This window comes from Bradyrhizobium iriomotense, assembly GCF_030160715.1.
In the GTDB taxonomy this organism is placed as follows: domain Bacteria; phylum Pseudomonadota; class Alphaproteobacteria; order Rhizobiales; family Xanthobacteraceae; genus Bradyrhizobium; species Bradyrhizobium iriomotense.
This window is the reverse complement of sequence record NZ_BSOW01000024.1, coordinates 107,951-160,015: the sequence shown is the minus strand read 5'-3', so window position 1 is coordinate 160,015 and position 52,065 is coordinate 107,951. Positions and strand designations below refer to the sequence as shown.

General features: G+C 65.1%; 52 protein-coding genes and 1 riboswitch (1 of these 53 running past the window's edge). Of the genes, 24 read left to right on the top strand and 28 right to left on the bottom strand.

What is annotated here, in order from left to right; genetic code table 11:
* Positions 1-106: 106 nt before the first annotated feature.
* Entirely contained in the window at positions 107-739 is a 633-nt protein-coding gene (locus QQL28_RS30375) for a TIGR02594 family protein (RefSeq protein WP_284271442.1), read from the bottom strand.
* A 199-nt stretch (positions 740-938) separates the two neighbouring features.
* Between QQL28_RS30375 and QQL28_RS30370 the strand changes: the two genes are divergently transcribed.
* Entirely contained in the window at positions 939-1,805 is an 867-nt protein-coding gene (locus QQL28_RS30370; protein WP_284271441.1) for an alpha/beta fold hydrolase, read from the top strand.
* 114 nt (positions 1,806-1,919) lie between these two features.
* Here the strand turns inward: QQL28_RS30370 and metW are convergent, their stop codons facing one another.
* Both metW and metX read right to left on the bottom strand, forming a co-directional pair.
* Entirely contained in the window at positions 1,920-2,582 is a 663-nt protein-coding gene (gene metW / locus QQL28_RS30365) for a methionine biosynthesis protein MetW (protein ID WP_284271439.1), read from the bottom strand.
* A 2-nt stretch (positions 2,583-2,584) separates the two neighbouring features.
* The gene (metX, locus tag QQL28_RS30360; RefSeq protein ID WP_284271437.1) at positions 2,585-3,784 is read right to left on the bottom strand and encodes a homoserine O-acetyltransferase MetX; all 1,200 of its coding nucleotides are present in this window, start codon (positions 3,782-3,784) and stop codon (positions 2,585-2,587) included.
* A 90-nt stretch (positions 3,785-3,874) separates the two neighbouring features.
* A riboswitch (SAM riboswitch) is annotated at positions 3,875-3,954 on the bottom strand.
* A gap of 191 nt (positions 3,955-4,145) precedes the next feature.
* Between metX and QQL28_RS30355 the strand changes: the two genes are divergently transcribed.
* From QQL28_RS30355 to QQL28_RS30345, 3 genes are read left to right on the top strand one after another with little or no spacing between them, the layout of a single operon-like run.
* Entirely contained in the window at positions 4,146-4,991 is an 846-nt protein-coding gene (locus QQL28_RS30355) for a chorismate mutase (RefSeq protein WP_284271433.1), read from the top strand.
* A gap of 34 nt (positions 4,992-5,025) precedes the next feature.
* Positions 5,026-6,126 carry a histidinol-phosphate transaminase gene (gene hisC / locus QQL28_RS30350; RefSeq protein WP_284271430.1) on the top strand — a complete coding sequence of 367 codons (1,101 nt, stop codon included), beginning with the start codon at positions 5,026-5,028 and terminating at the stop codon, positions 6,124-6,126.
* Positions 6,123-7,058, top strand: coding sequence for a prephenate/arogenate dehydrogenase family protein (locus QQL28_RS30345; protein ID WP_284271428.1), 936 nt, complete (start codon positions 6,123-6,125; stop codon positions 7,056-7,058). The genes hisC and QQL28_RS30345 overlap by 4 nt, the downstream gene beginning before the upstream one ends.
* 106 nt (positions 7,059-7,164) lie before the next feature.
* On the opposite strand, the gene QQL28_RS30340 is transcribed toward QQL28_RS30345, so the two are convergent.
* The gene (locus QQL28_RS30340) at positions 7,165-8,355 is read right to left on the bottom strand and encodes a DUF2125 domain-containing protein (RefSeq protein WP_284271426.1); all 1,191 of its coding nucleotides are present in this window, start codon (positions 8,353-8,355) and stop codon (positions 7,165-7,167) included.
* A gap of 110 nt (positions 8,356-8,465) precedes the next feature.
* Between QQL28_RS30340 and QQL28_RS30335 the strand changes: the two genes are divergently transcribed.
* Complete coding sequence (locus tag QQL28_RS30335) at positions 8,466-9,077, top strand: gamma-glutamylcyclotransferase (protein ID WP_284271424.1); 612 nt, start codon at positions 8,466-8,468, stop codon at positions 9,075-9,077.
* Here the strand turns inward: QQL28_RS30335 and QQL28_RS30330 are convergent.
* The 4 genes from QQL28_RS30330 to ftsE all read right to left on the bottom strand — a co-directional run bounded on the left by QQL28_RS30330 (position 9,074) and on the right by ftsE (position 12,258).
* Positions 9,074-9,847 (bottom strand): lysophospholipid acyltransferase family protein, encoded by a 774-nt coding sequence (locus tag QQL28_RS30330; protein ID WP_284271422.1) that lies wholly within the window; start codon positions 9,845-9,847, stop codon positions 9,074-9,076. The genes QQL28_RS30335 and QQL28_RS30330 overlap by 4 nt on opposite strands.
* An 8-nt stretch (positions 9,848-9,855) precedes the next feature.
* Complete coding sequence (locus QQL28_RS30325) at positions 9,856-10,560, bottom strand: YdcF family protein (protein WP_284271421.1); 705 nt, start codon at positions 10,558-10,560, stop codon at positions 9,856-9,858.
* 77 nt (positions 10,561-10,637) lie between these two features.
* Positions 10,638-11,606: a cell division protein FtsX gene (locus tag QQL28_RS30320; RefSeq protein ID WP_284271419.1), complete on the bottom strand. Its 969-nt coding sequence runs from the start codon at positions 11,604-11,606 to the stop codon at positions 10,638-10,640.
* Complete coding sequence (gene ftsE, locus QQL28_RS30315) at positions 11,599-12,258, bottom strand: cell division ATP-binding protein FtsE (RefSeq protein ID WP_027522156.1); 660 nt, start codon at positions 12,256-12,258, stop codon at positions 11,599-11,601. Before ftsE ends, QQL28_RS30320 begins: the two co-directional genes overlap by 8 nt.
* 160 nt (positions 12,259-12,418) lie before the next feature.
* Between ftsE and QQL28_RS30310 the strand changes: the two genes are divergently transcribed.
* Both QQL28_RS30310 and QQL28_RS30305 read left to right on the top strand, forming a co-directional pair.
* Entirely contained in the window at positions 12,419-13,279 is an 861-nt protein-coding gene (locus QQL28_RS30310; RefSeq protein ID WP_284271414.1) for an MJ0042-type zinc finger domain-containing protein, read from the top strand.
* Positions 13,280-13,313: 34 nt separating this feature from the next.
* A complete protein-coding gene (locus QQL28_RS30305; protein WP_284271411.1) occupies positions 13,314-13,688 on the top strand; it encodes a response regulator in 375 nt (124 codons plus the stop codon).
* A 216-nt stretch (positions 13,689-13,904) separates the two neighbouring features.
* On the opposite strand, the gene QQL28_RS30300 is transcribed toward QQL28_RS30305, so the two are convergent.
* Complete coding sequence (locus QQL28_RS30300) at positions 13,905-16,526, bottom strand: TIGR02302 family protein (protein WP_284271408.1); 2,622 nt, start codon at positions 16,524-16,526, stop codon at positions 13,905-13,907.
* A gap of 174 nt (positions 16,527-16,700) precedes the next feature.
* On the opposite strand from QQL28_RS30300, the gene QQL28_RS30295 reads away from it, so the two are divergent.
* Complete coding sequence (locus QQL28_RS30295; RefSeq protein WP_284271405.1) at positions 16,701-17,084, top strand: carboxymuconolactone decarboxylase family protein; 384 nt, start codon at positions 16,701-16,703, stop codon at positions 17,082-17,084.
* Between the two features lie 118 nt (positions 17,085-17,202).
* The gene (locus tag QQL28_RS30290) at positions 17,203-18,093 is read left to right on the top strand and encodes an NAD(P)-dependent oxidoreductase (protein WP_284271403.1); all 891 of its coding nucleotides are present in this window, start codon (positions 17,203-17,205) and stop codon (positions 18,091-18,093) included.
* Between the two features lie 206 nt (positions 18,094-18,299).
* Here QQL28_RS30290 and lysA read toward each other — a convergent pair whose 3' ends face one another.
* The 3 genes from lysA to argH all read right to left on the bottom strand — a co-directional run bounded on the left by lysA (position 18,300) and on the right by argH (position 21,373).
* Positions 18,300-19,565: a diaminopimelate decarboxylase gene (gene lysA, locus QQL28_RS30285; protein WP_284271401.1), complete on the bottom strand. Its 1,266-nt coding sequence runs from the start codon at positions 19,563-19,565 to the stop codon at positions 18,300-18,302.
* Between the two features lie 23 nt (positions 19,566-19,588).
* The gene (lptM, locus tag QQL28_RS30280) at positions 19,589-19,882 is read right to left on the bottom strand and encodes an LPS translocon maturation chaperone LptM (RefSeq protein ID WP_284271399.1); all 294 of its coding nucleotides are present in this window, start codon (positions 19,880-19,882) and stop codon (positions 19,589-19,591) included.
* 93 nt (positions 19,883-19,975) lie between these two features.
* Positions 19,976-21,373 carry an argininosuccinate lyase gene (gene argH, locus QQL28_RS30275; RefSeq protein ID WP_284271397.1) on the bottom strand — a complete coding sequence of 466 codons (1,398 nt, stop codon included), beginning with the start codon at positions 21,371-21,373 and terminating at the stop codon, positions 19,976-19,978.
* A 115-nt stretch (positions 21,374-21,488) separates the two neighbouring features.
* Between argH and tlpA the strand changes: the two genes are divergently transcribed.
* Entirely contained in the window at positions 21,489-22,178 is a 690-nt protein-coding gene (tlpA, locus tag QQL28_RS30270) for a thiol:disulfide interchange protein TlpA (protein WP_431309663.1), read from the top strand.
* Here the strand turns inward: tlpA and QQL28_RS30265 are convergent.
* The 6 genes from QQL28_RS30265 to QQL28_RS30240 all read right to left on the bottom strand — a co-directional run bounded on the left by QQL28_RS30265 (position 22,175) and on the right by QQL28_RS30240 (position 26,217).
* Positions 22,175-22,369 carry a putative motility protein gene (locus QQL28_RS30265; protein ID WP_284271394.1) on the bottom strand — a complete coding sequence of 65 codons (195 nt, stop codon included), beginning with the start codon at positions 22,367-22,369 and terminating at the stop codon, positions 22,175-22,177. The two genes, tlpA and QQL28_RS30265, sit on opposite strands and share 4 nt — an antisense overlap.
* 166 nt (positions 22,370-22,535) lie before the next feature.
* The gene (locus tag QQL28_RS30260) at positions 22,536-23,417 is read right to left on the bottom strand and encodes a 3-hydroxybutyryl-CoA dehydrogenase (protein ID WP_284271456.1); all 882 of its coding nucleotides are present in this window, start codon (positions 23,415-23,417) and stop codon (positions 22,536-22,538) included.
* A gap of 190 nt (positions 23,418-23,607) precedes the next feature.
* Entirely contained in the window at positions 23,608-24,552 is a 945-nt protein-coding gene (locus QQL28_RS30255; RefSeq protein WP_284271391.1) for an electron transfer flavoprotein subunit alpha/FixB family protein, read from the bottom strand.
* Complete coding sequence (locus tag QQL28_RS30250) at positions 24,552-25,301, bottom strand: electron transfer flavoprotein subunit beta/FixA family protein (RefSeq protein WP_284271389.1); 750 nt, start codon at positions 25,299-25,301, stop codon at positions 24,552-24,554. The genes QQL28_RS30255 and QQL28_RS30250 overlap by 1 nt, the downstream gene beginning before the upstream one ends.
* A 139-nt stretch (positions 25,302-25,440) precedes the next feature.
* Entirely contained in the window at positions 25,441-26,013 is a 573-nt protein-coding gene (locus tag QQL28_RS30245) for a cob(I)yrinic acid a,c-diamide adenosyltransferase (RefSeq protein ID WP_284271387.1), read from the bottom strand.
* A 9-nt stretch (positions 26,014-26,022) separates the two neighbouring features.
* Positions 26,023-26,217 (bottom strand): twin transmembrane helix small protein, encoded by a 195-nt coding sequence (locus QQL28_RS30240; RefSeq protein ID WP_284271385.1) that lies wholly within the window; start codon positions 26,215-26,217, stop codon positions 26,023-26,025.
* Between the two features lie 196 nt (positions 26,218-26,413).
* Here QQL28_RS30240 and QQL28_RS30235 point away from each other — a divergent pair, with 196 nt between their 5' ends.
* The gene (locus tag QQL28_RS30235; RefSeq protein ID WP_431309666.1) at positions 26,414-27,274 is read left to right on the top strand and encodes a YihY/virulence factor BrkB family protein; all 861 of its coding nucleotides are present in this window, start codon (positions 26,414-26,416) and stop codon (positions 27,272-27,274) included.
* On the opposite strand, the gene QQL28_RS30230 is transcribed toward QQL28_RS30235, so the two are convergent.
* Positions 27,201-28,499: an ATP-binding protein gene (locus tag QQL28_RS30230; protein WP_284271380.1), complete on the bottom strand. Its 1,299-nt coding sequence runs from the start codon at positions 28,497-28,499 to the stop codon at positions 27,201-27,203. The two genes, QQL28_RS30235 and QQL28_RS30230, sit on opposite strands and share 74 nt — an antisense overlap.
* Positions 28,500-28,586: 87 nt before the next feature.
* Positions 28,587-29,459 (bottom strand): tRNA glutamyl-Q(34) synthetase GluQRS, encoded by an 873-nt coding sequence (gene gluQRS, locus QQL28_RS30225; protein WP_284271379.1) that lies wholly within the window; start codon positions 29,457-29,459, stop codon positions 28,587-28,589.
* Positions 29,460-29,702: 243 nt separating this feature from the next.
* Here gluQRS and QQL28_RS30220 point away from each other — a divergent pair, with 243 nt between their 5' ends.
* The 10 genes from QQL28_RS30220 to QQL28_RS30175 all read left to right on the top strand — a co-directional run bounded on the left by QQL28_RS30220 (position 29,703) and on the right by QQL28_RS30175 (position 40,124).
* On the top strand, positions 29,703-30,443 hold the full coding sequence (locus tag QQL28_RS30220; RefSeq protein ID WP_284271377.1) for a DNA-3-methyladenine glycosylase family protein: 741 nt from the start codon (positions 29,703-29,705) through the stop codon (positions 30,441-30,443).
* The gene (locus QQL28_RS30215; RefSeq protein ID WP_284271375.1) at positions 30,440-31,525 is read left to right on the top strand and encodes a DUF2855 family protein; all 1,086 of its coding nucleotides are present in this window, start codon (positions 30,440-30,442) and stop codon (positions 31,523-31,525) included. Before QQL28_RS30220 ends, QQL28_RS30215 begins: the two co-directional genes overlap by 4 nt.
* A 135-nt stretch (positions 31,526-31,660) precedes the next feature.
* Positions 31,661-33,436 (top strand): flavin-containing monooxygenase, encoded by a 1,776-nt coding sequence (locus tag QQL28_RS30210; RefSeq protein WP_284271374.1) that lies wholly within the window; start codon positions 31,661-31,663, stop codon positions 33,434-33,436.
* Positions 33,437-33,567: 131 nt separating this feature from the next.
* The gene (locus QQL28_RS30205; RefSeq protein WP_284271372.1) at positions 33,568-34,539 is read left to right on the top strand and encodes a peptidyl-alpha-hydroxyglycine alpha-amidating lyase family protein; all 972 of its coding nucleotides are present in this window, start codon (positions 33,568-33,570) and stop codon (positions 34,537-34,539) included.
* Between the two features lie 240 nt (positions 34,540-34,779).
* A complete protein-coding gene (locus QQL28_RS30200) occupies positions 34,780-35,337 on the top strand; it encodes an HNH endonuclease (RefSeq protein WP_080135068.1) in 558 nt (185 codons plus the stop codon).
* Positions 35,338-35,480: 143 nt separating this feature from the next.
* A complete protein-coding gene (locus tag QQL28_RS30195; protein WP_284271371.1) occupies positions 35,481-35,675 on the top strand; it encodes a hypothetical protein in 195 nt (64 codons plus the stop codon).
* Between the two features lie 129 nt (positions 35,676-35,804).
* Positions 35,805-36,056, top strand: coding sequence for a hypothetical protein (locus QQL28_RS30190; RefSeq protein WP_284271369.1), 252 nt, complete (start codon positions 35,805-35,807; stop codon positions 36,054-36,056).
* Between the two features lie 367 nt (positions 36,057-36,423).
* Positions 36,424-36,648: a dodecin gene (locus QQL28_RS30185; RefSeq protein ID WP_284271367.1), complete on the top strand. Its 225-nt coding sequence runs from the start codon at positions 36,424-36,426 to the stop codon at positions 36,646-36,648.
* Positions 36,649-36,828: 180 nt separating this feature from the next.
* Positions 36,829-38,736, top strand: a complete 1,908-nt coding sequence (locus QQL28_RS30180; RefSeq protein WP_284271364.1) for a sensor domain-containing diguanylate cyclase — start codon at positions 36,829-36,831, stop codon at positions 38,734-38,736.
* Between the two features lie 92 nt (positions 38,737-38,828).
* Positions 38,829-40,124 (top strand): glycosyltransferase family 87 protein, encoded by a 1,296-nt coding sequence (locus QQL28_RS30175; protein ID WP_284271362.1) that lies wholly within the window; start codon positions 38,829-38,831, stop codon positions 40,122-40,124.
* A 108-nt stretch (positions 40,125-40,232) separates the two neighbouring features.
* Here the strand turns inward: QQL28_RS30175 and QQL28_RS30170 are convergent, their stop codons facing one another.
* The 7 genes from QQL28_RS30170 to QQL28_RS30140 form a co-directional block, all read right to left on the bottom strand.
* The gene (locus tag QQL28_RS30170) at positions 40,233-41,417 is read right to left on the bottom strand and encodes an MFS transporter (RefSeq protein WP_284271360.1); all 1,185 of its coding nucleotides are present in this window, start codon (positions 41,415-41,417) and stop codon (positions 40,233-40,235) included.
* Between the two features lie 139 nt (positions 41,418-41,556).
* A complete protein-coding gene (locus tag QQL28_RS30165; RefSeq protein WP_284271359.1) occupies positions 41,557-42,525 on the bottom strand; it encodes an ABC transporter ATP-binding protein in 969 nt (322 codons plus the stop codon).
* A complete protein-coding gene (locus QQL28_RS30160) occupies positions 42,522-43,502 on the bottom strand; it encodes an ABC transporter ATP-binding protein (RefSeq protein WP_284271357.1) in 981 nt (326 codons plus the stop codon). Before QQL28_RS30160 ends, QQL28_RS30165 begins: the two co-directional genes overlap by 4 nt.
* Positions 43,502-44,419: an ABC transporter permease gene (locus QQL28_RS30155; protein ID WP_284271355.1), complete on the bottom strand. Its 918-nt coding sequence runs from the start codon at positions 44,417-44,419 to the stop codon at positions 43,502-43,504. Before QQL28_RS30155 ends, QQL28_RS30160 begins: the two co-directional genes overlap by 1 nt.
* Positions 44,385-45,344 (bottom strand): ABC transporter permease, encoded by a 960-nt coding sequence (locus tag QQL28_RS30150; RefSeq protein ID WP_284271353.1) that lies wholly within the window; start codon positions 45,342-45,344, stop codon positions 44,385-44,387. The genes QQL28_RS30155 and QQL28_RS30150 overlap by 35 nt, the downstream gene beginning before the upstream one ends.
* 28 nt (positions 45,345-45,372) lie before the next feature.
* Positions 45,373-47,163, bottom strand: a complete 1,791-nt coding sequence (locus QQL28_RS30145; RefSeq protein ID WP_284271351.1) for a peptide ABC transporter substrate-binding protein — start codon at positions 47,161-47,163, stop codon at positions 45,373-45,375.
* Positions 47,164-47,424: 261 nt separating this feature from the next.
* A complete protein-coding gene (locus QQL28_RS30140) occupies positions 47,425-48,843 on the bottom strand; it encodes a M20 family metallopeptidase (RefSeq protein WP_284271349.1) in 1,419 nt (472 codons plus the stop codon).
* 270 nt (positions 48,844-49,113) lie between these two features.
* Here QQL28_RS30140 and QQL28_RS30135 point away from each other — a divergent pair, with 270 nt between their 5' ends.
* The 3 genes from QQL28_RS30135 (at position 49,114) to QQL28_RS30125 (ending at position 51,488) form a co-directional block, all read left to right on the top strand.
* A complete protein-coding gene (locus tag QQL28_RS30135) occupies positions 49,114-50,085 on the top strand; it encodes a S1C family serine protease (RefSeq protein WP_284271347.1) in 972 nt (323 codons plus the stop codon).
* A gap of 50 nt (positions 50,086-50,135) precedes the next feature.
* Positions 50,136-51,206: a carboxylesterase family protein gene (locus QQL28_RS30130; protein WP_284271345.1), complete on the top strand. Its 1,071-nt coding sequence runs from the start codon at positions 50,136-50,138 to the stop codon at positions 51,204-51,206.
* An 81-nt stretch (positions 51,207-51,287) separates the two neighbouring features.
* Complete coding sequence (locus tag QQL28_RS30125) at positions 51,288-51,488, top strand: hypothetical protein (RefSeq protein ID WP_284271343.1); 201 nt, start codon at positions 51,288-51,290, stop codon at positions 51,486-51,488.
* Positions 51,489-51,564: 76 nt separating this feature from the next.
* On the opposite strand, the gene QQL28_RS30120 is transcribed toward QQL28_RS30125, so the two are convergent.
* Positions 51,565-52,065, bottom strand: the 3' portion of a protein-coding gene (locus QQL28_RS30120) for a DsbA family protein (protein WP_284271341.1). The gene runs 162 nt beyond the window's last position; the window shows 501 of its 663 coding nt (coding positions 163-663); the start codon falls outside the window, past its right edge — the gene reads right to left on this strand; the stop codon is at positions 51,565-51,567.

The following is a 52,065-nucleotide window of genomic DNA, read 5'->3' as shown; positions in this document are numbered from 1 at the left end:
CCGTCCTCCGCAGCTGCCAGGCCGTCCTTGACGGCCGCGAGCACGGTGTCACGCTAGACCAGTACGGGCGATCACACGTTCTTATGGTTGCTACGAATCTCTCACCTCAGTTCGGCATCACATACGCATAGATCCGACCGCGCGAGACCGACGCCTCGCGGACGCGGTTGCCGTTGTTGCCGGAGATCATGATCGGATTGCCCTGCGCGTCGATGCCGGTGATGATGCCGACATGGCCGCCCCGGCCTCCGCGCGACATCACTGCGATGGCGCCGACCTGCGGACCGGAGACACGCGTTCCGTAACGCGCGAACGAATTCGCCATATCGGAGCCGGTCCCTTGATGACCGGTGTGTTGCAACACCATGTTCATGAAGCGCGCGCACCACAGGCTGCCGCGCCCGGTCGGGTTGCCGCCGAGATAACGGCGCGCTTCCGAGACGAGGCCCGAGCCACCACCGAAGCCGCCCGCCGCCGTGCCGCCGCTGTTCGCGCTCGGGTCATAGCTGGCCTGCGTGTTCGTGAAGCCGTTCGCCTGCAACTGCGCGGCGCCGCGCTCGAAGCGCGAGCTGCGTGCGTAGTGATGATGCCTGCCGGCATGGTGCACGTAAGCATGCCGCTCTGCGCTGTGACGATGAGGCCGTGCCGATGCTGGAGAGATAGATGCGGCGAACGCCGCGGAGAAGAGAGCCAGCGCGATGACGTGACGCAGCCGGCCGAACGCAAACAACTCAAACATTCTTCATCCTTCGTTGACACCCCCAATCCCCGTCGGCCCGTGCGGTGGCCGACATCCGCCCGGCGTATCAGAATTTTGATGTGGCGAGATCAAGACCACGGCCGCTGAGATTTTGCGCACCGGTTAACAGGTGTTAGAACCATCATGCGTGAAATGCAGAACGGCATTCCAATGCCGCAACCGTGCCGGGAGGACCTTCATGCCTTACGCGACGACGAAGGACGCTTGCCGCCTCTACTTCGAGGAAGCAGGCCTCGGCACGCCGATCATCTTTCTGCACGAATTCGCGGCCGACTACACCAATTGGGAGCCGCAGATGCGATACTTCTCACGCGGCCATCGCTGCATCAGCTACTCGGCGCGCGGCTATGCGCCGTCAGACGTGCCCGCGTCAGCCGACGTCTACACTTACAAGCACTTCTACACCGACGCGCTGGCGGTGCTCGATCATCTCGGCATTGACAAGGCACATCTCGTCGGGCTTTCGATGGGCGCCTATTCGTCGCTTCAGATCGGATTGAGTTCGCCGCAGAGTGCGCTGTCGATGACGCTGGCCGGCGTCGGTTCAGGCTCGGAGCTCGACAATCTCGACGCCTGGCGCAAGCAGTGCCGCGCCAACGCCGAGCAGTTCGAAACGCTGGGCTCCGCGGAAGTTGCGAAAGTCACGCGCGAGGCGCCGAGCCGGATTCCCTTCCTGGTGAAGGATCCGCGCGGCCACGCGGATTTCTACGCCGCACTCGCGCGGCATGATTCCAGGGGCTCGGCCAATACCATGCGCGGCTTCCAGGGCGGCCGTCCCTCGATCTACACCTTGACGGATGCGATCAGGCGCGTGGCGACGGCGGCGCTGATCATCTGCGGCGACGAGGATGATCCGTGCGTCGGGCCGAGCCTGTTCCTGAAGAAACATCTGCCGGCCGCCGGGCTCGCGATGTTTCCGAAGTCCGGCCACGTGCTCAATCTCGAGGAGCCCGCGCTATTCAACGAAACGGTGGAGCGATTCATCACGCTGGTGGAAGCCGGCCGCTGGCCGGTGCGCGATCCGAGGTCGGTGCCTGTGAGTTAGTACGAAGGCGTCACCGCGTACTCCGTCATTGCGAGCGCAGCGAAGCAATCCAGAATCCCTCTGCGGAAAGACTCTGGATTGCTTCGTCGCTGCGCTCCTCGCAGTGACGGCAGACTATTTACCGCCGCCCCGACTCAGCAAAAACACGCCCTGCTCGCCGAACAGATTCCACACCCACCAGGGCAGCCTGAGCCGCAGCGGGCGGCCGTAGAGATCGAGCGCTTCGGCGCGCTCCATCTTCACGCCGATCTCGTCGCAGAGCTGGACGAAATCCTTGATGGTGCAGAAATGGATGTTGGCGGTGTCGTACCAGGTCGCCGGCAAATTCTCCGTGCGCGGCATGTGGCCGCCGATCAGGAGCTGCAAGCGCATCTTCCAGTAGCCGAAGTTCGGGAACGACACGATGGCGCGGTGGCCGATGCGCAGGAGATTTTCCAGCACGACCTTCGGCTGCCGCGTCGCCTGAAGTGTCTGCGACAGGATCACGTAGTCGAAGGCGTCGTCCGGATAGTTGATGAGGTCGGTGTCAGCGTCGCCCTGCACCACCGCGAGCCCCTTGGCGACGCAGCGGTTGACGCCCTCGCGCGACAGCTCGATGCCACGGCCATCGATGCCGCGGTTTTCCAGGAGCTGCAACAGATCGCCGTCGCCACAGCCGACGTCGAGCACCTTCGAGCCGCGCCTGACCATCTCCGCGACCAGCAGATGATCGGAGCGGTAGTGACCTTCCTGTTCAGCCGCAAGGCCGTCGAGCGGCAGCACTTCCTGTACAGACATCGCTAGCCGCCCTTGCCGTTGAGGCCGCGCGCCTTGCCCGCCGATTGCAGGAAGGCGCGGGAGATATCGAAGAATTCGGGGACATCGAGCAGGAAGGCGTCATGGCCGCGATCGGTCTCGATCTCGGCGAACGACACCCGCGCGCTCGACGCGTTGAGCGCGTGCACCAGCGCGCGCGATTCCGAGGTCGGGAACAGCCAGTCGCTGGTGAAGGACACCACGCAGAAGCGTGTCTTCACGCCGGCAAACGCCTTCGCGAGCACGCCGCCATGGTCGCCGGCGATGTCGAAATAGTCCATCGCCCGCGTCAGGTAGAGATAGCTGTTGGCATCGAAACGCTCGACGAAGGACGAGCCCTGGTAGCGCAGATAGCTCTCGACCTGGAAATCCGCATCGAACGAGAACGTCGGCAGCTCGCGGTCCTGCATGCGCCGGCCGAACTTGCGGTGCAGCGCCGCATCCGAGAGATAGGTGATGTGTGCGGCCATCCGCGCCACCGCGAGCCCGCGATGCGGATGGATGCCGTGATCGGTATAGCGGCCGTTGTGCCAGTCGGGATCGGCCATCACGGCCTGACGACCGAGCTCGTGGAAGGCGATGTTCTGCGCGGAGTGCCGCGTCGAGCAGGCGATCGCGAGCGCGGAGAACACGCGGCCAGGATAGGCCGCGGTCCATTGCAGCACCTGCATGCCGCCCATCGAGCCGCCGACCACGGCAAACAGCGTGTCGATGCCGAGGCGATCGATCAGCATCGCCTGCGCGCGCACCATGTCGGGGATGGTGATGATCGGGAAATCAAGGCCCCACACCTTGCCCGTCGCCGGATTGAGCGAGGCGGGTCCCGTCGAGCCCATGCAGCCACCGATCACGTTGGCGCAGATGATGAAGTAGTGGCTGGGATCAAGGGGCCGGCCGGGCCCGACCAGGGTCTCCCACCATCCAGGCTTGCCGGTGACGGGGTGCACGTTCGCGACGTGTTGGTCGCCCGTCAGCGCGTGGCAGATCAGCACGGCGTTGGAACGCTCGGCATTGAGCTCGCCATAGGTCTGGTAGGCGATCTGGAACGGGCTGAGGTCGATGCCGCAATCGAGCGACAACGGCTGCTCGGCGCCGAAATACGCAACCTGCGAACTCGGATGATCCGCCTCGTGCGAGCGCTCTTCGGCGATCGCGGGGCTCGGTACTGACGTGACGCCAACCATCTGACCATCGACCTCGTTTGCGACGGCCCTCAAGCCGCCGCTGACATCAGGCCATGAAAAACCCGGCCTGAACGATAGGTTCGGCCGGGATCGGATGCGTCCCCGGCCTGTTTAGCGAGTTTTTTAACGTGGCTGCAAGCCGGCCGGCTCAAATGACCACGGAACAGGCAAAAACTAGTTGCTGGCGCGGTTTTCGTCAAGCCGAGGCGCCGATTAACCAAAGGGAGCCTTGCGAAGTCACGCGAAATGACCGTCATTTCTCTTTGCTTTCGGCGTCCATCCTGCCTAATCAAGACCCATAGCGCCCGCGGATCCGGCACAGCCGATCCGCCTTTCACGAGCCCCTGACAGACTGACAGATATGTCCCAGCGTCCGCCCGCGCCACCATCGCTCCAGGAATTGCGCAAGGAGATCGACGCGATCGACGAGCAGGTGCATCGCCTGTTGATGCAGCGCGGCGACATCATCGATCGCCTGATTCAGGCCAAGCAGACGCAGGAAGTCGGCTCGGCGTTCCGGCCGGCACGCGAGGCCAGCATGATGCGCCGCCTCGTCGAGCGCCATCGCGGCATCCTGCCGCTCGACACTATCGAGAGCATCTGGCGCGTCATCATCTCGACCTTCACGTATGTGCAGGCGCCGTTCTCGGTGCATGCCGACGTCTCGGTCGGCGAGTCCGCAATGCGGGATTCGGCGCGATTCCATTTCGGCTTCACCACGCCCTATGTGCCGCATTTCAGCGCGCAGGCCGCCGTCGAGGCGCTGGCGAAATCGAAGGGCGATTTGGCGCTGGTCTCGGCGATCTCGAGCCGCACGCCGTGGTGGAGTGAGCTCGAGGCCGAGGGCGCGCCGAAAATCATCGCGCGGCTGCCATTCCTCGAGCGCGCCGACCATCCGGCCGCGCTGCCCGTCTTCGTGATCTCGCGGGTCGCCGATGACGCCATGGTCACGGAGGTCCAGACCTGGAGCGTGCGCGTGTCCGGCTGGAACGCCGACACGGCGAGGGCGCTGGCGCCACTCGCCGACATCGTCGCGGTGCCCGATACTGCATTCGACGGCGCGGCGCTGTTGGTGTCGGAGGCCGGCATTGGGTTCGAGACAATCAAGATGGCCCTGATCCGGGCTGGCGCCTCGGTCCGTTCGTCGGCTCTCGTCGGCGGCCACGCAACGCGCTATACGGTGCCCCCGACCGGGACGAGATCCTAAGATTTCGATCCGTCCCGCCATTCCGGAGTCCAAGATGTCACGCCCCGTGCCGAATCCCGGCATTCTCGATATTGCGCCCTATACGCCCGGCAAGAGCCCCGTGCCGGAACCGGGCCGCAAGGTGTTCAAACTGTCGGCGAACGAGACGCCGTTCGGGCCCTCGCCCAAGGCGATCGAGGCCTTCACGCATGTGGCGACGCATCTGGAGGACTATCCGGAAGGCACCTCGCGCGTGCTGCGCGAAGCGATCGGCCGCACCTATGGTCTCGATCCCGACCGCATCATCTGCGGCGCCGGCTCGGATGAGATCCTCAATCTGCTCGCGCACACCTATCTCAGCCAGGGCGATGAAGCGATCTCCACCGCACACGGCTTCCTGGTCTACCCGATCGCGACCATGGCGAACGGTGCCAGGAACATCGTGGCGGCGGAGTCGAACTTCACCGCCGACGTCGACGCCATCCTGAAGGCGGTGACGCCGCGCACCAAGCTCGTCTGGCTCGCCAACCCCAACAACCCGACCGGCACCTATCTGCCGTTCGACGAGGTCAAGCGCCTGCGCGCGGGCCTGCCGTCGCACGTGCTGCTCGTGCTCGACGCCGCCTATTGCGACTACGTGTCGCGTAACGACTACGAAATGGGGATCGAGCTGGTCGCGACCACCGAGAACACGGTCGTGACCCATACCTTCTCCAAGATCCACGGCCTCGCCGCGCTGCGCATCGGCTGGATGTTCGGTCCTGCGCATATCATCGATGCCGTCAACCGCATCCGTGGTCCGTTCAACGTCTCGACGCCGGCGATGTATGCCGCGGTTGCCGCGATCGAGGATACCGCGCATCAGCAGATGTCGAAGCAGTTCACCGAGACCTGGCGCAACTGGCTGACCGAGGAGATCGGCAAGCTCGGGCTGAAGGTGACGCCGAGCGTTGCGAACTTCGTGCTGATCCATTTTCCGGCCGAGAAAGGCAAGACCTCGGACGAAGCCGACGCCTTCCTGACCAAGCGCGGACTGGTGCTGCGCGCGCTGAAGAATTACGGCCTGCCCCATTCACTGCGCATGACCGTCGGCACCGAGGAAGCCAACCGCCTCGTGGTTCAGGGCCTGCGCGACTTCATGGGCGGCGGCAAATGAGCGTCGCCCCGCACTTCCAGCGCGTTGCTCTGATCGGCTTCGGCCTGATCGGTGGCTCGATCGCGCGCGCGGCAAAGCTCCAGGGCCTGGCTTCCGAGATCGTCACCACGGCACGCTCGGAGAAGACGCGGGCCCGCGTCGCGGAGCTCGGCATCGTCGACCACGTGGTCGCAACCAATGTCGAGGCCGTGAAGGACGCCGACCTCGTCATCCTCTGCATTCCCGTCGGCGCCTGCGGCCCGGTGGCGCAGGAGATCGCAGCGCATCTAAAGCCCGGCGCGATCATCTCGGACGTCGGCTCGGTGAAGGGTGCGATCGTCAGGGACATGGCGCCGCATCTGCCGCAGGGCATTCACTTTGTACCGGCGCATCCTGTGGCGGGCACCGAGCATTCGGGCCCGGATTCCGGCTTCGCCGAGCTGTTCATCAACCGCTGGTGCATCCTCACGCCGCCGGAGGGCGTCGACGCTGCCGCCGTCGATCGATTGCGCGCGTTCTGGGCCGCGCTCGGCGCCAAGGTCGAGATCATGACACCGGATCATCATGATCTCGTGCTCGCGATCACCAGCCATCTGCCGCATCTGATCGCCTACACCATCGTCGGCACGGCCGATGAGCTGCAACAGGTGACGGAATCCGAGGTGATCAAGTTCTCCGCCGGCGGTTTTCGCGACTTCACGCGCATCGCGGCGTCCGATCCGACGATGTGGCGCGACGTGTTCCTCGCCAACAAGGAGGCCGTGCTCGAGATGCTCGGCACCTTCAACGAGGACCTTGCCAAGCTCACGCGTGCGATCCGCCGCGGCGACGGTGAAGCGCTGTTCGACCACTTCACCCGCACCCGCGCCATCCGCCGCGGCATCGTCGAGATCGGCCAGGATTCGGCCGCGCCGGACTTCGGCCGCCCGCATCCTCCGCTGACGAAGCAGTAGACGCCAAGTCTCTCCTCCGTCATTGCGAGGAGCGAAGCGACGAAGCAATCCAGACTGGCCCAGCAGAAGCTTTCTGGATTGCTTCGCTTCGCTCGCAATGACGGGGTCAATACAGCGGCGGGAGCTGCGCGACCTTCAGCGCGCCGAGCATCACGGCGCCATCGGCGAAGCGCAGCGGGAAGCTGCGCGCCTTCTTGCCTTCCAGGGTGCTTTCGGTGCCGAGCGCATTGATGCCGGCGGCGACGCCGACATTGGCATTCTGCTTCACCACCTTGCCGAGGCCGGGAATTGCGCGGTCGAGCGCGCCGAACAGGTTGTTGAGGTCCTGCGACTTCACACCCGGCGCGACGCGGTCGAGCGTTGCCTGCGGCACGCCCTCTTCGAGCATTTTATCGATACCAAGCGCGGGGATCACGCGCTCGAGGCCCGCCACCGTCATCTGCAATTCGCCGTCGAGGCGGCCGTTCGGCGAGATGCCGAGCGTGCCGGCGGCGACCGCGATCATCTCGCCCTGCTGGATGCGCGACTGCACGATCTCGATATGGCCGCCGGCGGCCTGGAGCTCGCGGAAACGCTGCGGCCACGGCTTTGGCGTCAGGTCCTTCAGCCCCGTAATCTTCGAGCGCACGCCCGCTTCGAACGGCTCAGCCAGCAGCGGATGCACGCCCTGGATGCTGCCTTGCGCGATCTGGACCACGGTTTCAATGATGGGGTTGTCGCGCGACGACCCTTCCGCAAGGCGCCCGTGCAGTTCGACCAGCTTGGCCTTGGCAACCGGCACCTGCACCGAGCCGTCGACGCGATTGATGGTGGGATCGTCGAACACGATCGAGGCGTGATCCGGCACGGCCGGCAGGCCGACCACGCTGCTGCGACCCTTGCTCCAGTTCACCACGAAGGAGGTCTGCGTCACGCCGTCGGTCAGCGTCGCCGGCGCGGTGAATTCGGCGATCACGAGCTTGGGATCATAGACCTGGGCGACGACCAGGATGTTGTCGAGCTTGGCCGTGAACGGGGTCTTGCTCGCGGTCTGCGAGACCAGCGACACGCTGGCGCCGGAGCACTGCACCTCGAACCGGAACGGGAAACCGGCGATCGAGCGCCTGGCGCAATCATAGATGCGGCCCGACTTGGCCTCCTGGGCGCGCCAGGCGTCGGCGGCCACTTCGGCCTGCGAGGTGGCATAGAACCAGAAACCGCTCCAGGCGACTGCAAGGATCAGGAGGAGGACGGGTGCGATGAAAAGGCCCCAACGGGAACGGGGGCGCCGGCTGGCGGCAACGGTCATATCAGACATGCGGCGACCCTTTGACCCCAGATTTTGGCAAATGTAAGCGAGGTCGCCCTTCGGCGAAAGGCGGAGAATTCGCTTCGCTTGGGCGGCGGGCTCTGGTAGCGGTGCCAAACATGTCCGAGATCACCCTCCCCTCCATCACGACGGCTGCCGGCGACCTCTGGGTGTTTGGCTATGGCTCGCTGATGTGGCGCCCGGGCTTCGCGTTCGAGGAGCGCGTGCCGGCTCGGCTCGTCGGCGAGCATCGCGCGCTCTGCGTCTATTCCTTCGTCCATCGCGGCACGCCAGAGAAGCCGGGCCTCGTGCTCGGGCTCGACCGCGGCGGCGCCTGCCGCGGCATCGCCTTCCGCGTCGCTGCCAAGAGCCGCGCCGAGGTCGTCGCCTATTTGCGCCAGCGTGAGCAGGTCACTTCGGTCTATCGCGAGGTGATGCGCTCGGTGTGGCTGGAGAACGATGCGCGGCAGCGTGTCAGTGCGCTCGCCTACGTCGTCGATCGCGGCCACGTGCAATATGCGGGACGCCTGTCGCTTGCCGAGCAGCACCGCCACGTGTTGCAAGGCCGCGGCCAGTCCGGCGCCAACCGCGACTACGTCACCGCGACCGTGAAGGCGATCGAGGCCGAAGGTTTTCGCGATACGCAGCTCCATCAGCTTGCGGCAATGCTGCACGACGATGCCCATTCCCTGCGACACCCGGCTCCGGCCAACGAGCGCGACGAGCGCTAGCTGCTTGAAGCCACGTAGCTCGGTGCGCTACCGATGAGCAGCTCCTGCTCCTTCCGTCCGGCTTCGACGATGCGCCCCGTGGCCTCCTCGATCGCGTCACGAACGCGCGCGATGAACTCATCCTTCGGCAGCCCCGGCGGCAGCGGATCCAGAAATTGCACCACTAGCGTGCCGGGATAACGCATGAAGGTGCGGCGCGGCCAGAACAGGCCGGAGTTGAGCGCGACGGGAAGGCACGGCACGCCGCAGGCCGAATAGATCTGAGCGAAGCCGGTCTTGTAGTCCGGCGGCGCGCCTGGCGCGCGGCGGGTGCCCTCCGGGAAGATCACGAGCTGGCGGCCGGAGCGCACCGCATCGCGCGCACGCCGCGTCATGTCCAGGAGCGCCTTGACGCCGGCGCTGCGATCGATCGCGATCATGCCGGTCTTGCCCAGGAACTGACCGAACACCGGAATGTGCATGAGCTGGCGCTTCAGGATGAAGATCGGCCGGTCGAAGAAGCGCAGCAGCGCGAACGTCTCCCAGAACGAATGGTGCTTTGACGCGATCACCAGCGGCCCTGTCGGGATCTTCTCCACGCCTCTGAATTCCACCTTGATGTTGCAGATCACCCGCATCAGGAACAGCGTCGAGTTCGCCCACCATTCCGCGACCGTCAGCATCGCGCGGGGCGACATCAGGAAGGTCGGCAGCGCAATGATCGCCCAGAACACCAGGACGGCGTAGAACAGCACGTTGAAAACGAGCGAACGCAGGAAGAGCAAGAACATCAACGATCCTAATTGGCCTGTGCGGTAGTGGGCCGTTTCGGCTGCACGCCAGAAGGCTGCTCCGACACTTCGGGCGAAAGGTCAATCCCGAAATCCTCGAGCCGCACGCGCAGCTCGGCGGCAACATACTTGACATACTCCGACAACAGGAGCCGCAGCGTCGAGGACGAGGTCCACCATGGTTCCTCCCGCCATTTGTCGCCGACCACCGCAAACGGGATCAGCGTGATCTCCGGCATCGCGTGCGAGAATTCCACCAGCGCGCGCGGCATGTGATAGTTCGAGGTCACCACGATCAGCGACTTGAAGCCGCGCTCATGCGCCCAGCGCCGCGTCTCCGCCGCATTGCCGCGGGTCGAGACCGCATAGCGGCCGAGATCGACGCAGCAGCGCATGTAGGACTGGTTCTCCGGCAGCGTCCGCGAGATATCGCTGACCGTGGAGGTCGGGTGCACGCCGGAGATCAGGAGCCGCCTGCCGTAGCCCGCCGCGAGCAGCTCCATCGCATCCGACACCCGCGACGATCCGCCGGTCAGGACCACGATGCCGTCCGCCTTATGGTCCGGCGCAAGCTCGGCGCCGCGCATCTGGGACAGGAACGCGACGAAACCCGCCGCCGCACCGACGAAGACGAACGCGAGCGTCGACACGACGGCCGCACGCAGCCAGCCGTGCGGCAACTTCGGCGATCGATCGTCGGTCGGCGAGGTCATGCGATGTGGTGGTCCCTTCCCCAGGTGATTTTAGGACGTTTTGAGACGAAGTGGAGTCCGGTTTCGCCTGCCGGGCTCTACTCGACATCGTTCAGCGTCGCGAACAGCGTCTGACGCGACGCCACCGCCGTGATCGCGCCGATCAGGACCGCCTGCACCGCGAGCACGACGTAGCCCGACGGCCGCAGCGAGAAGGTGCCGAGCAGGGCGGCGAACTGGTCGCCGACCGGGGTGCCGGAGAACCAGCCGGCGATCGACTCGGAGAAGCCGAACAACAGCATGGCGATGCCACCGCCGATCACGCCGCCCTCTAAGCCCAGGCGAAGGAAATGCCGCAGGAAGCGGTTGGCGATGTAGCGGTCGCCGGCGCCGACGAAATGCAGGACCTCGACGATCGGGCGGTTGGCGGCCATCGCACCGCGCGTTGCGAACGACACCGAGATGATGGTCGCGACGATGACGAGCGCGAGGATGCCGAGGCCGGCGAGCACAGTGGCGTTAGTCATCGAGCGCATGCGCTCGATCCAGGCGCGGTGATCGTCGACGCTCGCGCTTGGGGCGACCTGCGCCACGCGACCGCGCAAGACGGCGAGATCGAGCACTGTCCCCGGCTGCACGCGGGCAATGATCATGCGCGGCACCGGAAGATCGTCCATCGACAGGCCGGTGCCGAGCCAGGGCTCGAGCAGCTTGCCGGATTCGTCCTTGCTGAACGGCTTGACCTCGACGATACCCGGCTGCGCGCGCATCGCTTCCGTCACCGCGGCGGTGTCGCGCTCGATGTCGCGCCCGGCCTGGGGGCGGACCTGGATGGTGATTTCGCTCGCGACATCCGACTGCCATTCGGCCGCCGACGCGCTCACCAGCAGCACCGTGCCGGTGGTCATCGAGGCAAGGAAGGTCATGATCGCGACGACCGCGACCAGCGCGCGGCCGTGGATCGAGGCGCGCGGCACGATCGGCGACATGTTGCGCGCTTTCGCGGGGACCTGCGGACGCTCCTGTCCGAGGTCGACAAAGACGCCGCGCTCGTCGGTCCTATTCATAGACGTGCAGTCGTCCCTGGTGCAGCACGAGCCGGCGCGCCTCGTACTGGTCCATCAACCCGATATCGTGGGTCGCAATGATGACGGCGGTGCCGGATTTGTTGAGCTCGATGAACAGCCGCAGCAGCCTGCGACCGAGCGTCGGATCCACGCTGCCGGTCGGCTCGTCCGCCAGCAGAAGCTGCGGCCGCGAGATCACCGCGCGCGCGATCGCCGCGCGCTGCTTCTCGCCGCCCGACAGGATCGGCGGCAGCGCGTCCATGCGCTCGCCGAGCCCGACCCAGCGCAGGAGATCGATGACCTCCTTGCGGTAGCTGGATTCGCTGCGACCCATCACGCGGAACGGCAGCGCGACGTTCTCATAGGTCGTCATGTGGTCGAGCAGGCGAAAGTCCTGGAGCACGATGCCGATGCGCTTGCGCAAGTCGGCGATCTCGTCCTTGCCGAGCAGCGAGATGTCGTGGCCGAACAGATTGACGAGGCCGCGCGTCGGCCGTAGCGACAGGAATAAGAGGCGCAGCAGCGACGTCTTGCCGGCGCCGGAAGGGCCGGTGAGGAACTGGAAGGAGTGCGCCGGGATCTGGAAGCTCAGGTCGCGCAGAATCTCCGGCCCCAGACCGTAACGCAATCCGACATTTTCGAACCGAACCAAGCTCAGCTCCGTTCGAGGTGGGGCGCGACGCACGCCGCATAACTCTGCCACACGCGATGAAAGCCTTGTGCGCCGTTATGGTTTCCGATTCGTTAACGGTCGCCTTGTAGCATCGAAAGAGCCCGGTTCCGCACGATCGGGTCATCGCCGAGGCCGGTCCATGCACATCGTTTGCCCCCATTGTACGACATCCTACGCCATCAAGCTCGCAAGCCTTGGGGCGAATGGGCGCACGGTGCGCTGCTCCCGCTGCAAGGAGACCTGGGTGGCGCGGCCCGAGGACGCCGTTGAGGAAGTTCAGGTGCCGGCCATGGCCGCGGCGAGCCAGGGGGAGGATCAGTCCGACGTCGCCGAGCAGTGGAACAGCTACGCCCGGGAGAACGCTGCCGATGCGCCGGTGGTCGACAGCCCTTCGATCGCCAGCGACTGGCCCACCGAGGAGACCAAGGACGACGACTGGTCGGAGGCCGCGGCCGCCGACCACGAATTGGCCGGAGAGCCGCACCAGTCCTGGTTCCGCGGGCTGTTCCGCCGCCGCGCCCGGATTGCCCGTCCGGCGAGCCGGCCGGCGCGAAAGTCCACTTTCGGCCTGCCGACCGCCTGCGCGGCCATGGGCGCGCTGGCTATTGCGCTCATGGTCTGGCGCGCCGACATGGTCCGGCTGCTGCCGCAGACCGCGGCGTTCTACAAGCTGGTCGGCCTGGAAGTGAATCTGCGCGGCCTCGCCTTTAGGGACGTCAAGGTGACTTCAGAGACCGTGGACGGCAAGCAGGTGCTGGTGATCGAAGGCGCGATCGTCGGCGAGACCAAGAAGGCGGTCGACATCCCGCGGCTGCGTTTCTCGGTGCGTGACGCGCAAGGCGCCGAGATCTACGCCTGGAACGCAGTGCTGGAGCAGACCGTGCTGCATCCCGGCGAGCGCGCCCTCTTCAAGTCGCGCCTGGCCTCGCCGCCACCTGAAGGCCGCAATATCGATATTCGTTTCTTCAACCGGCGTGACATCGCCGGCGGCAGCGCGTAATCGGGGCTGCCGGCTTCCGCAAAGGTTTGGCCCGATGCCAAAGGTGTTGATCGCCGATGACGAGGAGTCCATGCGCATGCTGGTGGCGCGTGCCATCGCCATGGACGGCCACCAGACCGTCACCGCGCAGGACGGCGCCGAAGCGCTGGAAATCCTCACGCGGGAGGACGGCGCATTCGACCTTCTGCTGACCGACATCCAGATGCCCGTGATGGACGGCATCGCGCTCGCACTCTCGGCCGCGCGCGATTTTCCGGACCTGACGATCTTGCTGATGACCGGCTTTGCCGATCAGCGCGAGCGCGCCTCGAACCTGAATGCGCTGGTGCATGACGTGGTGACGAAGCCGTTTTCGGTGGCCGATATCCGCACCGCAGTCGCCGATGCGCTCGCGGCGAAGAAGGGGTAGCGCGGCCGCTACACCATCAGTGTCGTCTTCGCCTCGATCACCGCTGTCATGCCCCGGCTTGACCTGGTCAAGCCGGGGCATCCAGTACGCCGCAGCCTCTCGGTTGAATCACTGCCGTCTCTGGAATGCTGGATCGCCCGGTCAAGCCGGGCGATGACACGGAGTGTGTGGGCGTGCCAAAAGCGCGCGTCGCAGGATATCCGCGATGACGTCGCCTCAAAAATCCTTCAGCAGGCGCTCGAGATAGTCGAGCTCGATCTGCGGCCGCGAGGGGTCCCCTAAGCGGCGGCGGAGCTCTTCGAGGATGCGGCGGGCGCGCTGGACGTCGATCTCGCCGGGGATCTTCACCGTGTAGTCGTCGCTGAACTCGCGGCCGTGCAAGGGACGGCCGAGCGGGTCGGTCTGGTTGCCGCCGCTCTGCTGACGGCCGGCGCGATTGCCGGGGCCATCGCCCTGGCCGTCGCCATCGCCCTGCTGCATGGCCTCGGCCATCTTCTGCGCGCCCTTGCGCAGCGCGTCGAGCGCCTTGCCTTGCGAGTCCACGGCACCGTCGGCATTGCCTTCGCCGAGCTTGTTGCCGGCATCGCCCATGGCGTTGTCGGCTGTATCGAGACCGCCGTCATCATCGCCCTGGTCGGCATCCTGATCGCCGCCCTGGCCCTGACCCTGCTGGCCCGGCTCGCCCTGTTGTCCCTGCTGGCCTTTCTGGCCCTTCTGACCCTTTTGGCCATTCTGGGAGAGGCCGCGCTTGGCGAGTTCGTCCTGAAGCTTCTTCAGCCGATCGCGCAGCGCCTGCTGATCCTGCTGCAGGTCGGACATCGACTGATCGCCCTGCTGGCCCTGCTTGCCGCGATTGCGTTCGCGCCGGGAATCCTGGCCCTGCTTGAAGGTCTTGTCGCGCAATTGCTGCTGCTTGCGGATCATGTCGCCGAGCTCGTTGAGCGCCTGCTCCATGTCGCTCTCGCCGCTCTGGCCCGGCTGCGCCATCTGAAGACCCTCCAGCATCTGCTGGAGCTGGTCGAGCAATTGCTTGGCCGCATCCTTGTCGCCGGAGCGCGACAGGCGCTCCATGCGGTCGATCATGTTGTTGAGATCCTGCTGGCGCATGACCTTCGTGTTGGGATCAAGCGGCCGGGCGAGCTGCTGCGGATTGTTGCGGAACTGCTCGGCGAGCTGGCGCATGAAATTGTCCAGCGCCTGACGCAGATCCTGGGTGAGCTTCTTGATCTCCTCGTCGCTCGCGCCGCGCTCCAGCGCCTGCTTGAGCGCGTCCTGCGCCGCGCGCAGCGCCTTGTCGACATCGGTGATGTTGCCGTCCTCGATCGTCACCGCAAGCGCCCAGAGGCTTGCGACGACGTCGCGCAGCGCATCGTCAGTGCGGGCAGCCTCGAGCTGCCTCGCGATGGTGTAGAGGCCGAGATACTGCCCGGTCTCCGGCGTGAACAATTCCGGCGCAATCATCAGCGCATCGATCGCGGCATAGACGTCGGAGTTCTTGTTGGCATCGAGCGCCAGGATGCGGCGCTGCTCGATCAGCGCGCGCGCCAGCGGTTTGGTGAAGAGACGCTCGGGCAAACGCATGTTGAAGGGCTCGCTCTTCGCCTCGTTGCCCGCCTCGTCCTTGGCGGTCAGCGTCAGTGCGACGTCGGCGCCGGCGTAGGGGTCCTCGCTGAGGTCCTTGACGGTCTGGCCGAGGCCGTTGCGGGTGCGCGCGTTCGGCAACACGAGTGCGAATTGCGGCGGCTGGAACAGCGGCCGGGGCGCCGCCTTCTGCTCGTCGGACTTCTGGGCATCGGACGGACGCACGGCGAATTGCGCCTCGGCGCCGGTGACGCCGTAATCATCCTCGATCTTGTAGGAAAGCTGTAGCGCGCCCCTCGCCTGACGCTCGGGATCCTTGGCCAGTGAAATCGTCGGCGGCCGGTCGGGCGTCGCGGCGAACTTCCATTGCGGCTGGCCGGAGGGCGCGCGGACATGCGCGGTGCCGTCGCTCGCGATGGCAAAATGCTTCTCGTTGGTGCCCTTCGGGGCCTGCTCGTTCGGCGCAACTTCCTTGAGGCCGCCGGAAACCACGACATCGAGGCTGCCGCCGGAGGAGCGCACGATCAGCGTCGAGCCGGCGGGAACGGCGAGCGGGCCGCTCGCGGGAAGTGCGGCGGCCTCCCTGTTGGCGGCCGACAGGATGATCGGCGGCTTGGAGGTGTAGACCGGCGGGGTGACCCAGGCGTCGACGCGAACATTCGTCGGTGCCAGCACGCCGTTCCAGTCGAAAACGGCGCCCATGCGCATGGCGCGCTCGTCGCCGGCGGCGAAGAAGGTCGCAACCAGCATCACCATTACGAGCCCGCGCAGCGCCCAGGGATCGTGGATCGCGAGCCGTGGATGCGGCAATCCGGCGCGGATGCGCTTGAGCGAGGCCAGCGTGCGCTCGCGCTGCGCCTGCCACAGCGCCTGGGCAACCGGGTCCTGCGTGCTCAAGGTGTCGGTGAGCGTCGTCGCCGGGCGGTGGCGGATGCCGGACCCGTTGTCCAGCCGGCTCAGGCCCTGCTCTCGGCTCGGCCAACGGAAGCGAATCAGCGGGAACAGGGCTGCGAGCGCGGCGACGGCAAACAGGCCAAGCCCGACCGCGCGAGCGATGAACGGCAGCGCCAGCCAGAGGCCAGCCCAGGATACCACCAGAAACAATCCGACAACGGTCAAAAACCGCGCCAAATGCGGCCAGGCGCGCTCCCAGGCCATCGCATATGTGGCCCGCTTGAGGGCCTGCGCCAGCTTCAACCGCGACAGAGCATCGCCATCGCGGATCGGGTCTGACGGGTCGGGGGTGACGCCGTTCAATCAGCTCTCCAAGTTGCCTGGAACGACACCCTAGCACAACGGCAGCACTGAGGCACCCGTTCCTCTACGGGACCCCGCACCCGAGCGGTGCATAACACGAAGGCGTGACTGGTTGTGTTCGGCACCGTAGGTTCGGCCACCATCCGTCAGGCAAGACAAGATACGAGGAAGGCCATGGACAAGAAGATGCACGACAAGGGGCTGGAAGTTCGCAAAGCGGTGCTGGGCGAGGCTTATGTCAACAATGCCCTGAAGAACATCGACGACTTCAACCGGCCCTTCCAGGAGATGCTCAACGAATATTGCTGGGGCACGGTGTGGGGCCGCGAGGAGCTGCCGCGCAAGACCCGGAGCATGCTCAACATCGCGATGATCGCGATCCTCAACCGCCAGCACGAGTTCCGCGCGCACCTTAAGGGCGCGCTGACCAACGGCGTCACCCGCGACGAAATCCGCGAGATCCTGATGCAGGTCGCGATCTACGGCGGCATGCCGGCCGCGGTCGACAGCTTTCGCATCGCGCGCGAAGTGTTTGCGGAGATCGATGGCAAGGCGTGAAGTCTAGCGCTGCAAGGGACGCAACAGCATTGCTCCGACGTCGTCCTGGCGAAAGCCAGGACGACACCGAGGGTTGGAGCTCCGGTCTCGACAACAACAACAAACACAAGGAAACACCATGGACATTGGATTCATCGGCCTCGGAAACATGGGGTTTCCGATGGCGCGGCGGCTCGTCGAGGCGGGGCATCGGCTCGTTGCGTTCGATACGCGAAATGAGGTCCTCGACACGCTGGTCGCGCGCGGTGCGAAGGCCGCAACATCGCCGAAGGATGTCGCCGACCAGGTCGAGACCGTGATGGCGAGCCTGCCGTCGCTGCAAGCCTCGCTCGAGGTCGCCACCGATGCGAACGGCGTGATCGAAGGCAAGCGCATCAAGCGCTTCGTCGACCTGTCGACCGTCGGCTCGCAGATGGCGGTGAAGATTCACGGCCTGCTGGCGAAACGCGACATCGTCCAGATCGACAGCCCCGTCTCCGGCGGCGTCGGCGGCGCGGAGAAGGGCACGCTGGCCGTGATGGTGTCGGGACCGCGGAGCGAGTTCGAGACCATCAAGGCCGCGCTCGACGTGATCGGAAAGGTGTTTTTCATCGGCGAGAAGCCGGGCGCGGCCCAGACCATGAAGCTTGCGAACAATTTCCTCTCGGCGACCGCGATCGTGGCGACATCGGAAGCGGTGGTGATGGGCGTGAAGGCCGGGCTCGATCCGGCCGTGATGATCGACGTCATCAATGCGGGCTCCGGCATGAATACCGCAAGCCGCGACAAGTTTCCGCGTTCGGTCCTGCCGCGCAGCTTCGACTTCGGCTTCGCGACGGGGCTGATGGTGAAGGACGTGCGGCTGGCGCTGGAGGAGATGAAGCAGCTCGGCCTGTCGATGGAGGTCGCGGATGCTGTCGGGCGTCTCTGGGAGACCGTGATCAGCGAGGAAGGCGCAGCCTCGGATTTCACAGCGGCGATCAAGCCGATCGAGAGGAAGGCGGGGGTTGTGGTTGGCGGGAAGAGGTGACGGGTTGGCGGGGAGGTAGCTTTCGCTTGCAAACCAATCCCCTCGGACAAGCGAAGCGCAGATCCAGCACCCATTACCACAGAAAGGAGTTTGGCGAAGACCCGCGGTTAGTAGCTTCGCGCCAAATCAATCCCTGGGGTAATGGGTCCCTGGCTTTCGCCAGGACGACACTGGGGAAGGAGGCGGGGGTGTACTGCTCTAACCGGTCACAGCCACGGCGCCGGCTTGTCCATCGCAATGAGCTGCTCGACGTCGATGCGGGGGCGCACCACCGCGTACTGATCGCCCTTGACCAGCACCTCCGGCACCAGCGGCCGCGTATTGTACGTGCCGGCCTGCACGGCACCGTAGGCGCCGGCGGTCATGATCGCGAGCAGATCGCCCGGCTTCGGCGTCGGCAGCGTGCGGTCGAGCGCGAGGTAGTCGCCGGTCTCGCAGACCGGGCCGACGACGTCGGCCAAAATCGTCGGCGCGCCCGCGGCGGGCTGCGTCACCGGCAGGATGTCGTGATGGGCTTCATACAGCGTCGGACGGATCAGGTCGTTCATCGCAGCGTCGATGACGACGAAGTTCTTGCCGTCGCCGTGCTTCACATAGATCACCTTCGTGACCAGGATGCCGGCATTGCCGACGATCATGCGGCCCGGCTCGAACATCAGCGTGCAGCCGAGATTGTGCGTGATGCGCCTGACCATGGCGGCATAGGCGGCGGGCGCGGGCGGCGCCTCGCGGTCCATGTAGTAGGGAATGCCGAGGCCCCCGCCGAAATCGACATGCGAGATGTTGTGGCCGTCGGCGCGCAGCGCCTGGACGAATTCGGCGAGGATGCGGAACGCGATCTCCATCTTGGAGAGATCGGTGATCTGGCTGCCGATATGCACGTCGGTGCCGGTCACCTCGATGCCGGGCAGCTTGGCTGCCCGCGCATACACCTGACGGGCGTGGACGATCGGGATACCGAACTTGTTCTCGGACTTGCCGGTGGAGATTTTTGCGTGCGTGCCGGCGTCGACGTCCGGATTGACGCGCACGGAGATGCGCGCGGTCTTGCCCATCTCGCTGGCGAGCCGTGACAGCAGCTCGAGCTCGGGCTCGGATTCGACGTTGATGCAGAGGATATCGGCGGCGAGCGCCGCGCGCAGCTCGGTCTCGGTCTTGCCGACGCCGGAGAACAGGATCTTGCTAGCGGGGATACCGGCAGCGAGCGCGCGCTTCAACTCGCCGCCAGAGACCACATCGGCGCCAGCGCCAAGCTTGGCCAGCGTGCGCAGCACCGACTGGTTGGAGTTCGCCTTCATGGCGTAGCAGACCAGAACCTTCTCGCCGGCGAAAGCATCCGTGAAGACGCGGTAATGCCGCTCGAGCGTCGCGGTCGAGTAGCAATAGAAGGGCGTGCCGACGGTCGCGGCGAGGTCGGAAAGGTTCACCGCTTCGGCGTGCAGGACGCCGTTGCGGTAGTCGAAATGGTTCATGGCGTTCGCTCAGTGATCCCGGCTCACTTGCCAGGCTTTTCGTCCAGCAGCGGGTCGAGGACAAACGATTTCTTCTTGCCCTTGGCAGCGGCGGGCGCAGCATCCGAACCATAGGTGGGATTGAACACGCTCGGCGTCTTCTGGGCCTCGGTCTCCGTGTCGGTGGGAGCCGGGGCAACGTTCGCCGTGGACGCGTTGGAGGCGGTCGGCGGCAGATCGAGCGGCCCCTTGCGGCCGCAGCCGGCCAGCGCCAGCGCGCTCAGGCTCAAGACAATGATGGCCCACCCCGAGCCGGTCGGGCGAAACTTTGACGTCACGACGAGATCCCCACTACGCGGGCCGCACCATACAGAGATTGGCGCGCTCTGGCGAGAGCCGGATGACCATGAAAAACAAGCGAAATTTTGCCCTCAGCCCGATTTTCGCTCTTTTTCCAAGCGCTTCGCCCAGGCCTTGGCCTGAGCCGTCACGTTCTTCGGCGCGGTACCGCCAAAGCTGGTGCGGCTCTTCACCGACGATTCGACCGAGAGCACGCCGAGCACGTCCTTCGTAATCTTCGGCTCGATCGCCTGCATTTCCTCGAGCGGAAGCTCATGGAGCGCGACGCCATCGCTCGCGGCCTTCGCCACGATGCGGCCGGTGACGTGATGGGCCTCGCGGAACGGCATTTTCAGCGTCCGCACCAGCCAGTCGGCAAGATCGGTCGCAGTGGCATAGCCCTCCCCCGCCGCCGCCTTCATCTTGGCTTCATCCGGCACGAGGTCGCGGACCATGCCCGTCATGGCGCGGATCGCGAGCGACAGCGCGGCAAAACCCTCCATCGCGCCCTGCTTGTCCTCCTGCATGTCCTTTTGATAGGCGAGCGGCAGGCCCTTCATCACGATCAGGAGGCCGCTGAGCGCACCGATGACGCGCCCCGTCTTGGCGCGCACGAGCTCGGCGGCGTCAGGGTTGCGCTTCTGCGGCATGATCGAGGAGCCGGTGGTGAACTTGTCGCTGAGGCGGATGAGGCCCACGAGCGGCGAGGTCCAGATCACGATCTCTTCCGCAAAGCGCGACATGTGCACGGCACAGATCGAGGCCGCGGAGAGCGTCTCCAGCACGAAGTCGCGGTCGGAGACCGCATCGAGCGAATTCGCCATCGGCCGGTCGAAGAGAAGCGCTTTCGCGGTGGCGTGGCGGTCGATCGGGAACGAGGTACCGGCGAGCGCGGCGGCACCCAGCGGAGATTCATTCAGCCGCTTGCGGGCATCCTGAAAGCGGCCGCGATCGCGCGCGGCCATCTCGACATAGGCGAGCAGATGGTGGCCGAAGGTGACGGGCTGCGCGGTCTGCAAGTGCGTAAAGCCGGGCATGACGGTTGCGGCATGTTCCAGCGCGCGTTCCACCAGCGCCTGTTGGAACGCAGCGAGCGCCGCATCGGTCTCGTCGATGACATCGCGGACATAAAGGCGGAAGTCGGTCGCGACCTGGTCGTTGCGCGAGCGTGCGGTGTGCAGGCGGCCGGCGGCGGGGCCGATCAGCTCGGACAGGCGGCTCTCGACATTCATATGGATGTCCTCAAGCGCGCGCTTGAACGTGAAGCCGCCCTTGCCGATCTCTGACAAAATCGTGTCTAGACCCTTGCCGATATTTTTCGCATCAGAGGCCGTGATGATGCCTTGAGCGGCGAGCATCGCGGCATGGGCCTTGGACGCGGCAATGTCCTGGGCGAAGAGGTGACGATCGACGTCGATGGAGACGTTGATTTCCTCCATGATCTCGTCGGGACGTTCCGAGAACCGGCCGCCCCACATCTTGTTGCTCATGATCCCCTGCTCACGCCTTGCTGCTCGCTGCGGCCTGTGCCGCAGGTTTGCTGGCCGCAGCCAGCCGTATTAAGAGGCCCCTGATAGCCATATCTGCGACCGGATGACAAACGATATGCTCGACCCCAACGACATGCTCGACCAACGGAAGGCGCGGTCCGCCACGCGCCGGATCCCCCTCGTGATCGCCACCGTGGCGGTCGGGGGCCTGGTCGGCTTTGCCGCGCTGTACGGGTTGGGCCTGAAGCGGGGGCCGGCGGGCGATCCGGCCTGCCGCGCCGCGGTCCAGACCGCCAGCAGGATCGCGCCGCTCGCCCATGGCGAGGTGGCCGCGCTGACCATGGCGACCGCCCCGTTAAAGCTGCCTGACCTCGCCTTCGAGGACGCCGACGGCCAGCCGAAGAAGCTCTCCGACTTCCGTGGCAAGACCGTGCTGGTCAACCTCTGGGCGACCTGGTGCGTGCCCTGCCGGAAGGAAATGCCGGCGCTGGAGGGACTCCAGACCAAGCTTGCGGGGCCGAATTTCGAGGTGGTCGCGATCAATATCGACACCCGCGACCCCGAGAAGCCCAAGACTTTCCTGAAAGAGGCCGGCCTGACCCGTCTCGGCTATTTCAACGACCAGAAAGCCAAGGTTTTCCAGGATCTTAAAGCCATAGGCCGGGCATTGGGCATGCCCACCTCGGTGCTTGTCGACCCGCAGGGCTGCGAGATCGCCACCATCGCCGGCCCCGCCGAATGGTCGAGCGACGACGCGTTGAAGCTGATCCAGGCCGCGGTGAAGCCTGCCGCCGCGTCGCTTTAGGCCGTAACGTTGAGATTGTTGCCGATGCCGGCGCCGACATTGGCGCGCGAGGGCTGGCCGGCTCCGAGCAGCGTCAGGACGGCGGATTTCTCCGCATCCATGTTCTGCTTCGTCACGGTCGCCGCGATGTTCGACTGCAACGCGCCTTGCTGAGCGGTCAGCATGCTGCTGACCATGGCCATCATGTCCATACGCATACCCTCGTACGGGCGGCAGCCTAGGGGCGAGGGGTTAACGAGAGGTGGATGCTCGCCCAGCAATAACTCGTCATACGCGGGCTTGACCCGCGTATCCATCGACACAAAGGATTCTTTTGAAAGGATGGATTGCCGGGTCGAGCCCGGCAATGACAAGACTTTACCGCGTCGGGACCGGCTTGGCGCCGCGGTAGTCGTAGAAGCCGCGCTGCGTCTTGCGGCCGAGCCAGCCGGCTTCGACGTATTTCACCAGCAGCGGGCACGGGCGGTATTTTGAGTCGGCCAGCCCCTCATGCAGCACCTGCATGATGGAGAGACAGGTGTCGAGGCCGATGAAATCGGCCAGCTCCAGCGGGCCCATCGGATGATGGGCGCCCAGCTTCATCGCCGCGTCGATCGCCTCGACGTTTCCGACGCCTTCATAGAGCGTGTAGATCGCCTCGTTGATCATCGGCAGCAGAATGCGGTTGACGATGAAGGCCGGGAAATCCTCGGAGACCGCGACCTGCTTGCCGAGCTTGGCAACGAATGCCTTGGAGGCCTCGAAGGTGGAATCATCGGTGGCGATGCCGCGGATCAGCTCGACCAGCTCCATCAGCGGCACCGGATTCATGAAGTGAATGCCGATGAAGCGCTCGGGGCGGTCGGTGGCCGCGGCAAGGCGGGTGATCGAGATCGAGGAGGTGTCGGAGGCGACGATCGCTTCGGGCTTCAGGATCGCGCAGAGCTCGTGGAAGATCTTGCGCTTGACCTCTTCCTTTTCGACCGCAGTCTCGATCACGAGGTCGCAGTCGGCGAGGTCATCGAGCTTCTCGGCGAGCGTGATGCGCGACAGCGCCTTGGCCTTGTCGTCCTCGCTGACGGCCTTCTTGGAGACCTGGCGCAACAGATTACCGTTGATGGTGGCCATGCCCGACTTCAGACGGTCGGCCGAGATGTCGTTGAGCACCACGTCGAAACCGGCCAGCGCCGCGACATGGGCGATGCCATTGCCCATCTGCCCCGCGCCGATCACGCCGACCTTCTTGATCTCTGCCATAATGTCATCCACCGGAACGGCGCGGATGCCGCGCCCTGCCTATCCCCCGTGAGCCGGGGGTCCGATTTAATCAGAACCCGGGCTCGAAACCTAGATTGGATCGCGCCCTTCCGGTTGTCCCCGCGAAAGAAAGCGCCTCAGAAATGAAACACCGGCCGGAGTTAGCACATCCGGCCGGTGTTTTTACGGTGTTTTACTTGCCGAGCTTGCCGAGTTCGGCCGTGAGCTCAGGAACCGCCTGGTAGAGGTCGGCAACCAGGCCGTAGTCGGCGACCTGGAAGATCGGCGCGTCCTCATCCTTGTTGATCGCGACGATCACCTTGGAGTCCTTCATGCCGGCGAGATGCTGGATCGCGCCGGAGATGCCGACGGCGACATAGAGCTCGGGGGCCACGACCTTGCCGGTCTGGCCGACCTGCCAGTCGTTCGGCGCATAGCCGGCGTCGACCGCCGCACGCGAGGCACCGACACCGGCGCCCAGCTTGTCGGCGAGCGGCTCGATGTACTTTGCGAAGTTTTCCCGGCTCTGCATGGCGCGGCCACCGGAGACGATGATCTTCGCCGAGGTCAGCTCGGGGCGGTCGCTCTTGGCGACTTCCTCGCCGACAAAGGACGACAGGCCCGGATCGGCCGCCGCCGCGACGCTCTCGACGCTCGCGCCGCCACCGGCCGGCGCAGCGGCGAAGGTCGAGGTGCGCACCGTGATGACCTTCTTGGCGTCCTTCGACTTCACCGTTTGGATGGCGTTGCCGGCATAGATCGGACGTTCGAAGGTGTCGGGCGCGACGACTTTGATGATCTCCGAGATCTGCATCACATCGAGCAGGGCTGCGACGCGCGGCATCACGTTCTTGAAGCGCGAGGTCGCAGGCGCGACGATCGCGTCATAGCCGGACGCCAGCGAGACGACCAGCGCGGCCAGCGGCTCGGCGAGATCGTGCGCGTAAGCTTCGCCGTCGGCGAGCAGCACCTTCTTCACGCCAGCGAGCTTTGCGGTAGCCTCCGCCGCGCCCTTGGCGTTCTGGCCGGCGACCAGCACGTCGACGTCGGCGCCGAGGGCGGCGGCCGCCGTCAGGGCCTTGTTGGTCGCATCCTTCAGCGACGCATTGTCGTGTTCGGCAATCAGAAGCGTCGTCATCAGAGCACTCCGGCTTCGTTCTTGAGTTTCGACACCAGCTCGGCGACGTCCTTGACCTTGACGCCGGCCTTGCGGCCCGGTGGCTCCGTCGTCTTGAGAACTTCGAGGCGCGCGGTGACGTCGACGCCGTAATCGGCGACGGTCTTCTCCGCAATCGGCTTCTTCTTCGCCTTCATGATGTTGGGCAGCGAGGCATAGCGCGGCTCATTGAGGCGGAGATCGGTGGTGACGATCGCCGGTCCCTTCAGCTTCACCGTCTGCAGGCCGCCATCGACCTCGCGGGTGACCTTGAAGTCAGATCCTTCGACCTCGAGCTTGGAGGCGAAGGTCGCCTGCGACCAGCCGAGCAGCGCGGCCAGCATCTGGCCGGTCTGGTTGCTGTCGTCGTCGATCGCCTGCTTGCCCAGAATGATCAGGCCCGGCTGCTCTTCGTCGGCGACCTTCTTCAGGATCTTGGCGACCGCCAGCGGCTCCACGTTGCCTTCGGCCTTCACCAGGATGCCGCGGTCGGCGCCCATGGCAAGACCGGTGCGGATCGTCTCGGACGCCTGCGCCGGTCCAATGGAGACCACCACGACCTCGGTGGCCTTGCCGCCTTCCTTCAGGCGCAGCGCTTCCTCGACCGCGATTTCGTCGAATGGGTTCATCGACATCTTGACGTTGGCGAGTTCAACGCCCGATCCATCGCCCTTGACGCGAACCTTGACGTTGTAATCGACCACCCGCTTCACCGGCACTAAGACCTTCATCGATCCTCTTTCACTTGAATTCTTGAGGGGGTTATCAACTGGCGCGGAACCTAATGGCCCGGCCCAGTCCGGTCAACGCGCGCGGAGGCCCAAAAATTGGCTTTGCGAGCCAATCTTGACGGTTCGCTTGGCGGTTTGCCTAGCGGTTCTGCCCCGGCACCCAGAGCACGTCACCAGCGCCATTATGATTGGCCGCGCGGCTCGCGACAAACAGGAAATCCGACAGCCGGTTCATATATTGGATGCCAGCCGCCCCGACCGGCTCGTCCGGCCGCGCGGCGAGTTCCACCATTACGCGTTCCGCCCTGCGGCATATCGTGCGCGCGACATGGAGATGGGCGGCGGCCGGGGTTCCGCCCGGCAGCACGAAGGAGGTGAGCGGGGCGAGCTTTTCGTTCAGCGCGTCGATGTCGCGCTCGAGCCGCTCGACCTGACTCGCCACGACCCGCAACCGCTCGGCCTTGCCCTCCCGCTCGGGCACCGCGAGATCGGCGCCGAGATCGAACAGGTCGTTCTGGATCCGGCCGAGCATCGCATCGAGCTCCGGCCAGTCGTTGACGTGCAATCGTGCCACGCCGATCGCGGCATTGGTCTCGTCGACGGTGCCGTAGGCCTCGATCCGCAGATCATATTTCGGACGGCGCTCGCCGGAGCCGAGCGCGGTCGTGCCGTCGTCACCGGTGCGGGTGTAGATGCGATTGAGAACGACCATGTTTACCTCTCAACGCCCCATCGCCCAGACCGCGAGCATGGCGATGACGATCGCCACGAACTGAAACAGCACGCGCAACCGCATCAGCTTCTGCGAGGTGTTGGGCGAGCCGCCGCGCATCATGTTGACGAGACCGAGCAGCAGCACCAGCGCCACGGCGCCGACAGCCACCGGCAGGATGAAAGAACTCAGGAGGGATGCCATTGGGGGTAGATAACATTGTGTTTGCCGCTCCGCCATCACGTCGCGATCTGGCTTTTAGGCCAATAATATCAGAAGCTAGCGGGATGATTTCCGACCTGCGCCAATCACCTGCCTTCTTCGCCTCTCCCCGCTCGCGGGGAGAGGGAGCAGCATCAGGTGGCATGTGAGGCAGATCCGCTACCTCTACCTGGTCACGATGGACGCGTTCTACACGTTCCTGGCCGACGACGGCTGGGCGATCGCGAGCCATATCGCGCTGTCCAGCCTGATGGCGCTGTTCCCGTTCCTGATCGTGCTCACCTCGCTTGCGGGCTTCTTCGGCTCCAAGGAGCTCGCCGACCAGGCGGCCGGGCTGATGCTCGAGGTCTGGCCCAAGCAGGTCGCCAACTCGCTGTCCGGCGAGATCCACGACGTGCTGACCACGACCCGCACCGACGTGCTGACCATCGGCGCAGTGCTGTCGGTCTATTTTGCCTCGAACGGCGTCGAGGCCTTGCGGGTCGCGCTCAACCGCGCCTATGCGGTGGTCGAGATGCGGCGCTGGTATTGGCTGCGGCTGGAATCGATCGGCTACACGCTGGTGGCGGCCTTCACCGCGCTCGCCATGGCGTTCCTGATCGTGCTGGGGCCGCTGCTCATCGAGGCGGCGCGGCGGCACATCCCGCTCATCGTCGAATCCAACGAAAGCATCCTGACCTGGCTGCGCTACGGCATCACCATCGGCGCGCTGATCGTCGCGCTGATCATCCTGCACGCCTGGCTGCCGGCGGGGCGGCGCGGCTTCCTCCAGATCCTGCCCGGCATCGTCTTCACGATGATTGCGTCGCTGATCTCGGGCATCGTGTTCGGGCAATATCTGGCGCGCTTCGCCAACAACTACGTGACGATGTATGCGGGCCTCGCCTCAGTGATCATCGCGCTGGTGTTTCTGTATTTCATCGCCGCGATCTTCGTCTATGGCGGCGAGCTCAACGCTGCGATCATCAAGTCGCGGCTTCCTCACGGCGTGTCGCTTCAAGCAGCGCAGTCGCTAGCGCACGCGGAGACACGGGCTTGACCAGGAAGGCGTCGGCGCCGACCTCGCGAGAGGCCGTCTCGTCCTCGCCGCGGCCGGAAATGCCGATGATCGGGATCTGACCGAGCGGCGGGCACATCGTGCGGATGCGCTTGATCGCCTCGATGCCGTCGATGCCCGGCAGCACCATGTCCATCAACACTGCATCGAAAGCGCCTTGCGCAAGGCGGTTTTCCGCATCCTCGCCACGACCGATGAACTCCGCATGATGGCCGAGCTCGGTCAGCATGGTGTTGAGCACGACGCGGCCGAACGGATTGTCCTCGACGCTGAGCACGCGCAGCGACCTCATGGCATTCGACGGCTCTCCGTCACCGCTTACGTCCAACGCATCGATGTCCTCGGGGGAGCTCAAGGCGACGGTCAAGATGAAGGCGGCGCCGCGAGTCGGCCGCGTCTTCGCGGTGACGTCACCGCCCATCGCGCGTGCCAATTGCTTCACCGAGGAGAGCCCCAGCCCGGCGCCGCCGAAGCGCGAGGCGATGGTGACATTGGCCTGCGTGAACGGACGGAACAGACGCTTGATCTCGGCCATGGTCAGCCCGATGCCGCTATCCGAGACCCTGAAGGAAACACCGATCTTGCCTTTGCCCTTCGGCGGACGCCAGGGCAGAACCTGTAGCGCCACCCAGCCCTGTTCCGTGAACTTCACGGCATTGTCGATCAAGTTCTCCAGCGCCGCGCGCAGGCGTACGGAGTCGCCTACCACCAGGGCTGGAAGTCGTGGGTGGATGTCGATCTCGGCCTGCAACCCCTTGGCTGCCGCGCGGCCGGCAAGCGAGTCGCCGGCTGCCCGCGCAAGGGCGCGCATATCGAACAGATCCTGGCCGAGGCCATTGCCCCCATCCTTGGCTGTCTTGGCGGCGTCCACGAACAGAGTCGCAAGACTCGCCAGATGCTCCGCGCCGGCCTTGATGGTGTCGGCCCAGCGGCGCTCGCGCTCGCCAAGGTCCGAGGTCGCAAGCAGATCGCTGATCGCGAGGATTCCGGTCAGGGGGGTGCGGACCTCGTGGGCAAAGGCCGCGAGCGCGGCTCGGACCACGTCCGCCGCGGCAGCTTTTGGACTCGTCTTTGCGCTCTTCTTGACGCTGCGCTTGCGTGCGGCACGCGGCTCAAGGCGCGCCTTGCCACCCGCCTTGGCACCCATCTTGGGCAACCGCCGCTTGGACGACCGCGTGGTGCGCGCTGAGCGCGTTTTCGCCGCCATGTTTCCCCTTGAACCCCGGCTCGAAGTCAGCATGGCACGGCGGGGCCCAGGGAGTCACTGAGGCGTTTTTCTAAACCCCAGAGAAACTTAACGTAATCCCACCAACGCGCGGATGTCGGCAGGGAGCGCTCCCGCCGCGCGCAAGTCGCGCAAGCCGGTGGCGCGGGTCGATTTGGAAAGCTTTTGCCCAGCCCCGTCGCTTACCAGCCGATGGTGGCGATAGGCGGGCGCGGGCAGACCGAGCAGTTCCTGGAGCAGGCGGTGAACCGACGTCGCCTGAAACAGATCCTGACCGCGCACCACCTCGCTCACCCCCTGAAGCGCATCGTCGACGACGACAGACAGGTGATAGCTGGTCGGCGTCTCCTTGCGTGCGAGGATGACATCGCCCCAGGCCTGCGGTTGGACAGGAATGCTGCCCTGCTCGCCCGCAGGTCCCTCGCCGTCCTCGCGCCAAATGAGGTTCGCCATGCGGAGGCAGGCCGCGGCCATGTCGAGCCGCAGCGCATAGGGCGCGCTTGAGGAGATCAGCCGCGCGCGCTCCTCGGGGGGAAGCGATTTCGCGGTGCCCGGATAAAGCGGCGCGCCATCGGGGTCGCGCGGCCAGGGTCGATCAGCCTCGCGCTGCGCTACCTGCTTTGCGATCTCGGCGCGGCTTTCGAAGGCGGGATAGACGAGGCCAAGCGCGGTGAGCCTGTCCAGCGCCGCGCGATAGGCGTCAAAATGCTCCGATTGTCGCCGCACCGGCGTCTCCCAGGCGATTCCCAGCCAGGCGAGATCCTCGTATATCGCCGCCTCGAACTCCGGCCGGCAGCGCGTCGCGTCGATGTCCTCGATCCGCAGCAGGAGGCGCCCGCCCGTCTCGCGCGCGCGATCGAAATTCAGCAGCGCGGAGAAGGCATGCCCAAGATGGAGATAGCCGTTCGGGCTGGGGGCGAATCGGAAAACGGGTGGCGTCATTCTTGGGGTACTCATCATTGCCGGACTTGCCGCCTTCGCTAGAGCTTCGGCGGCCGAGTGAGTATGTTGGCCCGGCGGAGCTTTAGCGAAGACGGGACCCGGCAATCCATCTTCCATGACTCTGTTACGATATGAGATGGATGCGCGGGTCCCGCCTACGCCGAGGCTTCGGCGGGCTTCTCGGTATTGGGCCGGCGAGCCTTAGCAGAGACGGCAAGCCCGCGCATGACGAGTTGAGCAGCCATGACCATCCACCTCGAAACCCAGTCTGATCTCGAAGAGGCCGTTCAGGCACTGGTCAAGCGTGACACTCGGCTGAAGCCGGTGCTGGAGATCGCGGGCATGCCGAGCCTGCGACGGCGCGAGCCCGGCTTTGCGGGGCTGGCGCACATCGTCTGCGGCCAGCAGCTCTCGACCGCGAGCGCCGGCGCGATCTGGGGGCGGCTCAACGCCGCCTTCGATCCGTTCGACCATGACGCGGTGCGCCGTGCGCGCGCCGACCGGCTCGGACGGCTTGGCCTGTCGGCCGCCAAGATCAAGACGCTGAAACATCTCGCGCGCGAGCTCGCGGCCGAACGGCTGAACCTCGACGTGCTCGCCGAGGAGGACGCCGACGCGGCGCATCACACGCTGATCGCGCTGCCCGGCATCGGACCGTGGACCGCCGATGTGTATTTGTTGTTCTGCCTCGGCCATGGCGATGCCTGGCCTGCCGGCGATCTCGCCGTGCAGGAAAGCATCCGCATCGGGCTAGGCTTGAAGACGCGCCCCACCGAGAAGCAGATGGCGCCACTCGCCGAACCCTGGCGTCCCCTGCGCGGCGCGGCTGCGCATCTGTGGTGGAGCTACTATCGCGCAGTCAAGAAACGCGAAGGCGTGTTGGCCGGCGAGGCGAACGCCGTTTTAAACAATGTTGCTGTTGCAAAGCGCTCAGGGGTGAAAGAGAAGATGCCGGCACGGAAAAAGCCGGGACCTTCACCATGACATCAACCGACTTCATCGTTGCGCGCAACGACCTCGAGCAATGCAAGCTGATCGAGACCGCGAGTCCCGATCCGGCCGCGCTACCCGCGGATGCGCTGTTGGTGAAGGTCGAGCGCTTCGCGTTCACCGCCAACAACATCACTTATGCCGTGATGGGCGACGAGCTGAAATACTGGCAAATCTTTCCCGCGCCGCAGGGCTTCGGCAACATCCCGGTGTGGGGCTTTGGCGAGGTCATCGCCTCGAAACATCCGAACATCGCCGCAGGCGAGCGCCTGTTCGGCTATTTTCCGATGGCCATGCATCTCGTCATCGAGGCTACCGACGTCAGCAAGCGCGCGCTTCGCGACGGCGCCGAGCACCGCAAGCAGGTGTCGCCGGTCTACAACACCTATTCCCGCGTCACCGGCGATCCCGCCTTTGCCGGGCATCAGGGTGATCTTCAGGCGCTGCTGCGGCCGCTGTTCATGCTGTCGTTCCTGGTCGACGACTTCCTCGCCGAGAACGACGACTTTGGCGCGCGCAGCGTGCTGCTCTCGAGCGCCTCCAGCAAGACCGCGTTCGGGCTCGCGCATCTCCTGCACAGCCGCGGCCGCAAGGTGATCGGGCTGACCTCGGCGGGCAATACTGGCTTCGTCGGCTCGTTGCCCTGCTACGACGAGGTCGTCACCTATGATCGCGTCAGCTCGCTGCCGACGGACGCGCCGGTCGCCTTCGTCGATATGGCCGGCAGCAGCGCGCTGCGGGCCGAGCTGCACCACCATTTCAGCGACCGGATGGCATGCTCGGTGCGCGTCGGCCTGACGCATCGCGCCACCGACGCCGACGAGGGCCGACTTCCCGGCGCCAAGCCGCGCTGGTTCTTCGCGCCCGACCATATCCGCAAGCGCGCGAAGGATTGGGGCCCTGGCGGCATCGACCAGCGCTTTGGCGCGGCGTGGGCAGGGTTTGCACCGCTGCTGGAAAAATGCCTGACCGTGGTCGAGAGCCGCGGACCGGAGGCCGTGCGACAGGTCTATCTCGATACGCTGAAGGGCCGCATTCCGCCCGAGCAGGGGCATATGCTGTCGCTGCTCGGATAGTCGGCTTTTGGCGCCTGCCAAAACGGTATAGCGTCCACCATCATGATTGGAGCATGATCCTCTCGGAAAACTGCTGCACACTTTTCCGGATCATGCTCCCGAGGAAACGCCGCGAAGACGGCCACGAGGTCGCGCATGCTGGACAGGACGAAGGACATTCTCGTGTCCGCGCAAACCTGGCTCGATCAGCTCGAGCAGGCACTCAGCGATCCAGATCATGGCGCGCTGCATAAGCTCTTCCTGGCCGACAGCTACTGGCGCGACGTGCTGGCGCTGAGCTGGAACCTGCAAACGATCGCTGGCCGCGACGCAACCGTTCAGGAATTGAGTGCGCTCGCATCCGAGGCTGCACCAAGTTCTTTCGAGGTCGCATCGACCCGCGCGCCGCCGCGCTGGGTGACACGCGCCGGAACCAAGACGATCGAGGCGATCTTCAATTTTGAGACCGCGATTGGCCGCGGCAGCGGCATCGTTCGGCTGCTGCCCGATGCCGATGACGGCGACCGCCTGAAGGCGTGGACGCTGCTCACCGCGCTGGAGGAACTGAAGGGATTTGAGGAGCAACTCAACCGAACGCGGCCGCGCGGCCAGGCCTATTCGCGCGACTTCCGCGGGCCGAACTGGCTCGATCTGCGCAAGGCGTCCGGCGACTATGCCGATCGCGATCCGGCCGTGCTGGTGATCGGCGGCGGCCAGGCCGGACTCGCGATCGCGGCGCGGCTGAAGCAGCTGAATGTCGACACGCTGATCGTCGATCGCTGGCCACGCATCGGCGACAATTGGCGCAAGCGCTATCACGCGCTCACCCTGCACAACCAGGTGCAGGTCAATCACCTGCCCTACATGCCGTTCCCGCCGAACTGGCCGGTCTATATCCCCAAGGACAAGCTCGCCAACTGGTTCGAGGCTTACGTCGAGGCGATGGAGCTGAACTACTGGACCGGCACCGAGTTCGAGGGCGGCGCTTATGACGAAGCGGAAGCGCGCTGGACTGTGCACCTAGCGCGCGCCGACGGCACTACGCGCACCATGCATCCGCGTCATGTGGTGATGGCGACCGGCGTCAGCGGTATCCCGAACATACCGGATATTCCGAGCCTTAATAATTTCAAGGGCACGCTCCTGCATTCCAGCCGCTATGAGGACGGCGAGAGCTGGACCGGCAAGCGGGCGATCGTCATCGGCACCGGCAATAGCGGCCACGACATTGCGCAGGATCTCTACTCCAGCGGCGCGCAGGTGACGCTGGTGCAGCGCTCGCCGACGCTGGTCACCAATATCGAACCCTCGGCACAGCTCGCCTACGCCACCTACAACGAGGGCACGCTCGAGGACAACGACCTGATCGCGACCTCGATGCCGACCCCGCTCGCGAAGAAGACCCATGTGATGCTGACGGAGCAGTCGAAGGCGCTCGACAAGGACCTGCTCGACGGCCTCACCCGCGTCGGCTTCAAGCTCGATTTCGGCGAAGGCAGCACCGGCTGGCAGTTCAAATACCTCACCCGCGGTGGCGGCTATTACTTCAACGTCGGCTGCTCGGATCTCATCGTCAGCGGCGCGGTCAGGCTCAGGCAATTCGAGGACATCGAAAGCTTCGTCGCCGAGGGCGCGCGGATGAAGGACGGCGCGATCATCCCCGCCGACCTCATCGTGCTCTCAACCGGTTACAAGCCGCAAGCCTATCTGGTGCGAAAGCTGTTCGGCGATGCCGTGGCCGATCGCGTCGGTCCGATCTGGGGCTTTGGCGACGGCTTTGAGCTGCGCAACATGTATGCGCGCACGAAGCAGCCAGGCCTGTGGTTCATCGCCGGCAGCCTCGCGCAATGCCGGATCAATTCGAGATTCCTGGCGCTCCAGATCAAGGCGATCGAGCATGGGATGTTGGGGCGGAAGGTGGCTGTTGCTTAAGCCCCTCGTAATTGCGAGCGAAGCGAAGCAATCCAGAATCTTTCCGCGGTGACAGCCTGGATTGCTTCGCTTCGCTCGCAATGACGGTCGTGGAGACGGCCGCGCCGAAATGAGCTCAAAGGAGGACTCCAATGCCAGCCATACTCGGCTCGGGTGAGCATCGTTACCGTGTCGTCGAGAACTGGGCAAAACTGCCGGATGGCTGGCAGCTCACCGACGTTGCTTCCGTCGCGGTCGACGGCAAGGACCGCATCTACGTTTTCAATCGCGGCACCCATCCGATGGTGGTGCTCGACCGCGAGGGCAATTTCCTGCGCAGCTGGGGCGAAGGACTGTTCACCCGCGCCCACGGTCTGCATATCGACGCCGACGACAATCTCTATTGCACCGATGATGGCGATCACACCGTGCGCAAATGCACGACCGACGGCAAGGTGCTGCTGACGATCGGCATCCCCGAGAAGCCTGCGCCGTTCATGAGTGGCGATCCGTTCCACCGCTGCACCCACACCGCGCTATCGCCGAAGGGCGAGATCTACGTCTCCGATGGCTACGGCAACGCGCGTGTGCATAAGTTCACCCCTGGCGGCAAGCTGATCATGAGCTGGGGTGCGCCCGGCACCGATCCCGGGCAGTTCAACATCGTGCACAATATCGCCACTGATGCCGACGGTTATGTCTACGTTGCCGACCGCGAGAACCACCGCGTGCAGGTGTTCGACGGCAACGGCAGATATGAGACGCAGTGGAATAATCTGCACCGGCCTTGCGCGCTGTGCTGCGGCGGCGGCAAGCAGCCGACCTTCGTGATCGGCGAACTCGGACCCGGCATGGCGGTCAACCGCAAGGTGCCCAATCTCGGGCCGCGGCTGTCCGTCGTGGATGCGCAAGGCAAGCGCATCGCGCGGCTCGGCGGCGAGGAGGGGCCCGGGGTTGCGAGCGGAAAATTCCTGGCGCCGCACGGGATCGCACTGGACTCGAAAGGCGACATTTATGTCGGCGAGGTCGGCGTCACCGACTGGAAGACCAGCTTTCCCGACGATGAGATGCCGGCCGTCGTGCGCGCCACACGGTGTCTGCAGAAGCTGGAGCGGGTGCGCTGACCGGCGCGCATCCAATTCGCCCGGCCGCGCCACCGCATCGGTGCGCGGCGGAGGGGAACGGTACGATCGGGCGGACGGCGCGCGGCAGTGCCGCTTCCCCGAAAAGCGGCTTTTTTGCAGCGTGTTCCGGCTCGCGAGCGGCCTGAATAAGTCGCTCAACGGGCTTCACAATCCCGTCACGCTGCATGTAGTATGTCAGTACATGCTGCTTCGCAGCGATATGGAGGCCAGGAGCGTTACTTGAACGCACATGTCTCGCAAGGCAGTTGGCCGGTCTTGGTGCTGAATGCGGACTTCCGGCCGCTGAGTTACTACCCGCTGTCCCTCTGGTCGTGGCAGGACGCGATCAAGGCGGTGTTTCTCGATCGCGTCAACATCGTCGCACACTACGATCAGGCGGTACGAAGTCCGACGCTCGAGATGCAGCTTCCGAGCGTCGTCTCGCTCAAATCCTTCGTCAAGCCGACCACCCATCCTGCCTTTACCCGTTTCAACGTCTTCCTCCGCGACCGCTTCAATTGCCAGTATTGCGGCTCGCCCGAGGACCTCACCTTCGATCACATCATCCCGCGCAGCAAAGGCGGCCAGACCACCTGGGAGAACGTGGTCGCGGCCTGCTCGCCCTGCAATTTGCGCAAGGGCAATCTCACGCCGGCGCAGGCAAAGATGTTTCCGAGGCAGGCGGCGTTCGCACCCACGGTGCATCAGTTGCACCGCAACGGCCGCCTCTTTCCGCCCAACTATCTGCACGATAGCTGGCTGGATTATCTCTACTGGGATACGGAGCTGGATCCGTAGGGCCTTACGCGCGCTTCGTTCTGTTCGCTGCACATGGAAAGGTGTGCGCTGCCGGGACCGGTCGGCGACTTCTGGCTCATGCGCTGGTTTGGTTGCGCGATGGAACAATGGGAACTCGCCGGCCTGCCGTGCGTTATGTTCCCATGACAGTCGATCATTCGGTACGCCCGCCCCGCATCCTCACGCCCGACGAGCGCAAGGCGCGAGACGAGGCACGACGGGTTGATGCGGAGCAGGCCATGCGTGAGCATGAGGCTGCGCAGAAGGCGCTCTATTCCAACATGGAGCGGCTGAGGGCCGAACGGCTGGCGCGCGAGGCCCGATCGCAGGGCCGATAGGCCGCGGGCTCAGGGCCGCAAGGTCCTTTCCGGTTCGTTACCGTCCCTTAAGCCCTGCGGGGGCAATCTCGGCGCTGACAGGCGGCCCGGCTTTCGGCCACTCCGCCCCTTGGCCCGAGATCGTCACCCATGCTCGCCGAAACGCTGGAGCCGCTTCAATTCGCGGCGTTGAAGCGCGTGCTCCATGCACGCTTCGTGCTCGCGGCGCTGCGCGCGCTCGGTGCCATAATGATCAAGCCGCACCTCGCGATCGCAACCGCGGCCATCGTGGTGCTGACGCGCTCCCTCGCTTGCACGCTGCTGTTTGGACCCCGGATCGGGGCCGCGCGAAGGTGGATCTGGACCAGCATTTCGCGCCGGCAATTGCTGGCCTTGCGATGATGGCCCCGCTCGCGCTGCTCCTACGCGTGCTGTTGCGGAAGCGCTGCCTGTCGATGCACGCGACGAGGCTAGTCTTCCGCAGACTGCCGGGTTCTCGAATAATACTACGCCTTCTGAACCGGCAGTGCGACGCCGCCGAGCGTCAGCACCATGGCCGCGATCTCGCGCAGGTGTCGAGGGGAAGCGCTTGGCAGGCCAGGCGCGCTCGCTCCACCTTTCGCGATACATGCGGGCCGGCGCAAATGCGTCGCGCGAGGAACCCGAATGGCGTGGTGTTCGTTCAGAGCGCAGGCGTGCGCAGTGGACTTGACCTCTGGAGCGGAGCGATAATCCGGCCTGCGCTACCCAGCTGGAATGGAGGTCCGCCATGCCTGCCTCATCCGAGAAGGATCACGTCTACAAGATCCTGGAACTCGTCGGATCGTCGGAAAAGTCGATCGAGGACGCAATCCAGAACGCGATCAGCCGCGCCGCAAAAACCATCCGCGAGATGAAATGGTTCGAGGTCGTCCAGACGCGCGGCCATATCGAGAACGGCACCGTGCGCCACTACCAGGTCACGCTGCGCGTCGGCTTCACGCTCGAGGCGTGAGCGGGGCACAAGAGGCGTTGCCGCTGCGCGCGCCGCGGCGTGGTTAACATCGTCCCACGATAATCCGTCGAAATATTGGGGAATCCCCCATCGAGTACGGGCTCCGTGCAATCGTCGCGGATGATGCAACAAGCCGTTAAGGCGATGGTGAGAGGTTTGCGCCGATTTGGAGCAGACCCGATGTCCTCAGGCCGCGGCGAACTCGGCAAAACCCGTCTCCCGTTTTGGGCGGCGGGATTCGTCGTGCTGATCTGCACCGCAATCCTGGCCCTGAGCGGCTGGCGCGAATGGGAGACACGCAGCGCCGAGCTCAGGACCGCCGAAGTGGACGTGGCCAATGTCGCCCAATCACTGATCCAGCACGCGGACGACACGTTCGAGCTCGCCGATACGATCCTGGTTGGCCTGGTCCACCGCCTCGAGCTCGATGGAATGGGCCCCGACACGATCGCCAAGCTCCAGACCTACCTGCCGACCCGCAAATCGTCGGACCGCATCCGCGGCATCTTCGTCTATGACGAGACGGGCCGATGGCTGGCCACGACCGAGCAGGTCGACATCTCCAAGTTCAACAACGGCGACCGCGAATATTTCCAGCGTCATCGCACTTCGCCCGACCGCGGCACGCTGATCGGACGGCCGGTCAGGAGCCGCTCGGGCGGCCAGTGGATCATTACCGCGTCGCGCCGGATCAACAATCCCGATGGCAGCTTCGCCGGCGTCGCCCTGCTCACGATCGACGTCGCTTATTTCGTCGGGTTCTACGAGCGGTTCGACGTCGGGCCGAACGGCTCGGCGTCGTTGCTCAACAATGATGGCATCATGCTGGCGCGCAGCCGCGACGAGAGCAGCGCCTATGTCGGACGCGACCTCTCCAATGCCCCGTTGTTCAAGGAATGGAAAAGCCGGCCGACTGCGGCCGTCTACTATTTCAAGTCGCCGCTCGATGGCGTACTGCGCCTGAGTTACTACAAGCGCAGCAGCCAATATCCCCTGATGGTGCTTGCGAGCAAGTCGCAGGACGACGTGCTGGCCCCCTGGCAGCGCGCCGCGGCCGTGCGGATGAGCTATGTCGCCGGCCTGGTGCTGCTGATCGCGGTGATCGGCTTCTACCTGGTTCGCCAGCTTCTGCAGCGGCAGCGCATGGCACAGGCCCTAGTCGCCAACGAGGCTCACTTCCGCCTGCTGGCCGAGCAATCCAGCGACATGGTGACCCGGATCGGGCTTGATAACCGGCTGCTCTACGTCTCCCCGTCCTGCGCGCGCGTCGTCGGCTGGTCGCCCGACGAACTGCTGGGCAACTCGGCCGTGGCCGGCATCCACCCGGAGGACCTGGAACGGATCGAGCAGACCATCGCCGCGCTGAAGAATGGCGAAGCCGAGGAAGCGCGGTTCGTCTTTCGCCAGCGCCATCGCGAGAAGGGGGAGATCTGGGCCGAGTCGGCCCTGCACGTGACGCGAGCGTCCGACACCGGCGAGATCGACGGCGTCGTTGCGATCATGCGAGACGTGACCGAGCAGAAGGATCTTCAAGACAAGCTCGCCTCGCTGGCGACGACCGACGGTCTGACCGGGCTCGCCAACCGCCGCGCATTCGACGAGCGCCTTGCAGAGGAATGGGCGCGCGCACGCCGCGACGGCACGCAGCTCTCGCTGCTCCTGATCGACGTCGATCATTTCAAGAAGTTCAACGACCATTACGGACACCTCGCGGGTGACGGCTGCCTGCGCGCGCTGGGAAAGATTCTGGCCTCGCATGCGAGGCGCACCGCCGACCTCGCGGCACGCTACGGCGGCGAGGAATTCGCCCTGCTGTTGCCGAACACCGGCGCGGACGGTTGCGCCCAGATCGGCGAGGAAATTCGCGATGGCTTGCGCGATCTCGCGATGCTCCATGCGCAAAATCCGCCATCCCGACTGGTCACTGTGAGCGTGGGCGCCGCGACGAGCCTTCCGTCCCAGACCGCGACGGATTGCAATGCGCTGGTGGCGGCAGCCGATCGCGCGCTCTATGCCGCCAAGGACTCGGGCCGCGACCGGCTGGTGATGTCGGGCCAGGTCGTGCCGTGGCCGGCGAAGAGCGCGTGACAAACATCGAACGGTTACCGGAACTTAAGATTCTGTCGGCAGTCTCCGCGGCTTGGCGGCCATGCCGCGCTGTTCCCAGGGACCGCGACCTCATGCTCACCGACACGCTGGAGCAAATTCGATTCCTGCCGTCGAAGCGGGCGATTTATGTCCGCGTCATCTTCGCTGGCCTCGCGGCGATGGTGCTGTTCAAGGGCTTGCGGTTCTTCGAGGGCGGCCTCTGGTATGGCAACCAGACCGCCGACTTCTCGGCCTTCCACATCGTTGCGCAGCACATCTGGCTCGACGATCTCGACCTCACCTACCAGTTCTCGGAATTTTCCAAGATGCAGGCGGTGGCGTCCGGCGGCGCGACCAGCTTCATGCCCTGGACCTACCCGCCGCAATTCGATCTGCTTCTGGCACCGTTCGGATTGCTGCCGGGCTGGGCTGCCTATTCCCTTTTCACGGCACTGACGCTCGCGGCCTATCTGATGACGCTTCGCGCCATCGCCGGAAACAATCTGGCGCAGGTGCTCGTCATCTCGTTCCCGGCAATTGCTATCACGATCGCCTGCGGCCAGAACGGCTTTCTCACGGGCGCGCTGATCGGGCTCGTCTGCCTCAACGTGGAGCGACGCCAGATGCTGGGCCAGGTCCTGGCGGGCCTCGCACTCGGCGCGATGGTCATGAAGCCGCATCTCGCCATCGTGGCAGGTGTCTACATGCTGCTGACGCGCCGCTGGACGGCGATCGCCACGGCGGCGATCGTGGTGGTCACCAGCACGGCCGTGTGCACGTTGGCGTTCGGCCCGCAAATCTGGATCGCATGGCTAGGCGCGATCAAGGAGTCCGCCGGCTACCTCGAGCAGGGTCGGTATCCGCTGTTCCGCATGATCTCGGCCTATTCCTCGCTGTACAAATCCGGCCTTTCCCCGGCCGCCGCGTTCTGGGGACAGGTGGGTGTCGCGTGCCTTGCACTGGCTGCCGTCACGCTCGCCGTCCTGCGCGGGCCGTCTCATCGCTTCTCGCTTGGCGTCGTCGCGATCGCGTCGGTGATGATCAGCCCCTACGCCTACGACTATGACCTGCCGATCGTGGCGATCGGACTTGCCATGCTGCTGCCGGACCTCTTCACGCTGGCGAGCACGCGCGAGCGGAATACCTTGTATGGGCTCATCCTGCTGGCCAACTCCTATGGTCTGCTGCAATCGGCGCGGCTGGCCCGGGAGCATGTCACCGAGGAAGACCTCCAGCGGTATTTCACGCCGGCCATCGCCGGGGTCGCGCTCGTCGCCGTGCTCGCAATGCTGCTGCGGCTGCTTTTGCGCGATGCCAGGCCCGCAACGGCAGCGCTGCACGGCGAGCCCGCCGATCTTCTCCCGCGCCACGCGCGCGTCATGGAGTAATCAAGCCTTCCGCAAGGTCAGCGTCACGCCACCCGCTCCGCCTCGGCTGGCGCATGTGGCAGGCCCTTTCAGACTACGGACTGCGCGACCAGCGGTGAGCGCGCAGCGTCAAGCAAGCTCCACGCCGCGGCGCTCCGGGATCAGCGCGAGCAGCGCCACGATGTCGAGAAGATAGAGCAGCGCGAGCCCGGCGATCGCGGTCGGGAAGCCGTAGGCCGCGCTGACGATGCCGACCACCAGCGGACCGAAGCCGGCGACCGCGCGGCCGATATTGAAGAACACGTTCTGCGCGGTGGCGCGCGCCGCGGTCGGATAGAGCTCGCTCATCAGCGCGCCGTAACCGCCGAGCATGCCGTTGACGAAGAAGCCCATCACGGCGCCGCCGATCAACAGCGCCGTCGCGGCCGTCAGCTGCGAATAGACCACCACCATGATGGCCGCGCCCAGCATGTAGGTCAGAAACGCGGGACGGCGGCCGAAGCGATCGGCCGCGTGGCCGAACAGGAAGATGCCGAGCGCCATGCCGGCGATGGTCGCGGCGGTCCAGACCGCCGATTGCGTCAGGCCATAGCCGAACCGCGTCGAAAGATAGTTCGGCAGCCAGATCATGATGCCGTAGTAGCCGAAATTCTGCACCGAGCAGAGGATGATCATCCCGAGGCTGATCCTGGTCGTCTCCCCGTCGGCCACGAGCGCGCGGAGCGAGGCGGCCGCATCCGTCGTCTTCGCCTTGTGGGCCACGAAGACATCCGGCTCGTGCAGCTTGCGCCGGATCACATAAGCGACCAGCGCCGGAAACACGCCGAGCGCGAACATCCCGCGCCAGCCGATGAGAGGCAGCAGGATCGGCGTCGCCAGCGCCGCAATGAGCACGCCGAACTGCCAGCCGAGACCGACATAGGATGTCGCCCGCGCGCGTTTCTCCGCGGGCCAGGCCTCAGCCACCAGCGCCATGCCGATGCCGAACTCGCCGCCGAGGCCGATGCCGGCGATGGCCCGATAGGTCAGGAGGTCCCAATACCCCTGCGCCAGCGCGCACAGTCCGGTGAAGATCGCGAACAGGACGATGCTCCAGGTCAGGACGCGGACCCGGCCAAGCCGGTCCGACAGCATGCCGAAGACGAAGCCGCCGAGCACGGCACCGACCAGCGTCCCCGTCACCAACGAGGCTGCCTGCGGTTGCGTGAGGTGGAGGTCTTTCGAAATCGCGCTCAGCATGAAGCCGAGGATGAGAAGGTCGAACCCATCCATGGCGTAGCCCAGCGCCGAGCCCCACAGTGCCCGGCGAGCCATGGCGTCAACATCCCCTGCACGGGACGCCGACTGTGCTTCCGCTCCAGCGAGACTGACATCCTGTATCTGGCTCATGGCTCCCCGTTCGCCGAGCGATCCCTTAGGGATCGCGTCCCCCGCTACGTCCGCACCCTGCCCCTCAGACCAGATGACACGCCACGGCGTGCCCGCCCGCACCTTCCTTCAGGTCCGGCGCACTCTCCGAGCAGCGCGGCTGGGCCATCGGGCAGCGGGTGTGGAAGTGACAGCCCCTTGGCGGATTCATCGGGCTCGGCACGTCGCCCTTCAACCTGATGCGGTTGCGCTTGAGCTTGGGGTCCGGCACCGGCACGGCGGAGAGCAGCGCCTGCGTATAGGGATGCTGCGGGTTGCGGTAGAGGTCGCTCGCTTTCGCGATCTCGACGATGCGGCCGAGATACATCACGGCGACGCGGTCGGAGATGTGCTCGACCACCGAGAGGTCGTGCGCGACGAACAGATAAGTGAGGTTCAACTCGGCCTGGAGATCCTCCAGCAGGTTGATCACCTGCGCCTGGATCGAGACGTCGAGCGCGGAGACCGGCTCGTCGCAGACGATCAGCTTCGGCTCGACCGCGAGTGCGCGCGCGATCACGATGCGCTGGCGCTGGCCGCCGGAGAATTCGTGCGGGTAGCGCCGCATGTGCTCGGCCTTCAACCCGACCTTCACCAAGAGGCCTGCCACGCGCTCCTCGCGCTCCCTGGCCGACGACGCAAGGTTATGGATGGTGAAGGCCTCGCCGAGGATCGCGCCAACCGTCATGCGCGGGTTGAGCGAGGCAAATGGATCCTGGAACACGAGCTGCATGTTCCGTCGCATCGCGCGCAGATCATTGCCGCCGAGCTTGCGCACGTCCTGGCCATCGAAGGTGACCTCGCCGTCGGTCGGCTCGATCAGGCGCAGCACGCAGCGCCCCGTCGTGGACTTGCCGCAGCCGGACTCGCCGACGAGACCGAGCGTCTCGCCGCGATTGACCGAGAACGATACGCCGTCGACCGCGTAGACGCTGGCGACCTGGCGCGACAGCAAGCCGCCGAGCACCGGAAAATGCTTCTTCAGGCCCGAGACGCGCAGCAAGGGTTCGCTCATGAGGCGTCTCCCAGATGACAGGCCATGCGGTGGCCGGGCGCGATTTCGCGCAACACGGGCTCCTTCTCGGTGCAGATGCTCATGGCATGGCGGCAGCGCGGCGCAAAGCGGCAGCCGACCGGCGGGTTGACCAGGATCGGCACCGAGCCTCCGATCGCCTCGAGGCGCGTCTTGTGCTCGCTGGCGAGATCGATGCGCGGGATCGAGCGGATCAGGCCTTGCGTATAGGGATGACGGGGATCGCCGAACAGGTCGTCGACGAGCGCCTCCTCGACCACCTTGCCGGCATACATCACGACCACGCGCTGCGCGGTCTCGGCGACGACGCCCATGGCATGGGTGATCAGCATCACCGCCATGCCAAAACGCTCCTTCATGTCCTGGAGCAGGTCGAGGATCTGCGCCTGGATGGTAACGTCGAGCGCGGTGGTGGGTTCATCGGCGATGACGAGCTTGGGCTTGCAGGCGAGCGCCATCGCGATCATCACGCGCTGGCGCATGCCACCGGAGAATTGGTGCGGATAATGGTGCACGCGGCCTTCGGCATTCGGGATCTGCACCAGCTTCAGCATTTCGATGGTGCGCTCGAGCGCCTGCTTCCTGGTCACCGCCTCGTGGCGGCGCAGGCTCTCGGCGATCTGTTCGCCGACCGTCAGAACCGGATTGAGCGAGGTCATCGGCTCCTGGAAGATGAAGCCGATCTCCTTGGCGCGGACCTCGTCGAGCTGCTGGCTCGTCAGCGGCACGAGATCGCGGCCCTCGAAGATGATCTGCCCGGCCGCGATGCGGCCGGGCGGCATCGCGATCAGCTTCAGGATCGACATCGCCGTCACGGTCTTGCCGCAGCCGGATTCGCCGACGACACAGAGCGTCTCGCCCTTGTTGATGGAGATGTCGACGCCGTCGACGGCCTGCAAAATACCGTCGTCGGTCGAAAAGTGGGTCTTGAGACCTTTGATTTCGAGCAGCGGCGCCATCAGATCACCCGTCGCGCATCGAGCGCGTCACGCAGGCCGTCGCCGATGAAGTTGATGGCGACCACGGCGACGAAGATCGCCCCGCCAGGGAACAGCGCCCAGTGCGGGCCGATGTCGAGAAAATCCTTGGCATCATAGAGCAGCCGACCCCAGGTTGGCGTATCCGGCGGAAAGCCGAGGCCGAGGAAGGAAAGCGTCGATTCCGCGATGATCGCCGCGGCAACGTCGATGGTGCCGGCGACGATCACGGGCCCCACGGCATTGGGCAGGATATGCCGCACCACCTGGCGCACCGGGCTTGCCCCGAGCGCGCGCGCCGCTTCGACGAACTCCTTCTCGCGGATCGACAGGAACTGCGCGCGCACCAGACGCGCGACCGGCATCCAGCGCAGGCCGCCGATGACGAGCACGATCAGGATGAAAATGCCGCCTTCGGGACCGAACATCGCCTTCAGCCCGTCGCGGAAGAGATAGATGAGCAGCAGCAAGAGCGGTAATGGCGGCAACGACAGGAAGAGGTCGGTGAGCCACATCAAGCCATGTCCGAGCGCGCCGCGCGACATGCCGGCGAGCGCGCCGATCAGCGTGCCCACGAACACCGAGACCAGCATCGCGGCAAGCCCCACCGCAAGCGAGATGCGGCCGCCATAGATCATGCGCGCCAGGAGATCCTGGCCGAGATCGTCGGTGCCGAAGGGATGGGCGAGCGAGGGTCCCTGCATGCCCGCCACGATGTCGATGTCGTTGATCTTGACCCGCCAGAGGAAGGGGCCGACCAGCACCGCCAGGATCAGGAGCAGCAGCAGGAACGCGCTGAGCACGGCGAGCCGATGGCGGCGAAAACGCCGCCACGTCTCGCGCCAGGGCGAGTAGACCGCCCGCTCAGCGGAGGGAGATGCGAGGGTCAAGCCAGCCATACAGGACGTCCGCGATGAGATTGAAGAGCACAACGAGGCACGCGAACACGAAGGTGACGGCCATCACCACCGGCGTGTCGTTGGCGAGAATGGAGGAGATGAGCAGCGAGCCGATGCCGGGGATGCGGAAAATCTGCTCGGTGACGATGGCGCCGCCGAACACGGCCGGCATCTGCAACGCAATGAGGGTTACGACCGGGATCATCGCGTTGCGCATGACGTGCTTGACGATCACCTTGGCTTGTCCGAGCCCCTTGGCGCGCGCGGTGGTGACGTAATCGAGCCGGATCACGTCGAGCATCGCCGAGCGCACGAAGCGCGTCATCGACGCGGCCTGGAACAGGCCGAGCACCGCCACCGGCATGATCGCCTGCCGGATCATCTCGAGCACCCAGTGGATGCCGGTCCCCTTGACGTCGGTCGTGTAGACCAGGGGCAGCCAGTCCAGCGTGACCGAGAAGATCAGGATGAACAGGATGCCCGTGAAGAAGGTCGGCAGCGAGAAGCCGACGAAGGCGAGCGTGTTGGCGATCTGGTCGAACAGCGAATAGGGCTTGGTTGCCGCGAAGACGCCGACGGGAATCGCGATCAGGAGTGCGAGAATCTGCGCCGAGCCGACGACGTAGAGCGTTGCCGGCAGGCGCTGGAGGATGAGCTGGTCGACGTTCATCCGGCTGACGAAGGAGAAGCCCCAATCGCCATGCGCCATGGCCGAGATCCAGTGCAGGTAGCGAAGATAGATCGGATCGTCGAGACCGAACTTCGCCCGAAGGGAGGCTGCGACGTCGGCCGGCACGTTCGGATTGGTCGCCAGCTCCGAGAACGGATCGCCCGGAGCCAGCGCCAGCACGACGAACAGCACCACCGAAATGCCGAGCAGGCTCGGAATCGCGATCAGAATGCGACGCAGGACATACTGACTCATTGGGAAAGATCCCGCCTACGCCCCGCGATCATGCCTCCCGGTACCAGTCGAACAGGTTGTCGGTCTCGTTGGCCCAGCCACTGATGATACACACCAGGTTGTTGGCGGCGGCTTCCACCTTGAGGCGATGCTGCACCGGGATGAATACGGTGTCGCCGATCAGGATGTCGTTGGCCTTGATGTAGAGCGCGGCGCGCTTGATCGGATCCATCTCGCCTTCCGCCGCCTCGATCGTGGCGTCGTACTCCTTGTTGACGTAGCGGGGGTAATTCTGCCCCTGCCACTTGTTCTCCTTGGTCGCCACGTTCGCCGAAATGTAGCGGCGCATGTGCTGGGCCGGATCCGGCTGGGTCATCGGGATCTGGAACATCTCCATGTCGGCGTAGAACTTCGGATAGATGTCGGGATTGCCGACGTCGGACGAGAAGAACACCGATGCCACGACCGATTTCAGCTCGACGTCGATGCCGGCCTTCTGGCAGGCCTGCTTGACGATGGCCTGGGTCTTCTGGCGGGGGCCGTTGATCGAGGTCTGGTACAGAAGCTTCAGCTTCTTGCCATCCTTCTCGCGGATGCCATCCGCACTCGGCTTCCAGCCAGCGTCATCCAGCATCTTCGACGCCTTCTCGATGCTGAACTCCCAGGTGTTGTTCTTGGAGACGAACTTTTCGGGACCGTTGAGGAAGTTCGCAGTGGTGCGGCCGGCACGGCCGTAGATCACCTTCTTGACCGCCTCGCGGTCGACCAGCAGCGACAGCGCCTTGCGCACGGCAGGATCCGAGAACAGCGGGTGCTTGGTCTTCATCGAGGAGCGCTCGCCATCGACCTCGACATTGGGGTCGGTGAAGTTCAGCGCGATGAACTCGGTGTCGCCGCCCACGGCATAGATGGCCTTGCCCTTGCCGCCCTTCTCCAGGCGGAGCAGCACGTCGTCCTCAACCTGGATATTGTAGCCGAAATCGTATTCGCCGGTCTGGATCACGGCGCGTGCCGCCGAGACGGCATCGCCGCCGCCCTTCATCTCGAGCGTGTCGAAATAGGGCCGGTTCGGCATGTGGTAGTCGGGATTGAGCTCGCCGCGGACGAGATCGCCCGGCTTGAACTCGATGAACTTGTAGGGGCCGGTGCCGACCGGCGACAGGTTGTTCGGCGCCTCGCGGGATTTTGCGCCCTTGTAGTCGGCGAAGAGATGCTTCGGGATGATGGCGTTCGGAGCCCCGACGAAAGCGTCGGCCCAGAACGGGGTCGGCTTGTTGAAGACGATGCGGACCGTGAGGTCGTCCACCTTCTCGACGGTGATGTCACGATAGGTGGCAATCGTCAGCGCCGAGGTCGCGGGATCCTTGGCATATTCCCAGTTGAAGACGACGTCGTCGGCGGTGAACGGCTTGCCGTCGTGCCATTTGACGCCAGGCTTTAGCTTCCAGGTCACCGACTTGCCGTCGGCGGCCAAGCCGCCGTTCTGGATTGACGGGATTTCGGCGGCGAGCACCAGCTTCATGTTGCCGTCGGGATCCCAGCAGGCGAGCGGCTCATAGAACAGGCGCGAGCCGTCCTGGTCCTTGGTACCGGTGGCGAAATGCGGGTTGAGCAGGGTTGGCCCCTGCCACCACAACAGCTTCAACGCGCCGCCGCCGCCACGCTTGGTGGGCTTGTAGGTCGAGGGGCCCTCGGCCATGGCGACGCCGCCGAGCGCGAGGATCTGGTTGGCCAGCGGGGCGGCAAGGCCGACGGCGGCCATGCGCTGAATGAAGGCGCGGCGATCCATCCGGCCGTCCGCCACCTTGTCGATCATTGCGCGCAGTTTCTTGTCCAGCATGGCGGTCCCCCGTCTGGTTCCAATATGGATGCAGGCGGTCGCGAGGTGCGGCCACCCAGTTGGCTGGCGGTAGATGGCACACTGAATGGGGCGTACGTCAACTGCGACCGTATGTATGCAAACGGTCTTCTGGCTGTCCGTTGGGCAAAACTTCATTTCGCCGCCCAACCGTTCGGCAATTCGGCGCTAAAACGCCCGCCAATCAACGCTGCACTGCGAAAAATTTGTTCGGCAGATCAGACGAAGTATCGAGACGGAATTCTACGCCACGGACATATCCAGCGGCGGCGCGACATGGTCCGGCAGCGGGCAGACATAGGGCGTCTTCGCGGTGCGATTCTTCAGGTCCGCCTTCGCAGCCTTGATCAGCTCAGGCTCCGTCAGCGCCTTGATGCCGAGACCGGCCATCGCCTTGGCGGCCTGCACCATCGCCTTGTGGGCATGCGGGCTCTTGCCTTGCGCCACCACCTGCCAGGTGTGGAAGGGCGTGCCGATTGCAACCGTCGGTGCGTGGACCTGCACCGTCGGCACCACCCAGCTCACGTCACCGACGTCAGTCGAGCCGATCAGCGGATTGCGCTTGGCATCGAGCGGCACCAGGAAGTCGGCAAGCGGCCGCTCCGTCGGCTCCATGCCGATCGCGTAATAGACCGACGCGATGTCCTTGTCGCTCAGCGTGGCGCGAATCTGGCCGGCGAAATTCTTGTCGGCATCGTCGAAATGCGGCGGCCCGAGCTCTTCCATGACCCGGTGCAACGCCTGCTCCAGCGGCGCATTGGGCAGGATGTTGGAGACGGCTGAAATGATCTTCATCTCCATCTTGGTCTCGGTCATCAGGGCTGCGCCCTGCGCGATCTTGTTCACGCGCCCGACCAGCTCGTTCATGCCGGGCAGATCGCGGGCGCGAATGGAGTAGCGCACGCGGGCATGGGCCTGCACGACGTTCGGCGCGATGCCGCCGGTGTCGAGCAGCGCGTAGTGCACGCGCGCGTCGCTCGGCATGTGCTCGCGCATGTAGTTGACGCCGACGTTCATCAACTCGACCGCGTCGAGCGCGGAGCGACCGAGATGGGGCGAAGCCGCCGCATGCGAGGTGCGGCCGGTGAAGATGAAGTCGGCGCGCGTGTTGGCCAGCGACGGCGTCACCGCCACTTCCCAGAAGCTGTGGGGATGCCAGGTGATGGCGATGTCGGCATCTTCGAACGCGCCGGAGCGCACCATGAAGGCCTTGGCCGCGCCGCCTTCCTCGGCCGGGCAGCCATAATAACGCACGCGGCCGGGCACCTTGTGCTCGGCGAGCCAGTCCTTCACCGCGGTCGCCGCGAGCAGAGCCGCCGAACCGAGCAGATTGTGACCGCAGCCATGACCATGGCCGCCGGTCTCGACCGGACGATGCTCGGCAACACCTGCCTCCTGGCTGAGGCCCGGAAGCGCGTCATATTCACCCATGAAGGCGATGACCGGACCGCCCTCGCCCCACTCGCCCATCAGCGCGGTCGGAATCCCGGCGACATTCTCGGTGATGCTGAAACCTTGATGGCGCAGCTCGGCGAGGTGCTCGGCGGCGGAGCGCGCCTCCGTGTAGCACACCTCGGGCGTCCCCCAGACCTTGTCGCTCAAGTCGATAAAACGCGCCTTGATCGTATCAATGCCACGCCAGATGTCGCTGCGGTTGTCCATGCTTGTCGTCCGTGATCCCTTGGTCAAACGAAGCGGCAATGGTTAGCAGCTTCGCTTCAGCCCGCCTAGCACCGGCCGGGACAGCAGCCATGCGGCCGAAGCGGCACGCAGTCTGACACCGATTTCATCAATTCGCGTCGGCCAACTGTTCCAACGGTCTTTCAAGACCGCCCTTCGAGGCATACATTGCCGATGCTTCGCGCCTTGCTCGTTGCCGCAAATACCGGAAGCGACGCCGAAAGGCCAAGAGACCAGCAAGGAGAGAGCTTTATGCCCGCTCTGACTGAATGGAGAGTGCCGCCGGCACATCAGCCGCATACCGGCGACTATGGATTCGATCTCGACCGTGTGCTCTCCTCCGTCGTCGGCCTGCATTCCATCATTCCGCCGGACGCCTTCAGCGCCGAGACGCTCGGCACCGAGCGCGCCGGCAATGGCATCGTGATCGATGACGGACTGGTGCTGACCATCGGCTACCTCATTACCGAGGCGGAAGCGGTATGGCTGCATCTTGGCGACGGACGCGTGATGGAAGGCCATGTCGTGGGTTTCGACCAGGTCACCGGCTTCGGCCTGGTGCAGGCGCTTGGCAAGCTCGACATTGCGCCCGTTCCGCTCGGCTCGTCGGCCGCGACCAGGACCGGCGATCGCGTCGTGGTCGGCGGCGCCGGCGGGCGCACGCGCTCGGTCGCGAGCCAGATTGTGGCCAAGCAGGAATTCGCGGGCTACTGGGAATATCTGCTGGATGAGGCGATCTTCACCTATCCCGCCCATCCGAACTGGGGTGGCACGGGGCTGTTCAACGATCGCGGCGAGCTGATCGGAATCGGCTCGCTCCAGCTCGAGCGCGAACGCGATGGCAAGGCCGAGCACGTCAACATGGTCGTGCCGATCGACCTGCTCACGCCGATCCTGGACGATTTGCGTCAATTCGGCCGCGTCAACAAGCCGGCGCGGCCGTGGCTCGGGCTGTTTTCGACCGAGATCGATCGCCGCGTGGTGATCATCGGCATCTCGTCAAACGGGCCGGCGGCGCGCGCCGAGCTCAAGACCGGCGACGTCATCCTGGCCGTCGATGGCGAGAAAGTGACGAGCCAGACAGGCTTCTACCGCAGGCTGTGGGGGCTCGGTACCGCGGGCGTCGACGTGCCCCTGACGGTGCACCACGAAGGCGTCACCTTCGACGTGACGGTGACCTCGACCGACCGCATGAAGCTGTTGAAGGCACCAAGATTGCACTGAACAGGCTTGCACTGCCAGGCCGCACGCAAGCAGAACAGGAACGCGAGCAGATGAGCGAGGCTGTGGTGGACGACATCGTGGCCGTGCTGCCGCCGCTGCTCGATGCGCTGGAGGCGCTCGGCTTCGTCGCGCGGCACCTGCATCCGCCGGCTTTCGACTCCGTCATGTCTGCGATCGGCACCCCGGATGTGGCGTTGCAGGCCGCGCGGTCGCAGCTCTCCGATTGGCCGCACGCCTTTGCCGACATGCGGAGCTCGCTTGATCGCGCCTGCGAGGAAACGCTCGCCGCATTCGTCGGCCTGCGGACCGTTCAAGCCGGCAATGGCGATCTCGTCGCCGTCTTCCGCGCGCTGCGCCACCTGCCGCGCGCGCAGGAGGCGCTCTATCCGCTTGCGGCGAAATTTCCGCCGGTGAGCAGCTTCTTTCTCAACGCCGCAATGCGCGAGGACGAAGATCTGCTGACCCGGCTATCCGAGGCTCCCATCGGTCAGACCGGTATCTTCCATCGCAACAACGAACCCGGCAGCCGCGGCGGCTACTCGCTCTACGTGCCGGAATACTACACGCCCGATCGGCCCTGGCCGCTGGTGATGGCGCTGCATGGCGGCAGCGGCAATGGCCGCGGCTTCCTGTGGAGCTGGCTGCGCGACGCACGCAGCATCGGTGCGATCCTGATCGCGCCGACTGCGACGGGTCCGACCTGGGCGCTGATGGGCGACGACGCGGACACTCCCAATCTTGCACGCATCCTCGAAACCGTCCGCGGCCTGTGGAATGTCGATCCGTCTCGCCTGCTTTTGACCGGCATGAGCGACGGCGGCACGTTCTGCTATGTCAGCGGGCTCGAGGCCGCCTCGCCCTTCACGCATCTTGCGCCGGTCTCCGCGGCGTTCCATCCGCTGATGGCGGAGACGGCGGACGACGCGCGCCTGCAAGGGTTGCCGGTTTTCATCACCCACGGCCGGCTCGACTGGATGTTTCCCGTGCAGGTCGCGCGGCAGACGCAGTCAACCCTGTCTGCCGCCGGCGCCGACGCCACCTATCGCGAGATCGACGACCTCAGCCATTGCTATCCCCGCGAGATCAATGCGCAGTTGCTGCAATGGCTGAATGGCGGGTGAACAGGTCGTCCATATCCTCGCCGCACTGACCGGGAACTCTTGTTGGGCACTTACGTTATTGCCGGTCACCGGAGGTTCACTATGAAGACTTTGTTCGGAATGATTTTGGGCGCGCTGCTGCTTGGCGTCGGCGTCTACATTCACGACTCGATGCAGACATCTGCCAGCGGTGAGGTCGCAGCGACCAATCGCACCATCGTAAACTGGGATGTCGCCAAGGCCGACTGGGACGCGCTGGTGGACCGCGCGCACAAGGACTGGGTGAGGATTTCGTCGAAATAAGCGGGTTCTAGTCAGCAATCCATTGACGAGGCGCCGTCGCTATCCGCGACGGCGCCTTTGTCTCGACTGACCGCGCTCAGTTGCTTTTGCCTGCCTTCGCCTTGCGCGCGTCCGCGATCGCCTGCTCGAACTCGGCCATGGTAAGCACGCCCGGCACTCGGAATTTGCCGACGATGAAAGACGGCGTGCCGCGGAAGCCGAAGGCCTCGGCCTGATTGCTGTTGCGTTTCAGGATCGCGTCGATGTCCTTGGCGCGGCCGGCGAGATCGCGCTTCAGGCGATCCATGTCGACGCCGGCGCCCGCCAACAGCTCATTGATGCGCGGCTCGGTCAGGCGCGAATTCACGCCCATCATCGCATCATGCGCCTGGTCGTACTTGTCCTGGAATTTGGCCGCGAGCGCCATCCGCGCCGCGGCTACCGAGACCGGCCCGAGGATCGGCCAGTCCTTCAGCACCAGCCGGACCTTGCCGTCGTCCTGGACGATCTGGCGCAGCTCCGGCTCGACGCGGCGGCAATAGGGACATTGATAATCGGACCATTCGACGATGGTGATGTCGCCGTCACGGTTGCCGAT

Excerpts from the sequence above, each read along its gene's own strand:
- QQL28_RS30375 (WP_284271442.1), bottom strand. The coding sequence starts at position 739 with ATGTTTGAGTTGTTTGCGTTCGGCCGGCTGCGTCACGTCATCGCGCTG.
- QQL28_RS30370 (WP_284271441.1), top strand. The coding sequence starts at position 939 with ATGCCTTACGCGACGACGAAGGACGCTTGCCGCCTCTACTTCGAGGAA.
- metW (WP_284271439.1), bottom strand. The coding sequence starts at position 2,582 with ATGTCTGTACAGGAAGTGCTGCCGCTCGACGGCCTTGCGGCTGAACAG.
- metX (WP_284271437.1), bottom strand. The coding sequence starts at position 3,784 with ATGGTTGGCGTCACGTCAGTACCGAGCCCCGCGATCGCCGAAGAGCGC.
- QQL28_RS30355 (WP_284271433.1), top strand. The coding sequence starts at position 4,146 with ATGTCCCAGCGTCCGCCCGCGCCACCATCGCTCCAGGAATTGCGCAAG.
- hisC (WP_284271430.1), top strand. The coding sequence starts at position 5,026 with ATGTCACGCCCCGTGCCGAATCCCGGCATTCTCGATATTGCGCCCTAT.
- QQL28_RS30345 (WP_284271428.1), top strand. The coding sequence starts at position 6,123 with ATGAGCGTCGCCCCGCACTTCCAGCGCGTTGCTCTGATCGGCTTCGGC.
- QQL28_RS30340 (WP_284271426.1), bottom strand. The coding sequence starts at position 8,355 with ATGTCTGATATGACCGTTGCCGCCAGCCGGCGCCCCCGTTCCCGTTGG.
- QQL28_RS30335 (WP_284271424.1), top strand. The coding sequence starts at position 8,466 with ATGTCCGAGATCACCCTCCCCTCCATCACGACGGCTGCCGGCGACCTC.
- QQL28_RS30330 (WP_284271422.1), bottom strand. The coding sequence starts at position 9,847 with ATGTTCTTGCTCTTCCTGCGTTCGCTCGTTTTCAACGTGCTGTTCTAC.
- QQL28_RS30325 (WP_284271421.1), bottom strand. The coding sequence starts at position 10,560 with ATGACCTCGCCGACCGACGATCGATCGCCGAAGTTGCCGCACGGCTGG.
- QQL28_RS30320 (WP_284271419.1), bottom strand. The coding sequence starts at position 11,606 with ATGAATAGGACCGACGAGCGCGGCGTCTTTGTCGACCTCGGACAGGAG.
- QQL28_RS30310 (WP_284271414.1), top strand. The coding sequence starts at position 12,419 with ATGCACATCGTTTGCCCCCATTGTACGACATCCTACGCCATCAAGCTC.
- QQL28_RS30305 (WP_284271411.1), top strand. The coding sequence starts at position 13,314 with ATGCCAAAGGTGTTGATCGCCGATGACGAGGAGTCCATGCGCATGCTG.
- QQL28_RS30295 (WP_284271405.1), top strand. The coding sequence starts at position 16,701 with ATGGACAAGAAGATGCACGACAAGGGGCTGGAAGTTCGCAAAGCGGTG.
- QQL28_RS30290 (WP_284271403.1), top strand. The coding sequence starts at position 17,203 with ATGGACATTGGATTCATCGGCCTCGGAAACATGGGGTTTCCGATGGCG.
- lysA (WP_284271401.1), bottom strand. The coding sequence starts at position 19,565 with ATGAACCATTTCGACTACCGCAACGGCGTCCTGCACGCCGAAGCGGTG.
- argH (WP_284271397.1), bottom strand. The coding sequence starts at position 21,373 with ATGAGCAACAAGATGTGGGGCGGCCGGTTCTCGGAACGTCCCGACGAG.
- tlpA (WP_431309663.1), top strand. The coding sequence starts at position 21,489 with ATGCTCGACCCCAACGACATGCTCGACCAACGGAAGGCGCGGTCCGCC.
- QQL28_RS30265 (WP_284271394.1), bottom strand. The coding sequence starts at position 22,369 with ATGGACATGATGGCCATGGTCAGCAGCATGCTGACCGCTCAGCAAGGC.
- QQL28_RS30255 (WP_284271391.1), bottom strand. The coding sequence starts at position 24,552 with ATGACGACGCTTCTGATTGCCGAACACGACAATGCGTCGCTGAAGGAT.
- QQL28_RS30250 (WP_284271389.1), bottom strand. The coding sequence starts at position 25,301 with ATGAAGGTCTTAGTGCCGGTGAAGCGGGTGGTCGATTACAACGTCAAG.
- QQL28_RS30245 (WP_284271387.1), bottom strand. The coding sequence starts at position 26,013 with ATGGTCGTTCTCAATCGCATCTACACCCGCACCGGTGACGACGGCACG.
- QQL28_RS30240 (WP_284271385.1), bottom strand. The coding sequence starts at position 26,217 with ATGGCATCCCTCCTGAGTTCTTTCATCCTGCCGGTGGCTGTCGGCGCC.
- QQL28_RS30235 (WP_431309666.1), top strand. The coding sequence starts at position 26,414 with ATGGACGCGTTCTACACGTTCCTGGCCGACGACGGCTGGGCGATCGCG.
- QQL28_RS30230 (WP_284271380.1), bottom strand. The coding sequence starts at position 28,499 with ATGGCGGCGAAAACGCGCTCAGCGCGCACCACGCGGTCGTCCAAGCGG.
- gluQRS (WP_284271379.1), bottom strand. The coding sequence starts at position 29,459 with ATGACGCCACCCGTTTTCCGATTCGCCCCCAGCCCGAACGGCTATCTC.
- QQL28_RS30220 (WP_284271377.1), top strand. The coding sequence starts at position 29,703 with ATGACCATCCACCTCGAAACCCAGTCTGATCTCGAAGAGGCCGTTCAG.
- QQL28_RS30215 (WP_284271375.1), top strand. The coding sequence starts at position 30,440 with ATGACATCAACCGACTTCATCGTTGCGCGCAACGACCTCGAGCAATGC.
- QQL28_RS30210 (WP_284271374.1), top strand. The coding sequence starts at position 31,661 with ATGCTGGACAGGACGAAGGACATTCTCGTGTCCGCGCAAACCTGGCTC.
- QQL28_RS30205 (WP_284271372.1), top strand. The coding sequence starts at position 33,568 with ATGCCAGCCATACTCGGCTCGGGTGAGCATCGTTACCGTGTCGTCGAG.
- QQL28_RS30195 (WP_284271371.1), top strand. The coding sequence starts at position 35,481 with ATGACAGTCGATCATTCGGTACGCCCGCCCCGCATCCTCACGCCCGAC.
- QQL28_RS30190 (WP_284271369.1), top strand. The coding sequence starts at position 35,805 with ATGCTCGCCGAAACGCTGGAGCCGCTTCAATTCGCGGCGTTGAAGCGC.
- QQL28_RS30185 (WP_284271367.1), top strand. The coding sequence starts at position 36,424 with ATGCCTGCCTCATCCGAGAAGGATCACGTCTACAAGATCCTGGAACTC.
- QQL28_RS30180 (WP_284271364.1), top strand. The coding sequence starts at position 36,829 with ATGTCCTCAGGCCGCGGCGAACTCGGCAAAACCCGTCTCCCGTTTTGG.
- QQL28_RS30175 (WP_284271362.1), top strand. The coding sequence starts at position 38,829 with ATGCTCACCGACACGCTGGAGCAAATTCGATTCCTGCCGTCGAAGCGG.
- QQL28_RS30170 (WP_284271360.1), bottom strand. The coding sequence starts at position 41,417 with ATGGCTCGCCGGGCACTGTGGGGCTCGGCGCTGGGCTACGCCATGGAT.
- QQL28_RS30165 (WP_284271359.1), bottom strand. The coding sequence starts at position 42,525 with ATGAGCGAACCCTTGCTGCGCGTCTCGGGCCTGAAGAAGCATTTTCCG.
- QQL28_RS30160 (WP_284271357.1), bottom strand. The coding sequence starts at position 43,502 with ATGGCGCCGCTGCTCGAAATCAAAGGTCTCAAGACCCACTTTTCGACC.
- QQL28_RS30155 (WP_284271355.1), bottom strand. The coding sequence starts at position 44,419 with ATGGCTGGCTTGACCCTCGCATCTCCCTCCGCTGAGCGGGCGGTCTAC.
- QQL28_RS30150 (WP_284271353.1), bottom strand. The coding sequence starts at position 45,344 with ATGAGTCAGTATGTCCTGCGTCGCATTCTGATCGCGATTCCGAGCCTG.
- QQL28_RS30145 (WP_284271351.1), bottom strand. The coding sequence starts at position 47,163 with ATGCTGGACAAGAAACTGCGCGCAATGATCGACAAGGTGGCGGACGGC.
- QQL28_RS30140 (WP_284271349.1), bottom strand. The coding sequence starts at position 48,843 with ATGGACAACCGCAGCGACATCTGGCGTGGCATTGATACGATCAAGGCG.
- QQL28_RS30135 (WP_284271347.1), top strand. The coding sequence starts at position 49,114 with ATGCCCGCTCTGACTGAATGGAGAGTGCCGCCGGCACATCAGCCGCAT.
- QQL28_RS30130 (WP_284271345.1), top strand. The coding sequence starts at position 50,136 with ATGAGCGAGGCTGTGGTGGACGACATCGTGGCCGTGCTGCCGCCGCTG.
- QQL28_RS30125 (WP_284271343.1), top strand. The coding sequence starts at position 51,288 with ATGAAGACTTTGTTCGGAATGATTTTGGGCGCGCTGCTGCTTGGCGTC.